The organism is Pilimelia anulata, assembly GCF_014647895.1.
Taxonomy (GTDB): Bacteria; Actinomycetota; Actinomycetes; order Mycobacteriales; family Micromonosporaceae; genus Pilimelia; species Pilimelia anulata.
Genome location: NZ_BMQB01000009.1, coordinates 172,379 through 230,049, shown reverse-complemented (window position 1 = coordinate 230,049; position 57,671 = coordinate 172,379). Strand labels below are relative to the sequence as shown.

The window sequence follows — 57,671 nt, the reverse complement described above, 5'->3', positions numbered from 1 at the left end:
GCGTCCCGGTCCCGGTGGTACGAAATTGTGGGTGTCACCGCGAGTGTCGCAGTCAAGCCCAGTGCAAGAATCCCCATGATTTCTCCTTACGTGCTTCAGGAAGGGCCAGGTGGCCCGTTTTTGCCATCGACCCTGCGCCCTGTTTGACTCAGGGGCAGCGGGTGACGTTGTATTCCATGCCGTCGGGGAATGTCAGGACCGACTCCATGCGGTCGATCACCGTGATTCCTTCGATCTCGCCCGACCCGGTGAGGTTCAGGTCGTAGCGCACGGTGAACACCGGGTCCTGTCCGCACTCGACCACACCGGTGGGGATGGCAGCGCTCACGACCTCCTTGCCCTGGTGGGGGACGCCGTCGACACTGCCGCCGGTGTAGGCCCGGTGGGTCGGCGGGGCGAGCGTTCCGCCGGTGGAGAGGTCGTAGGAGATGTCGACGGTCGCGGCCAGATCGAGCCCGAGGTTGTAGTTGACTTCGTTCGTCACCGTGGCCGGTGCGTACCGGTCATTGGTCGGCGAGATGATGCGGAACTTGACCTCGCACGACACGCTTCTCCGTCCTTCTTCGACGTCGAGGCTGAGGCCGTGGAAGGCAGCCATGATCTCTCCGTTCTCCTCGTTGACCTCGATGGTGTCGTCGTGGGCGCTGCCGCAACCGGTGCCGGTCATGCCCACAGCCTTGTAGATGGGTATCGCGACGGATGCCCGGGCCGGCGCAACGACCAGGGCCCCCGAGCTCGACACGGCGACTGCCGCCGTCGCCGCCGCCAGTGCTCGCTTGATAATCATGATGTGATCCTCTACCCCGATTTGATTGGCTGACCTCAAAGGTCCGTAAACATCAGCGGCCGCTTTCTCGGAGCGCCGTACGCCGGCCATCTGGCTCGTCCGGTCGCGGCCGGACGACGGGTGCCGGTCTGCTCCCGTCGCGGCTACGGCTACCACCGCACCCCGGCGACCATTCGGAAAGCACCGTCGCATGTAGCTTGTCATCGACCTGTGTCTGATTGCCTGCATTTTCGAGAACTGTCAAGTCGCGTGTGCGTCCACTCAGTTCTGTCGGAAATTCGACTCATTCATGGGCGATATGAAGCCATCCCGGGGCGCCGCGGCCGTTGCGTGCGGCGCCCGCGTCGCGCGAGGATCGGTACTGCCCGTTGGAGTGAAGATCCACGTTGGTCGGTGGTCGACCATTACGATGCCCCTCGACCCCGTCCACGCCGCTGGGCCGGGCGGGCCGCTGACCCGGAGGTGCCGGTGAACGCCGTGGAACTGGTCACGACCGCGCTGGTCACCGGCGCGGGCGGCGCGGTGACTGCCGTGGTCGCGGACCTCTACCGGGAGCTGAAGCACGCCCTCGTCCCGGGCACCCGGCCGGCGCTGGCCGATCACCTGGCCGCGGTGGAGGCCGGCGCCGGGGACCGGGAAGCGTTGATGCGTGAGATGAACACCGTTGACCTGTCACCGGAGTTGATCGAGGCAGCGCGCCGGGTCCTCGCCGCGGCCGATCCAGCGGGCGCACGCGCCGGCCGGTACGTCGTCGATCTCGGCGGTGCGCACGTGCAGGGGTTGCAGGTCGGCGACCGCAACATTCAGCACAACACCTTCGGCTGACCGCGGTGGCGGCCGAACCGGCTCCGGACGAGCCGATCGCCGCGGACCTGGTCCGCCCCCTGCTGGACCACCTCGCGGCCGCGCGCCGCGAGGGCGTCGCGGTGTGGCAGGGAGTGCAGATCGGCAACGAGAACATCCAGATCAACGCGCACCACCACCCGCCGAGACGGCCGGCCGCGCTTCCGTACCTGGTCGGCGTGCTACCCGACGAACCGCCGGGCTACCAGGAGCGCCCGCAGGCCGCGCGGTTGCGGGCAGCCCTGGCCGGCGGTGGGCCGGCGGGTCCCGAGCCCGGGCTCGTGACCGGCCCGGGCGGCGTGGGCAAGACCCAGCTCGCCGCCCGGTACGCCGCGGCGGAGTGGGCGGCGGGGCGGTTGGACGTACTGGTCTGGGCCTCCGGTCCGGACAGCGGCTCGGTGCGGAGCGCCTTCGCCGCCGGGTCGGCGGTGGATCCCGGCGACGAGTCGGAGACGCTGGACCAGCGCGCCCGCCGGTTCCTATCCTGGCTGGGTACGACGGACAAGCGCTGGCTCGTGGTCATCGACGACCTGCGGTCGGCGACCGAACTCAGGGGGCTGTGGCCGCCGAGGAGGCCGGGTGGACGGACGATCATCACGACCCGCCGGCGCGACATCGGCCCGATGATGGAGTGGGACTCCATCGAGCTGGCGGTCTTCGCGCCGGCGGAGGCGGACCAGTACCTGGCCCGGCGGCTGCCGGCGGCGCTGCGCGACGACCCGGCCGGGCTGGCGGCCGACCTCGGCTACCTCCCCATCGCCCTGAGCCAGGCCACCGCGCTGATGCGCGTGCGGCGGTGGAGCTGCACCGGGTACCGGCGGCGGTTCGCCGCCGCCCGGGAGCTGGGCGACGTGTTCCCGGACGAGGGCAGCGACTTCAACCGGGCCGCGCTGGCGAACACCGCGACGGTGGCGGCGACGTGGCGGCTGTCCGTGCGGGCGGCCGACGCCGACCGGCCGCGGGGTCTGGCCACGCCGTTGCTGGAGGTCGCCTCCCTGCTCGACCCGAACGGCACCCCCGAGCTGATCTTCACCAGCGCCGCCGCCCGGTCGGCGGTCGCCGACCGCGCGGGCGCGGCGGCGGTGACGGCCGACGACGCCATGGACGGCCTGGCCGTGCTGCACCGGTACAGCCTGCTGGACCACGAGGGCGGGCTGGTCCGGGTGCATGCACTGGTCCAGCGGGCCACCCGGGACCGGACCCCCGCGGGCGCCCGCGACCCGCTCGCCCGCGCGGTCGGCGACGCGCTCCGCGAGGTCTGGCCGCCGACGGAGCGCGCCCCGGCCCTGACCCAGCGGCTGCGGTCCGGCGCGCAGGCGCTGTACCGGCATGCCCGCGGCGCGCTGTGGGCCGGGTCGCACCCTCCACACCCGGTCCTGGAGCGCGCGGTGGCCAGCTTCGGCGAGGCCGTGCTCTGGGACGATGCGATCGCGCTCGCCGCCGACCTGGTCGCGGAGGCGGGCGCCCGGCTCGGCCCGCGCCACCCCGTCACCCTGCGGCTGCGCAGCACGCAGGCGGTGCTGCGCGGCGACGCCGAGCAGCGGGAAGCGGCCCTGGCGGAGTTCACCGCCGTCGTCGCCGACTGCGTCGAGGTGCTCGGCCCCGCGGACCCCTTGACGGTGGCCGCCCGGCACGGGCTCGGCAACCAGCACGGGCAGGCAGGCCGCCCCGCCCGGGCCGCGGAGAACCTGGCCGAGGTGCTGCAGGCGCGGATCGCCGCCCTCGGCGCCGGCGACCCGGCCACCGTGCAGACCGCCGACACGCTCGGCTTCTGGCTGGGCAAGGCCGGCCGGTACGCCGAGTCGGTGGCCCTGCTCAGCGAGTACCTGCCGGTCGCCGAGGCGGCGCTCGGCCCCGACAATCGCCAGGTGCTCGCGATGCGCGCCAACCTGGCGTTCCAGATCGGCGGCGCCGGCGACCCCGCCGCCGCGGTGACCGCGTTCCGGACCACGCTGGTCGAGCAGGTCCGGGTGCTGGGGCCCGGACACCGGGACATCTCCGTCACCCGCAACAACCTCGCGTACTGGCAGGGCGAGGCCGGGGACCCGGCCAGCTCCCGGGCCGCCCTGGAGGAGCTGCTGGACGAGCGGATCCGGATGTACGGGCGCCGGCACCGGGACACCTTCGCCACCCAGCAGGGCATCGCCCAGCGCAGCTACGAACTCGGCGACCTGGCGCGGGCGCGGGAGCTGCTGGAGGAGCTGCTGCCCGAGCGCGCCGACGTGCTCGGGTACGACCACCACGAGACGATGAACACGCGGTACACGCTGGCGTGCGTACGGGGTGCGCAGGGCGAACCGGCCGCGGCCGCGGCCGACCTGGCGGCGCTGCGCGACGACCAGCTCCGGGTGCTCGGCGCGGACCACCCGTCGCTCGCGGAGACCGAGGCGGCACTGCGCCGGTACACCCCGCCGCCCGCCGGCTGACCGGCTCGCCGGGAGGACCGGTGGTGGTGATCGATCGCAGCGTCGCCGGCCGGCCGCCCGACGACGGCCGGCCGCATCGGGGTGATCGACGCCGCTCCCGACGATGGTGCAGGGGCGCCGGTCACCGCGGTCGCGGCGCGGCCTCGAGGATCAGGCAGGTGAAGGTGAAGCCGATGCCCACGCCGATCAGGGCCACGCGATCGCCCGGCGCGACCAGCCGGTGCCGGAGCAGGTGGTCGAGCGCGACCAACTGATCCACCGCGCCCAGGTGCCCGACCCGCCGCCCGAGTTGGTGCAGCGTGCGGGCCGGGTCCAGGCGCAGCGGCTCGGCGTACGCCGTACGGAACAGCGCCTCCCCGACGAACGGCGGGCACACCCACCGCAGCCGGTCCAGCGAGGTGTCCGCCTCGGCGAGCGCCCGCGCCGCCACCCGCTGTACGCCGGCGATGGACCGGGCCAGCACCGACGCCGGGGTGTGCCGGCCGGCGGCGAAGAACTGGCGGGCCCGCTGCCGCAGTACCAGCGGGCGGAGGATCGCGGTGGAGGCGCCGGTGAGCGGCTCGTCGCCGCGTTGCAGGCCGACCAGGCCGGCGTCGGTGTACGAGGCGGAGGACAGCAGGCGCAGCCGGCCGGTGCCGCGGCCGAGGACGGCGGCGCCGGCGCCGTCGCCGAAGACGACGCCGGAGTCCACATTCCACCGGTCGAACTGCGGTGCGGCGAACCGGTCCGCCGCGGTGACCAGGGCCGCCGACAGGTCCTTCTGCCCGGCCAGTTGGCCGGCGGCGAGTTCCAGGCCCGCCAGGGCGCTGTTGGACAGGCCGCCCAGGTGCAGGGACAGGCCGGACCACTGTTCGCCGATCAGCTCGGCGGCCACCGCGCAGGACGCCGACCACAGGTCCAGGCCCTGGAAGTAGACCGAGCCGTGCAGGTGGAGGCCGGGCGCGGCCGTACCGCCGGCGTGGGCCAGCGCGGCCCGGCCCGCGCGCACCGCCATGGCCGGCGGGTCGTGGTCGGACTCGGAGACCGACAGCAGGCCCGCTTCGGCCGCGTCCACCGCGTCGTAGCGGCCGTCGGCGACGGCCTCCGCGACCGGGGTGAGCTGGCCGAGGACGCTGCCGGTCCCGGTGATCCACACGTCGTCGTAGCGCATCAGCCCAGCCCCGCGGCCGGGGCGCGGCCGCCCGCCGCGGCCACCTCCCGGATCGGGTCGACGCCGCGGGGGAGGGCGGCGGAGACCAGCGGGGCCAGTTCCGGCGCGTGGATGACCGAGTAGTGGTGGCCGGGTACCCGGTGCACGTCGAGCCGCGGGCAGTAGGGTGCCCAGCCGAGGTCGGGCTCGTCGTAGGCGTCGTCGACGCCCATGCCGATCCGGGAGTTGCGCGGGGACGGGTCGGCGGCGCGCAGCAGGACGACCGGGACGCTGTCGTCCAGGGCGACGGCGTGGTGGTCGGCCAGGTCGCGCAGGTGCCGGCTGAACGCCGCCTGCCGCTGCCGCCGGCCGTCGTTGGGGTGCAGCAGGCCGGCCCGGGTCAGCTCCCGGGTGAGGCCGGCGGCGTCCAGGTCGTCGGGCAGGCCCAGTTCGAGGAACGCCTCGACGGAGCGCAGGTAGCGCAGGTGCAGCTCCGCCTCGGTGCGCGGCTCGTCCAGGCCCTCCAGCGCGATGATCCGTTCCGGGCTGTTGGCGTCGATCATGACGACCAGGTCGACCGCGGCGCCGTCGCGGCGCAGCGCGGCGGCCAGGTGGTGGGCGACGGTGCCGCCCATCGACCAGCCGCCGAGCAGGTACGGCCCGTCGCCGGCGTGGCGGCGCAGTGCGTGGCCGTACAGCGCGGTCAGGGCGTCGATGCCGTCGGGCGGGCGGTGGCCGGCCAGTTCCGGGTCGGTCAGGGCCAGGACCGGCCGCTCGGTGGTCAGCGATCGGGCCAGCTCGGCGTAGCAGCCCACGTCGCCGCCGGACGGGTGGAGCAGGACCAGCGGCACCCCGGTGCCCCGGCGCAGCGGGACGACGATGTCGTCGACGATCCGCGGAGCCGGCACCCGGTACCTTGTCGCATCGGCGGGCGGTGGGGCGCTCGGGCGCGGTTCGCCGACCCGGTCCCCGACCACGTGGCGGCCGCCGGCTGGCTCGCCCCCGGCGGGCACCTCGGGCGCGGCCGGCGGGGGCGGGGCGGTCAGGGCGGCGGCCAGCCCGGCGATGGTCGGGTCGGCCAGGAACCGGGCCGGCGGTACGGTCGCCTTCCGGTCGGCGTTCAGCCTGCGGAGCATCCGCAGGGCGCTGAGGGAGTCGCCGCCCAGGGCGAAGAACTCCGCCGCCCGGTCGCTCGGCGGGGCGCCGAGCAGGGGCTGCCACAGGTCGGCGATCTCCTGTTCGAGGCCGGGTCGCGGCGGTCCCGCTTTGTGGACGGCGCTGCGCCCCGGCGTACGGGTGGCGGGCGGGTCGTCGGCCTCCGGCAGGTCGGGGAGCGCCGACCAGGCGGCCGGTTCGGCGAGGCTGTGGGCGTGCGCGACCAGCCCGGCGAACAGCCGGTCCAGGTCGCCCGGGGCGAACACCTCGTCCACGCTGGCCAGCGACAGCACCAGCTCCTCGCCGACCTCGTAGAGCCGCAGCTCCAGCAGCACCTGGGGGGTCCGGATGCGCTGGTGGTGGTCGCTCTCGTCGACCCGGCCCAGCGGGCCGGCGTCGCTGTCCAGCGCCCCGCCCAGGGCGGTGTTGAGGCCGAGGGTGCTCTGGAACACCACGGGGGCGACGGGCCGGTGGCTGCCGCGCAGCCGCGCCAACTCCCGGGACACCTCGACGCCGGTGGTCAACTGGTGCGCCAGCGATTCGGTGATCCGGTCCTGCACCGCCCGGGCCGCGGCGGCGAAGTCCCGGCCCGGCCGCAGCGCCACCGGGACCAGGGCGGTCGCGGAGAACGCGCCGATCATCCGGTCGACGTCGGGGTGCAGCGGGTGCCGGCTGAACTGGAGCGTGTTCATCAGGAACCGGCGGTGCCCGGCCAGGCCGGCCACCGCGATCGCATAGCCCGCCGCGAGCGCCGCCGACGGCGTGACGCCGTGCGCCGCGCACTGGGCGCGCAGCCGCGCCCGGGTGGCGGCCGGCACGCGCGCCTCCCGGCTGCCCATGGCGTGCACGGTCACCGCGGCCGGCTCCGCGGCCAGCGGCAGCGCCGGGGCGGCGGGCAGGTCGGCGAGCCGGTCGGTCCACCACTGGCGGTCGGCGCGCCACTCCGGCCGGTCCGCGGCCCCGGCGACGGTGGTGACGTAGTCGCCGAAGTCGATCAGGAGCGGGGCGTGCACCGCGTTCGGGTCGGCCAGGTACGCCAGCAGCTCGCGGGCGAAGATCTGCGCGGACCAGCCGTCCGCGGTGAGCAGGCTGAAGGCCACGTGCAGCCGGCCGGCCCCGCCGGGCAGCAGGGTGAGTCCGACGGCGAAGCCGGGTCCGCGCTGGGGGTCCGGTCCGGTGGCCCCCATCCGCTCCCGGACCGCGGCGAGCCCGGTCCGCGCGGCGGCGTCGTCGGCGTCGCGCAGGTCGACCACGCGCACGGGTGCGGTCGCGGCGGCGGGGTCGTCCACCGGCAGGATCCGCTGGGTGCCGTCGGGCAACTGCCGGGCGCGCAGCATCGGCTGGTGGGCCATCATCCGCTCGACCGCGTCGACGAGGGCGGCCGGCGCCCGGTCGGCGTCGACACCGGAGAGGGCGACGTCGGTGTAGTAGTGGGCGGAGTCGTAGGACAGCTCCCAGCCGCCCTGCTGCCCGACGAAGTACGCCTGCTGCAACGGCATCAGCGGGAACGGCGCCGCCGGGTCGGGCCGGCGCCGCAGGCGCAGCCCGGCGGCCACCGGGCCGGCGGCGGCGGTCCGGCCGTCGAGGAGCGCGGCCAGCTCGGTGAGCGTGGATTCGGAGCGGACCTCGGGCAGGGACAGCTCCACGCCGAGGCGCTGGCGGACGAGGGCGGTCATCCGGACGGCGAGCAGCGAGTCCCCGCCGAGGCTGACGAACGTGGCGTCGTCGGCGATGTCGTCGCGGCCGAGCAGCTCGGCCCAGATGTCGCGCAGGGGGTCCCGGGTCGACGGCGCCGACGCCGGTGCCGTCGCGGCTGCTGCCGCCGCCGGTGCCGCTGCCGGCGCCGGGGCCGGCGCCCCGGCGGGCTGCGGGGTGACCGGGTCGTCCCACGAGCGGTCCGGGGCGGACAGGGCGGCGAGGAGGTCGACGTAGCCGGCGAACGCGGTCGCGGCGTCGTCGGGGTCCAGCGCCGCGGTGTTGACGTCCCACTGGAGCACCAGCGCGCCGCGGCGGGTGAACACCTGGTGGTCCAGCCACACCTGCGGGGTCTGGCTGACGCCGTGGACCACCGGGCCCAGCCACTCGTGGTCGTGCTCGACGCCGTCGGCGTCGCGGGCGATGTCGAGCATGCCGGTGAACACCACCGGGACGTTGCCGGCGTGCCCGCCGCGGCGGGCACGCTCCGCCAGCAGTTCCAGGCCGCCGTACTCGCGGTGGTCCAGGTCGTCGAAGAGCAGGTCCCGGGTGCGGCGGACCCGCTCGGCGAAGGTGGCCGGCCCGCGGTGGTCGACCTCGTGCAGCAGCAGGGAGGAGAACTCGCCGACGACCCGGTCGACGTCCGGGTGGGTGGCGGGGCGGTCGAACACGGTCAGGGTCAGGCTGAAGTGGTCGCTGCCCGACCACCGGGCCAGCGCGGTCGCGTACGCCGCCAGCAGTACCGCGGTCGGCGTCGCGCCCGCGGCGGCGGCCCGCTGGCACAGGCGCTGCCAGGCCGCGGCCGGCAGCTCGTCGGCGAGGCGGTGGAAGCGCGGCGTCCCGCCGGTCTCCCGGACGGGCAGGGGCGGGGCCGGCGGCAGCTCGCGGGCGGTCCAGTAGTCGCGGGCCCGGGCGTACCCGTCGGTGGTGCGGCGCTGTTCCAGCGCGGCGACGCAGCCGGCGAAGTCGATGCCGATCGGCGGCAGCGGCGCGGCCGGGTCGCGGTACAGCGCGCACAGCTCGCGGTCCAGGATCAGGTAGCTGGCCGAGTCGCACACCAGCACGTCCACCGACAGCAGCAGCCGCGAGGTGCCGTCGGGCAGGTGGACGACCTCGCTGACGATGAGCGGCCAGCGGGTCGGGTCGGCCACCCGGTGCGACAGCCGGTCCCGGCACGCGGCCAGCTCCGCCCCGGCCCGGGCGGGTTCGTGCCCGCGCAGGTCGGTGACCGGCACCCGGTACCGGGGTACGGCCGGCAGGACCAGGTTCTCGCCGTCGGCGGTGACCACGGCGCGCAGCATAGGGTGCCGGGCGATGGCGGCGTTCCAGGCCCGCTCGTAGCGGGGTACGTCCAGCTCGGCGCACTCGTGTTCCAGGTAGAAGTGGCAGCCGACGGAGCCCAGGGCGTAGTCGTCGGAGCGCCCCACCCGGTACGCGTGCTGGACCCTGGTCAGCGGGAACGGCGCCGCCGCGCGCGCGTCGGCAACCGGCGCGGTGGCCGGCGTGGCGGCGGTCGCCGGGGGCCCGGCGCTGTCCGGGTTGTCGGCGATCAGGGCGGCCAGCGCCGCCACGGTCGGGCAGGCGAGGAGGTCGCGCAGCCGGAGCCGGACGCCGTGCGCGTCGCGCAGCGTCGCCAGCACCCGGGTGGCGAGCAGGGAGTGGCCGCCGAGGGCGAAGAAGTCGTCGTCGGCGGAGTCCACGGTGCGGCCCAGCGCCTCGGACCACACCTGCGCGATCAGGCGCTGCCCGGCCGTGGCCAGCGCCGCGCCGCCGGCGGCCGGGCCGCTGACCGTGCGGGTGGGCAGCGCTACGGCGCGTTCGTTGAGCGGCGCCGGCGAGATCGCCACCTGGTCGGGGGCCCGCCCGGCGTGGCCCAGCGCGGCGACGGCGGTCAGGGCCCGCACGGCGTCGGCGGCGTCCAGCGCGTTGCGCATGGTGATCCCGGCGGCGGCCTCGGCCTCGGCGGCGGTGCCGAAGCGCCACCGGTCGAAGTCGACCGCCGTCCAGCCGGGCTCCGCGGCGGCCACGGCGTCGAGGAAGCGGCTGGCCGCCACGTAGGCGCCCAGGCCGAAGCCGCCGATCGTCCCGGCGGCGGACGACGCCAGCAGGACCGTCGGGCGCTGCCCGGTCCGGCGCAGCGCCGCCCGCAGCGCCAGTACGCCGTCGACCTTGGGGGCCAGCACCGCCGCGGTGGTGGCGTCGTCGCGCTCGGCCAGGCCGGCCAGCGCCACCACCACCGGGGCGTGGATCACGAGGTCGAGCCGGCCGTGCGCGGCGACGATCCCGGACACGGCGGCGCCCAGCGCCGCGGCGTCGGTCACGTCGCAGGCGTGCGTCTCGACCCGGGCGCCGGCGGCGCGCAGCCGCGCCACCGCCTCCCGCCGCTGCGCGGGCGCCGCGGCGAGGTCGGTGCGGCCGAGCAGGGCGACGGTCGCGTCGTGCGCCGCGCACCAGGCCCCGGCCACGGCGAGTCCCACGCCGCCCAGGCCGCCGGTGATGAGTACCACCGGGGCGGCCGGCAGGTCCGGCACGTCGTCCGGCTGCCAGGGCGCCCACTCGCGCAGCCAGCGGCGGCCGGCCCGGACGGCGACCTCCCAGCAGCGCCGCCGGGGGGAGGCGACCAGGTCGGCGGCCTCGGCGAGTACGGCGGCGGCGTCCACGGCGCGCAGGTCCAGGCAGCGCCAGTGCAGGCGGGGCAGTTCCTGGCCGAGTACCCGGGGCAGGCCGCGCACCGCGGCGGCCGCCGGGTCCACCGGCTCGCCGCCGTCGACCGGCTCGGCGTCCACGGTGACCTGCAACAGGGCCAGCGGCGCGTCGGCCCCGGCGCCGGCTTGCGCCAGGCCGCCGTAGGCGGCCACCGCGCGGGCCACCCGGTCCCCGGCCGGGCCGCCGTCGAGCCCGATGAGGCTGACCACGCCGGTGGTGTCGGCGCCGAGGCGGTCGACCGGCTCCGCGCCGGCGGCGCGCAGCGCGTCGGCCACCCGCCCGGCGTACGGGTGGGGTCCGGCGACCAGCCACCGCTGCCCGGCCAGCCGCGCCGGCGGGAGCGGGGGGAGCTGCCGCCACGCGGGCAGGTGCAGCGGGGCGGCGGCCGACGGTTCGTCGGCGGCCTCGCCGGGCGCGCGGTGGCCGGCGGTGCGCGGCCGGGGTTCGATCCAGAAGCGGCGGCGACCGTACGCGTACCCCGGCAGCGGCACCCGGCGGCGCGGGGCGGCGAGCGTCGCGGCGTGGTCGATCGGCACGCCGTGCTGCCACAGCCGCCCCAGCACGCCGAGCAGCTCGGCCCGGCCCGCCGGCTCGTCGTCGGCGCGCCCCAGCGTGGTGAGCGCCGCCGGTACGGCCGGGCGGCCGTGCCGGGCGGCCAGGGAGGCGATCAGCGCACCCGGCCCGACCTGGACCACGACCGCGGGGCCGGCGTCGCCGACGGCGGTGTCCAGCGCGGCGCCGAAGCGCACCGGGGCGCGCAGGTGCCGCACCCACCGCTGCGGGTCGGCCAGGTCCGCGGCGTCGGCGAGCCGGCCCGTGATCGTGGTGACCAGCGGGACCCGCGCGGGCCGGGGGGACAGGTCGGCGGCGGCGCGCGCCAGGGCCGGCATCGCCGGCTCCACCAGCCGCGAGTGGGCGGCGACGTCCACCCGGACCGGGCGGGCGTCGACCCCGCGGCCGGTCAGCTCGTCGCGGAGGGCGCGCACGGCGTCGGCCGGGCCGGCCACGGCGCAGGCGTCGGCGGCGTTGACGGCGGCGATGTCCAGGGCGGGGTGGCGGCCGAGCAGGTCGGCGACCTCGGCCTCGGGCAGCGGTACCGCGAGCATCGACCCGGCCGGCAGGCCGGCCATCAGCACCGACCGCTCGGCGACCAGGGCGGCGGCGTCGTGGAGATCCAGGGCGCCGGCGGCGACCGCGGCGGCGTACTCGCCGATGCTGTGCCCGAGGACCACGTCGGGGCGGACCCCCCAGTGGTGCAGCAGCGCCAGGGTGGCCATGCTGACGGTGAACAGCAGCGGCAGTCCGGTCCGCGGGTCGCGGGCCCGGGCCACGGCCGCCGGCTCGCCGGCGGCCCGGACGTCGGCGCGCAGGTCGACCCCGATGCGGCCGGCGAACGCGTCCGCCAGCTCGTCGACGGCGGCGGCGAACACCGGTTCCTGCCGGTAGAGCACCCGGCCGGCGCCGGCGAACTGCGCCCCGCCGCCGGGGAACGCGTACACCAGCCGGGCGGGCCCGGCCGGCGCGGCCGGCCGGGCGGCGGCCAGGGCGGCGGCGGCCGCGGCCGGGGCGGCGGCGACGGCGATGCGGTGCGGCATGGCCGGCCGGCCGACCGCGAGGGTGTGCGCGACGTCCGCGAGGTCGACCGGTGCGCCGGCCGGCGCGGCGCCGACCGCGCGGTCGCCGGCCGGCGGACCGGAAGCCGTGACGTGGCCAGCGGTGGTCGGCTGGTCGGCGGTCGTGAGGTGACCAGCGGCGGCCGGCGGGTCGGCGGTGGCGAGGTGGTCGGCGAGGGCGGCGGCGGTCGCCTGGCCGGCGGCCGCGGTGGCCGCGGAGACCAGCAACAACTGCGGCCGGTCGTCGGGCCGGGCCGGGGCGGCGGCCGGCGCGGCGGCCAGGACCATGTGGCAGTCGACGCCGCCGATGCCGAACGAGCTGACGCCGGCCCGCCGGTCGGCGCCGGTCCAGGCGCGCGCCTCGGTGACCAGGTCGAACGCCGACCCCGGCAGTTCCAGCGCGGGGCTGGGGTCGGCGGCGTGCAGGGTGGCCGGCAGCACCCCCTCGCGGAGCGCGAGCACCGTCTTGATCAGTCCGGCGACGCCGGCCGCGGAGTCGGCGTGGCCGATGTTGCCCTTCACCGAGCCGAGCCCGCACCAGGGCGCGTCGGCCGGGCCGAACACCTCCCGCAGCGCCCGTACCTCGATCGGGTCGCCCAGCGCCGTGCCGGTGCCGTGGCCCTCCACGTAGGAGATCCGGTCGGGCGGGGTGTCGGCGACGGCGAGCGCCTCGGCGATGACCCGCGCCTGGCCGGCGGCGGCCGGTGCGGTGAAGCCGGCGCGGGCCGGCCCGTCGTTGCCGGTCGCCGACCCGAGGATGACCGCGTGGACGTGGTCGCCGTCGGCGGTCGCGTCGGCGAGCCGGCGCAGGACCACCACGCCGGCGCCCTGGGTGAACACGGTGCCGGTCGCGCCGGCGGCGTACGAGCGGGTGTGCCCGTCGGTGGAGAACGGCCCGTCGGGGACCGCCAGGTAGCCGCGGCCCTGCGGTACCCGCAGTGACACCCCGCCGGCCAGCGCGGTGTCGCACTCGCCCGCGGCCAGCGCCTGCACCGCGAGGTGTACCGCGACCAGCGACGTGGCGCAGGTCGCCCCGACGGCCACGGCGGGGCCGGTCAGTCCCAACCGGTACGCGACGTGCAGGGGCAGGTAGTCGGCGACGTTGCCGGTGTGCAGGGCGAGGCTGCCCGCCGGGTCGGCGCCGCCGAGCGGGTCGAACCGGTGGGCGAGGTTCGTGGCGAGGTAGCCGGACAGGGCGGCGCCGGCGTACACGCCGATGCTGCCCCCGGTACCCCCGCCGGCGTGCCCGGCGTGCTCCAGCGCGTGCCGGGCGCACTCGAGGAACACCCGGACCTGCGGGTCCAGCAGCGGCGCCTCGGCCTCGCTGATGCCGAACGCGTCCGGGTCGAACTCGTCCTGGCCGGCGATCAGCCCGCCGACCGGTACGTAGGACGGGTTGCGCCGCAGCGCCGCCGGCACGCCGCGGTCGGCGAGTTCGGCGTCGGTGAACCGGGTCAGTCCCTCCCGGCCGTCGCGCAGGAGCCGCCAGTACGCCCCCGCGTCGGGGGCACCGGGGTAGCGGCAGGCGAGGCCCACCACGGCTATCGCGGTCATCGGGGCGTCCCTTCGGCGATCAGGCGGCGGCGTTGCCCGCGGCTGCGGGCGGCGAGCAGCGGATCGGGGGCGGGCGGTGCGACCCGCTGGCGGGGGACCGGTGACCCGGTACGCGGTCCCGGTTCGGGCGGCGCGGCATGGGGGTTCGGTTCCGGCGGCGCGGCCCGGGGTCCGGGTTCGGGGGGTGCGGCACGGCGTTCCGGGGCGGGCGGTGCGGCGGGGTCGTCGGCCGTGGCGAGGTGGGTGGCGGCGGCGCGGATGCTCGGGTGGGCGAACAGGTCGAGCACCGACAGTCGGGGCGCGGCGGCCCGCAGCCGCTGGTGCAGGCTGACCAGTGTGAGGGAGGTGGCGCCGGACTCGAAGAAGGAGCGGGCGGGGTCGAGGCTCCGCGCCGGTACGGCCAGCAGCTCCGCCATCGCGCCGGTGATCCGCTCCTCCCAGGCGGCCCGCGCCGCCGTCGCCGGTGCCGGCGTCGGCCGGCCGGCCGGCCGGGAGTCGAACGCCGCGAGCGGCCGGGCCGGGTCCCCGTCGGCCGGCCCGCCGGCCGCGGCGGCCAGGTCGCGGCCCGCCAGTGCCGCCGGGTCGGCGTGCGGCCAGGACGCCGGGTCGGTGAGGGCGTGGAGCAGGTCGCGCTGGGCGGCGAACAGGTTGTCGAGGTAGCCGGGCGGGAAGGCGGCGTCCACGGCGTCCCAGTTGACCCGTAGCTCGCCGGCCGCCTCGAACACCTGGCAGTCCAGCACCACGTGCGGGGTCTGGCTGATCGCGTACACCGTCTCGCCGAACCCGGCCAGCAGGTGCGAGGCGTCGACCGCCGCGCCGCCGCCGTCCACGGTGCTGCCCAGGCCGCTGGAGAAGACCACCGGCAGGACGACCTGCCGGCCGCGGTCCGCGGTGAGCTGCCGCAGTACCTCGTTGCCGTGCACGCCGTGCGGGCCGGTGGTGTGCTCCAGGTCGCGCAGCAGGCGGCCGCTCAGCGCGCGGGCCCGGTCGGCGAGCAGCGGGGCGTCGCCGCCGGCGTCGACGAGCGCGGTGGAGGTGTAGTCGCCGACCACCCCGGCGTGGCCGGGGGGACGGTCGAACGTGGTCACCACCAGCGTCCCCGCCGGCCGGCCGGTGCCGGCGCGCAGCACGTCGGCGAACGCGGTCAGCAGCGCCGCCGACGGCGTCACCCCGTTGGCGGCGGCGTGCCTGCGCAGCGCCGACCACTGGTCGGGGGCCAGGACGGTACGGCGCCGGGTGAACCGGACCCGCCCGCGGCCGGGCGGCCGGATCGGCAGCCGGGGCCCGTCGGGCAGCTCGCCGGCGCGGTCGCGCCAGTACGCTTCGGCGGCCCGGCGGCGCGGGCCGGTGGCCGCGGCCGCCACGGCGGCGGTCCAGTCGGCGAAGTCGGCGGCGGGGCCGGCGGGCAGGGCCGCCGGGTCGTCGTAGGCCCGGGCCAGCTCGTCGGCGACGGTGGTGGCGCTGCGGGCGTCGCAGAAGATCAGGTCCAGTCCGAGGTGGAGGCGCCAGCGCCGGCGGCTCAGCCGGGTCGCGGTCACGTGCAGGGTCGGCTCGCCGGTGGGGTCGACGATCCGGTGGGAGAGGTCGCGGCGCAGGCCCGCCAACCGCGTCGACTGCTCGGCGGGCGGGTACCCGGACAGGTCGACGACCGTCAGTTCGCCGGCGGGCGCGGCCGCCCGGACCTGCTGGCGGGTGTCGGCGGTCACGACGGCGCGCAGCATCGGATGCCGGGCGACGACCGCGGCCAGCGCGCGGCGCAGCCGGTCGACGTCGAGGTCGTCGCGCTCCACCTCGGTGTAGTAGTGCGGCGCGACCGGGTCGCCGAGCCAGCGGTCGGCCCGGCCGACCAGGTACGCCAACTGCATCTCGGTCAGCGCGAACGGCTCGGTGGCGGGCGCCGCCGGCGGCCCGTCGAGCCGCATCTCGACCAGGGCGGGGCCGTCGGCGACCCGGATCCGCGGCGGCGGCAGGCCGACGCGGCCGGCCTGCTCGGCGGCGGCGTCGAGCCAGTCCCCGGCGGCGCGCAGGGCGTCGGGCAGGGGCCGGTCGGGGTCCGCGCCGAGGCGCAGCGTCAGGTGCAGCCCGGCAGGCGGCAGGGGCAGCCCGCCACCCGCCGCGGCGGGCAGCCCGGCCGGTCCGGTGGGCGGCCCGGCAGGTCCGGCGGGCGGCCCGGGCGGTGCGGCGTCCGGGGCCGGCCCGGCGGTCGCCGTCGCCGCGGGCGCGTCGCGCACCGCGGGACCGTCGGCCGGCGCGATGCCGTCGAGGAGCGCGGTGATGCTGGGCGCGTCGACCAGGTCGGCGAAGGCCGGCCGCTGCCCGGTGAGGTCCTCGACCAGGTTGGCCAGCCGGACGACCTCCAGCGAAGTGGCGCCGGCCGGGATCAGCCCGAGGCCGAAGTCCGCCGTACCGAGCATGTCGCGCAGCGCCGCCGCCAGCGCCCCGCGGACGCCGGGCTCCGCCGGGCCGGGCGCCGCGGGCACCGGGGCCGGCCGGCTCGCCGCGAACGGGTCGGGCAGCGCCCGGTGGTCGATCTTCCCGTTGTCCGTGACCGGCAGCGCCCCGAGCACCACGAACCGGCTCGGCACCAGGTAGTCGGGGAGCTGCTGGGTCAGGTCCCGGGCGAGGGTCCGCTCGACGTCGGGCAGCGGGTGGTGCAGCGAGACGTGGGCGACCAGCCGGGGCCGGCCGTCCGGGCCGGGCAGCGCGGAGGCGACCGCCTGCCGGACGGCCGGGTGCCGGACCAGCGCGGCCTCCACGTCACCCAGCTCGATCCGGTGCCCGCGCACCTTGACCTGCCGGTCGGTGCGGCCCAGGAACTCGATGTTGCCGTCCACGCGCCAGCGCCCGAGGTCGCCGGTGCGGTAGAGCCGCTCGCCCAGTACGGGGTGCACGGCGAACCGGGCGGCGGTCTGCTCGGCGTCGCCGAGGTACCCGTCGGCGAGCCCGGCGCCGGCGATGAACAGCTCGCCGGTCCGGCCCACCGGGCAGGGCGCGCCGGCGGGGTCCAGGATGTAGAAGAACTGCTCGCGCAGCGGCCGCCCGTACGGGATGCTCGGCCAGCCCGGGTCGACGTCGCCGATGGGGTACGTGATCGACCAGATCGCCGCCTCGGTGGCGCCGCCGAGGCTGATCACCTCCGCGTCCGGGGCCAGCGCGCGGATCCGGTCGGGCAGCGCCACGGGGATCCAGTCGCCGGAGAGCAGGACCAGGCGCAGGCCGCGCAGCGCCGCGGCGGCGTCCGGGTCGCCCTCGGCGTACTCCACCAGCATCTCCAGCAGCGCCGGGGCGGTGTTCCAGACGGTGACCGCGTGCTGCGCGATCAGCCGGCACCAGTACTGGGGGTCGCGCAGCCGCGCCGGCTCGGGCAGGACGAGCGCCCCGCCGGCGCCGAGTACGCCGAAGATGTCGTACACCGACAGGTCGAAGCTCAGCGCCGACAGGCCCAGCACCCGGTCGCCCGGCCCGATGCGGTACCGGGTGGTGATGTCGTCGATGGTGGTCCGGGCGGCGGCGTGGCTGACGGCCACGCCCTTGGGCTGGCCGGTCGAGCCGGAGGTGAAGATCGCATAGGCGAGGCCGGACGCCGCGCGGCCGGCGGCGGGCGGCGGCGCGGCGGTGCGGCCGCCGGTCGTGACGGTGGTCAGCCCCGCCGGCAGCGCGGCCGGCGCGTCCGGAGCCACGACGGCCCGCCGGATCCCCGCCCGCCGGCAGACGGCCTCGATCCGCGCCGCCGGCCAGCCCGGATCCACCGGCACGTACGCCGCCCCCGCACCCAGCACGCCGAGCACCGCCGCGATCTGGTCCGGGCACTTGGGCAGGGCGACGAGCACCGGCTCGCCGGCCGCCACCCCCGCGGTACGCAGCGCCGCGGCGACGGCCCCGGCGCGGCCGGCGAGGTCGGCGTGGCTCCAGGGCCGGCCGCCGCCGAGCACCGCCGGCGCGTCCGGGGTCCGGGCGGCCACCCCGGACGCCGGGTCGTGCAGCAGCGGCCCGGCGTCCGGGTAGGGGGTGGGCGCGGCCGGCTGCCGCGACCGGAAGGTGGGGTCCCAGCCCGGGTCCGGCGCCCGCCACGGCGCGTCGGAAGCCGCGAGCGCGGTGAGCAGCCGGTGGTGGGCGTCGGCGAGGCCGTCGACGTACCCGGCGGGGAAGGCGCGCACGGCGGCGTCCCAGCAGACGCGGAGCCGGCCGTCCTCCTCCCAGACGAGGTGGTCCAGCGCCACCTGCGGGGTCTGGGAGACGCCGTACACCTCCTCGCCGAGCCAGCCCGCCCCGTCGGTGGGCAGCCCGACGCCGGAGGTGAACACCACGGGGAAGCCGGGCCGGGCGGCCGCGGGCAGGTCGCGCAGCACCTCGACGCCGGTCACCCCGGTGTGGTCCAGGGCCGCCCAGAACCGGGCGTTGACATCGGCGGCGTAGTCGGCGAACGGGGTGCCCGGCCCGGGCGCGGGCAGCCCGACCAGGGCCGTACCGGTGAAGTCGCCGACGACGCCGTCCGCTCCGGCAATGTCGGGGCGGTCGTAGACGGTGGCGTTGAGGGTGAAGTCCCCGTCGGCGCCCCACCGGGCCAGCGTCAGCGCCAGCGCCGCGAGCAGGGTGGCGGTCGCCGAGACGCCGTGCCGGGCCGCCGCGGCGCGCAGCGCCGCCCACGCCTCGGCCTCGAGCCGGCGGCCGTGCCGGGCGAACTGCGCCCCGGTGAGCGTCTCGGGCAGTTCGGCGTACGGCAGGTCCGGCGCGGGCGGCAGCAGCGGCCCCTGCGCCCGCCACCACGCCCGGTCCCGGTCGCGGCGTTCGCGCTCGGCGGGGTCGGCCGCCCGCCGCCGGAGCACGTCCAGGAAGGTCAGCGGTACGGCGGGCAGCGCGCTCCCCGGCGCGGCGACGAGCCGGCCCCACTGCCGCAGCAGCAGCCGCCAGCTCGCGAAGTCCAGGATCAGCACGTCGAAGCCGACGAACAGCCGGGTACGGCCGTCCGGGCACAGCGCGGCGTGCAGGTCGAACAGCGGCCACCGGTCGGTCGGCAGGACCCGGTGCGAGCGCTCCGCGCGCAGCTCCGCCAGGGCCGCGGCCGCCCGCTCGGGCGTGGCCCGGCGCAGGTCGGTGCGGCCGATCCGGTACCGGGGCACCCGGTCGGCGACCCGCTGGCGGCCGTCCCGGCCGACGGTGGCGCGCAGCATCGGATGGTGGCGGACGAGCCGGTCCCACGCCTCCTCCAGCGCCGCGAGGTCGGTTTCCGGGTCGGCGGGGCGCCGGTCGTACTCGTGGTACCAGTAGGTGGCCACGCCGCCCAGCGGCAGCCCGGGTTCGCGGCCGGCCCAGTAGGCGGCCTGCACCGGGGTCAGCGCCGCGCCGTCCGGGTCGGCGGGGTCCGCGGCGGGCTCCGCCGGCGGTACGGCGGTGCGGGAGCCGGGGTCGGCGGCGGGGGAGCCGTGGCCGGCGGCGGCGACGGCGGCCACGACGTCGCCGACCAGGTGGTGCCCGAGCAGCGCGGTGAGCGGCAGGGCGACGCCGGCGCGCTCGGCGAGGTCGCGGCGCAGCCGGACGGCGGTGAGGGACTCCAACCCGAGCGCGGCCAGCGGGGTGTCGGCAGTGATGCCCGGGGTCGGGACGGCGAGATGACGGGCGATGGCGTCGCGCACCATCGCTCCGGCGAGGTCACGGTCGATCGGCATGGGTTCCTCCGCCTGAAGGGGAAGAGCTCGAAGGAATCGAAGCCTGGGTATATGGAAAATTAATGTCAATAGGCCGCAAGCCATTTGACTTGCGCATCGAAACTGTCAAGAAAGGCGATCTCGCGAACCGTCGGCGCGCAGGATGAGGTCAACCGTCCATCGGGGACGCGGCCACGGATATCCACCCCGGACCGCCGCTCGCGCGCTCGGGGGATGCTCGTGGGCCGTCGCGTACCGGCGCGGCTGCGACCGGGGCGGCCGTGGCCACTCCGGCGCGGCGCTGCGGCAGTGCGGCCATGCGGCGGTGCGGCAGTGGTGCCCGGGTTCGTGCGGGTACTGCGCCGGCAGCGCTCACGGCGGGATCGGCGGCGGCGGGCGCGGCCGGGTCGGGCAGCGCGGGCGGCCGGTGGTTGGCCCGGGCGACGACTCCGGGCGCCCGCTCGCCTGCGCCCGGTCGCGGCGCTGGGCGGGGCCACAGTGGCTCCGCCGCCGAGCACCGGGCCGGGTGGTACGACTCTGCCGGCGGGTCCGTCGGCGGTGCTCAGCGTGTCGGGCCGGGCGGGTGGCGGCGGTGCGTCGTCAGCGCGGATCCGGCAGCGTCGGCGCCACGGTGACCTGCGGCGGGTCCGGCAGCCGGCCGGCGAGGAACCGGCGCAGGCCGGCGGGGTCCGGGCGCAGCCGGGTCCGGGCCACGTGCACGTGCTGGCCCAGCGCGGCGACCGGGTGCCCGCCGCCGGGCAGCGCCCAGAGCGGGTCGAAGCCCGCCCCGGCGGCCGCCGCGCGCCACTGCGCCACCGTCGGGAAGATCTGGTCGCGCTCGGCGCGCCCGTCGGCGAACCGGGCGTCGGGGTCGGCGGCCGGCGGCGACATCAGGAACTCCGTCGAGGTCATGATCTGCGGGTGCTCCCGGCTGGTGTCGATGAACACCAGCCAGCCGCCGGGCGCCAGGAGCCGGTACAGCGCCGCCATGAGCGCCGCGGTGTCGACCGCGTTGTGCAGCACGTTGGCCGCCAGCACCACGTCGACGCTCCCGGCGGGGTAGCCCTGCGCCGCGAGGTCGCCGTTGACGTCGCACCGGCCGTACCGCACCCACGGCCAGCGGCCGAACATCTCCCGCCCGACGCCCAGGAAGAACGGCGACACGTCGGTGAACCGGTAGTCGACCGCGCTCGGCGAGTCGGCCAGCGCCGGGATCACCACCGCGCTGGTACCGCCGACGCCGGCCCCGATCTCCAGGACCCGCAGCGGCGTGTCGTCGGCGTGCCAGGCCGCCGCGTGGCACAGCGTCGCCGCGGCGACGCCGTTGACGTACCGGCTGGCCAGGTTGTCGCGGTACGTGCTGTCGGCGGTGTCGGTGCGACCGTCGGGGAACATGAGCTGCTGGACCGTCACCTCGTCGCGCAGCAGCTCCGGCAGGCTGCGGGCGCAGCGGGCGAGGAACTGCCCCATCTGCTCCCCGTGGCCCAGCCCCGCCGCCGCGGCGTCCAGCCGGGCCAGGTCGGCGTCGAGGCCCCCGGCGGTACAGGGGCGCTCGGCCCGGTAGGCCGCCCGGTCGACGGCGGTCAGCACGCCGACCCGCGCCAGCTCGCGCAGCCAGCGCCGGGCCACCCGCCGGTGCCGGGGAGCCACGGCCAGCGCGGCCAGCACCTCCGCGGTCGAGTGCACGGTACCGGCGGCGGTGAACAGGCCCGCCCCCGCCAGCGTCGCGCCCATCGCGGCGTGCGCGGCGCCGTCCAGGACGGCCACCCGGTCGGCGACGGCGGCCCAGTCGACGGGGCCCAGCGCGGCCAGGCCGGCGGCGTGGGCCACCTCCCGCGCGGCGCGGTCGGCGGGCAGCGTCGGGGCCGCCGGCTGGGCCAGCAGGCGGCCGCCGGCGGCGTGGGTGGCGGCGACGGCCGGATGCCGGCGCAGCCACCCGGCCGCGGTGGCCAGGGGAGCGGTCGACGGGGAGACAGCGGGGTCGGATACGGCGAGGTCAGCCATGGCAGGCGCTCCGATCACGGGTCGCGGGCGGGATGCGGGAGGGGCCGGACGGGTCCGCGCGGCGGCGCCCGGGTCGCGGCCGGCGGCGTGCGCGCCGCACCGGCGGCGTGGTCGGCTCCGCGCCCGCGGCCGCGGCGATCCCGGCCGCGCCGGTACCGGCCGGAGCGGAACCGGACGGCGGGCGGGGTCGTACCGGGCCGGGGCCGACCATGGGAACCCTCCAATGCGGGCGGACCACTGTTCGCCACGGTAGGGAGTGCGTCTGCAAATGGCAACTATGTTCATTAAGGTGCATGCGTGGCGCTCGCCACCCCGGCCCGGCGTCCGGCCGTTCAGTCCCCCCGGTCGGCGCGCGCTCCCGGCGCGGCCGGTCGACGCGGTGGCGCCGCGGCCAGCGGCGCGAACGCCGCGCCGAGCAGGAGCACGCACGCCGCGATCGGCGCGGCCGCCGGCCGCCACTGGTACAGCGCCGTACCCGCCATCGGACCGATGATGAAGGCGGCCGCGTTGGCCGCCCCGACCAGCCCGGCGACGCCACCCTGCTGGGCCGGCGCGTACCCGAGGGTCGCCCCCGTCGTGTAGCCCGGCACCGCCAGGCCGAGGCCGACCCCCACCGCGGCCATGCCGCCGAGGACGGCGGCCACGCCGGCCGCGCCCACCAGCAGTGCGCCGCCGAGGGCGGCCAGCAGGGCACCGACCGCGATGAGGCGCCGGGGGGACCACCTCAGCAGCCGGACCAGGACCGTCTGCGCGACCAGGTACCCGGCTCCGGAGCTGACGAGCGCGAGCCCGGTGAGGCGGGCGGTGTGGGCGTGCGTCGCGTCGAGGCGGTCCTGGATGAGGAAGCCGACGGTGATCTGCACCATGCCCAGCGCCACCAGCACGCCGACCCCGCAGCACAGGTACGGCAGGAGCCGGCGCTCCCGCCAGCTCACCCGCGCGGTGCCCCGGGGTGCCGGCGGCATCCCGCCGGCGGGCAGGCGCGCCGCGACGACGGCGGCGGTGACCAGCAGCAGCGCCGGCGCCGCGTACAGCGGTGCGGTCAGCGACAGCCCGCTGAGCGCCCCGCCGATGAGCGGCCCGACGATCAGCGCCAGCCCCTGCGCCGCGCCGACCATCCCCAGCGCGCGTGTGCGCGCCGCCGGGTCGTCGATCGAGGCGGCGATGTACGTCTGGGCGGTGACCGGCAGGCCGGCGATGCCCGCGCCGAAAACCAGAGCCCGGCTGGCGATGAGCGCCGCCCACAACGCCGCGCCGGTCACCATCCCGGCCAGCCCGAGGGGTACGGCGACGGCGAACGCGGCGGAGCCCGCCGCCGCCAGCGCGAGCGCGGCCAGCATGGTCGCGCGGTACCCGGTGCGCCCGATCCGCCTCCCCCACGCGGGGCTCGCCACCATCACCACCGCCGCCGCCCCGGCGATCAGCAGGCCGAGCCCGGCTTCGCCGACCTCGAACCGGCGGGCGAGCGGGGGGAGTACCGGCGTCAGGGTCTGCTGGGCGGCGAACGCACCGAAGACCGCGACCTGCACGACGGCCGGGCGCACGGGCGGGGCGGCGGGAGCTTCCGCCGGGCGGGTCGCGCTCATCGAGTACCGCTGGCCGGGGGGTGCCAGCCCCGGTCGGGTGTGCCCGTGATCTCGTCGGGTATACGCGTGATCCCGGCGTGGTGGGTGATCGCCGCTGCTGCCGAAGCCCCTGGTTGCGCAGTCATCAACGCATTGTCCGATCGGCATTTGTCGATCTGTAGTGCCACCTGAGCATGAGCGGCCATGCCACGGGGATCGCCACCGGCGCGGTCGCCCGCACGCGGACGATGTGCGAATGGAACTGTCGGCTGGGTGCCGCGCGAAACCATCGCCCGCCGGTGGCACCATTCGGCTATTGTGCGTTGGTATCGTTCATCGACACGGAGTCGCTCGCGACACAAAGGACGTTCGCAGCACAGGGACGTTCGCAGCACAGGGGACGCTCGCGGCACAAAGGACGATCGTGCGCTGGGGTCCGACTACAGCAGAGGTGGTCGGCGCATGTCCCGGTGGATCCCCGGCAGCTCCCGACAGTCGCCCACCTCGCCGAACGACAGCAGGCATCCGCCTCCCGCCGGCCCGTCGGGTGAGTCCCCATCGTGATCACCTTCGCGGCACTCCTCGGCGCCGTGGCCTGCGGGGCGGCCGGGCTGCTCGTGGCGGGCGGAATCATCCACCTCCGCGACCGGGACGGGCTGCGGGCGCTGCTGGACAGCCACGCCGTGCTCCCCGGCCGCTGGCGGGGGGCCGCCGGCCGGGTCGTCGGGCCCGCCGAGGCGGTGACCGGCGCGGCCACCCTGGCCGGCTGGTTCCTCGCGCCGCTCGGATTTCGGGTGGCGGCGACCGCCACCGCTGCCTGGTACCTCGCCTTCAGCCTGTACACCGCCAGCATCCTGCGGGGCGGCCGCGCGCCCGCCTGCGGCTGCCTGGGCTCGACCGAACCGGTTTCCCGGACCGTGGTCCTGCGCGCTGCCGTGCTGGCCGCCGGCTCGGCGGCTGGCGCCTGGTGCGGTTCCCCCTACCCGCTCGGCTCCCCGCCCGCCGTCCCGCTGACGCTGGGCGCGGTTGCCGTCGTCACCGCCGGCGTCGCCTGGCTGCTCCCCGTGCTGATCCCCGCCGCGGGGCGCACAGGGCGGGAACGGCCCTCGCCCGCGACGGCGCGGGCCCGTACCCCCCGAGCGTCGCGGCCGGCCCGCGGCCGGACGCTGTCGGGGTCGGCCCGTTCGGACCGACCCCGCCCAGCACCTAGACCACGCTGATCGTGTGCAGTCGAGTGGTCAGGTTGTCCTTCTCGCCGCTGCCCGTGACGGTCTGGGTGGACGTCACCCTCGCCCGGATCGGCTGTGCGCAGCTCACCGAGGCCGGGGCCGGCGAGCGGTGTTCGGCCTCGATCGGCTGCCAATCCTTCGGACCGCGGAACGAGACGCTCGTGGGCGGCGCCGACGCGGTGCCGAAGTCGGTGAGCACGTCGATCGTCGCCTTCGTCGACTCCGCCAGCGTGACCGCGCCGATGAACTCCGAGGCAACCCGGACCGTGCCGGTCGGTCGGGCGCAGTGGATCCCCACTTCGACCGTGCAGGTGTTCGGGCTGCCCGGTCCGGCGATCAGCCACCACTGCAGGGCCACGCTGGACTTGTTCTCGCTCGGGCGGATCGCGGTGTCCTGCATCGTGCAGCTCGTGCCGGAGATGCCGAGTACCTCCACCGTGGCGGTGGCGGACCCGGCGGCGGCCGCCGGTGGCACCCCGACGGCCCCGCCCAGGACGGCCGTACACACGCCGAACAGCACTGCGTGGCCTCTCATGGTTCTCCTTCGGTCGGCGGGTGCGGCGGTGGAGCGCGGCGGGGGCGCGGCCGGGGGCGGCGCAGGCGTCAGCACCGTCGCCACGCGAAGTCACGCGACCTCAGTTGGAGCCGGTCGAGCCGCAGCTTCGACGCCGCGCCCTGCTGCGGGCGGTCGACGTACATCGCCGCGGTGAAACCCAGCAGGGTGTCCCCGTCGCAGCTCGACTCCTGGGCGGGCAGTCCCTGCCACAGGCCCCAGGCGCCGGAGTCGTTCTGCTGGAAGACGGCTCGCCGCCGCGGGGTCGGCGACGGCTGGGCCAGCAGTTGGTGGTAGGTGGAGTCGAGGTACGCGCGCTGCCCGACGCCGACGGCGGCCTGCCCGGTGTACCGCGCGCCGGAGAGCGTGAACGTCCAGCCCGGCGGCCGCTGGACCCGTACGGTCAGGTGGCAGTACGACTCCGTGTCGGCCGTGCTGCTCCCCGTGTCGAGGCCGGTGAAGGTCGCGGTGAGGCCCTCCGGCGTGGTCGTGACGGTGGTGTCCCGCGGGTCGCAGTCGCCGGTGATCGACTCGGTGACGAGCGCGACGTGGGGTGGGTTGGCGCGGCCGGGCGCGGCCGCCGCCACGCCCCCGGCGGCCAGCGCCAGGGTCATCCCCGCAGCTACCGCGCCGGCTCCTCGCCCTACCTGGTTGCTCATGGATCACCTCTCGATTCGTGGGTGTGGGTCACCGCCTGCACCGCTGGTAGTACAGCGAGGCCGTGTTCGCGCCCCGGACGCCGGTCGCGGCGGTGGTCATCGACATGTGCGCAACACCGCTGTCCATACTGGACCAGGTGCTGGTGACCTCGGTATTGACCTGCATGGTGACGGAGCTGTCGCACGGCGGTTCGCCGGTGGCGCTCTCCGACACCGCGTCCCAGCCCCCGGCGGCGGTCGGACCCGGCACCCGCACGGCGGCGGAGATCCTCTGCTGCTTCCCCGCGTCGCCGAGGAGGATCGAGGCTGCCGCGGTACCCACCGAGCCGGCGCTCAGCGTGGACTGTCCCTGGATCCGCAGGTCGGTCAGTCGGACCTGCCACCCGGGCGTGACGTCGAGCCGCAGCGCAATGTCGCACCGACCGGCCGCGCGGGTGCCGATCGCGGGAGCCGACACCTTGAGCTGCGGGTAGAGGAAGTACAGCTCGGTGAAGTCCGGGCTCACCTCGACCGTCAGGGCCTCCGGCTTCCCGCAGTGCTCGCCGCCGACCACCCGGATCTGGTCCCGCGGTACGGCGACCGAGGGCGGCGCCGGCGAGTGGGCCGCGGCCGGTGCTCCGGGCGCGCCGACCAGTCCGGCGAGGACCACCGGCGCGAGCGCCGCGCGCCAGCCGTACCGCCACGCGAATCGTGACACAACCATCTCCTGTCTGCTCGGTGCGGCCATGCGTCGGGTCAGCACTCGGTCAGGGACGTGTAGAGCGACGCCGGTTGGCTGTCGGTGTCGTGCGACCCGCTCACCATCCAGGTCTTGGCCTGGTCGCGGTCGCTGTCCCGACCCAGCATCGCGGTCAGCGACTGCTCGACGTGCATCACCGTCCGCCCGCCGCAGATGCTGGGCCGGTGCCCCATCTCGTAGAAGGCGGTGAGCTGTCCGCCGGTGTTCGGCGCGGTCGCCTCCACCGGGACCCGCATGGTCTGGGGCACGCCGTTGGCGTCGCGGTACGACGCGGTGATCCGGCCCCGTACCCAACTCTGGGTGCCCATCGTGTAGAGCGCGTAGAACGCCAACTTCTGGCCCGTCAGTGCCCACCCCGTCGGGATGTCGATGGTGATGACCAGGCTGCAGCTCGCCTCGACCGGTACGCCCACCGCGTCGGACGTGACCGTGAACGGCCGCCGGTAGCCGACCTGGAAGGCGCTGCGGTCCGTCGCGTAGACGACCTCGGCGGAGTTCTCCGGGCAGCCGGAGCCGCCGGACCGCACGTCGACGATCGTCACCCCGGGCCGGGGAGTGCCGCGGGGTGCGGCGGAGGCGGGCACCGCGAGGGCGAGCGCGCACACCGCCGGGATGACGGCGATCGCGCCGCGTCGCCGGTTCCATGGGTTCACGTTTTCTCCGATCAACGACGGCGGACGGCGGGTACGGCGCGGGGCGCCCGGTACCCGCCGGCGCCGTGGTCAGCAGGTCTGCGTCTCCAGGTACAGCTCGGTCTGCGCGCGGTGCTCCGCGTAGTTCATCGACAGGATCGCCTCGGCGTTGCCGCTGCCGGAGACGGTCACGGTCTGGTCGACCACGACGTCGACGGTGCCCTCGCACGGCGCGAAGATGATGTTCGACGTACTGTGCGGCAGGCTCCACGTCTTGTCCGTGGCGTCCTTGAACCCGGCACGGGCGGTGCCCTGCGGCGTGCCGTTGGCGAACCGGAAGTTGGCCAGGAACGTGGCGTCCGCCGTCCCCTTGACCTTGACGTAGCCGACGAACAGGCTGCGGTGCAGGGCGATCGTGATGCCCGGCGGATAGGTGAAGCGCAGGACGGTCGAGCAGGTCCGGTCCCGCCAATCGCCCGGCCCCGGGTAGCTGGCCACCAGCCCGGCGTAGCGCAGGAAGATGCCGGTGCCGTCGGGGAGGTTGCCGACCGAGGGCTGCTGGGTGCCCGGCAGGCCGCCGCACCCGGTTCCGCTGGCCTTGACCAGGTCCACCGTCACCTTCGGTGGTGGGGCCGCCGCTGCCGCCGCTGCCGGCAGGACGGCGGCGGGCAGGACGGCCGCCGCCGTCAACGCCGCGAGTAGCCTCGTCGTGAACCGCATCGTGATCCCCCTCGTGTGATGTGCGAGCCGTGCTCAGAAACCACCGGTCAGGCCGGTGCCCAGGGCGGCGGCGAACGCCGCGACCATGAACGTGACCAGCAGGCGTTGGTGGATGTCCCATTCGTCGTCCCAGGCGCTGTCGTCGCCGTACGAGACGCTGGCGACGGTCATGATGGACCGACCGATGCCGAAGCCCACGCCGGCCAGCACGGTCAGCAGCGGTGAGGCGAAGAACGCCACCGCCACCGCCATGACGTACGGCAGCCCGCTGGGTAGGTACGTCCGGGCACCGGTGCCCATCTCCAGGCCGAACTGGAACGGACCCAGCAGCCGGCCGAGCCGGAACACCGTCACCGGAACCAGGCGGCGGTTCTCCGGCATCCGCACGGCGCTGAACCGGCCGTACTCACGCAGGGCGATGAAGACGAGGAACAGCCCCACCAGGGTCAGCCGGGCCCAGTCGGGCAGGAGGGGCCGCAGGAGCGACCCCACGACCAGGAAGAACGCCGCGGCCAGGAGTCCGCCGACCACCAGGCCCGCACCGAACGCCGCCATCATCGTGCCTCGTCGGACCGACGAGCTCAGCACCCCGGCTGAGTTCTTCGATCAAGTCGAGCCGCTGGTGGCGAAGCCCGCCACGACCGCGGCGGAGCACCACGCCGCCGCCCGGCCGTTGGATCCGGTGGACAGCGCGGCGAAGCCGCCCGCCACCGCGGCGCCGGCCGCGACGAGCGCGCCGATCGTGACCGGGTGCCATACCCGCTGGATCGGACGGAGAGCCGGGTGGGCGCGCATCGTCAGAGCCGGGCCTGGCACAGGGTGAACTCGCCGAAAGGGTCGGTGGTCGAGTTCGCGACCTGGTACCAGCCGTCGGAGCAGCGGTACCAGGCGTCGCCGACCTTCCACCGCCAGGCGTTCTTGTTGACGCACATGTACTGGACCGGCCAGTAGCGAACCGGCGTGCCGTCCGGGGCCCGGCCCGCGTCGGTCTTGTGCCACCCGTTCTTGTCGCAGTACTTGGCGCCGACCTTGTTGCCGGTGCAGGCTGCCGTCTGGTCCGGTTCGTCGGGCTCCGGCTGGGTGCCACCCCAGTCCGCCGGACAGGACAGGTGTCCGACGATCCCGCCGGGACCCACCTCGTCGGCGCGCGGGCGGGCCAGGGCGGGGCTGGTCAGGCGGTCGCTGAGGGAGGCCACCGCCGCCCCGATGGTGACCGCGCCGAGGGTCACCCCCCGCAGCAGCATCCGCCGGCTGGCGCGCTGGCTGCCCGGTCGGACCGAGGTCGGCGGCGCCGCCGCGGCGTCCGTCGCGGGTGCCGCGGACGGCATGTCGGCCAGGGAAAGAGTCATCGGTCAGCTCGCTTTCACGTCGTGGCCGGCGGGGACGAGCCAGCGGCCCAGTACCTCCCGCGCGGCGGCTTCGGTCGATGGCAGCACCAGCTCGGTGACCCGGCCGTCCCCGGCCACCCGCATCACGGCGGGCGGCGTCAGGTGCGCCACCTCGCGCCACTGGGTGTCCGAGCGCACCAACCGCAACGCCCGGACCACCTCCGCCGGCCACTCGTCCGGGGACTGGTGGGTGAGCAGGGCGGGCGGCGTCGCGCCGGCCCGGACCCGACGCACGGCCAGGTCAGCCACGACCGCGCAGAGCGGGCAGTCGACATCGGCGGCGATCACGACGCCACCGGCGGGGACGACGGCGGGGTCGAGGGTGATGGCCGGCGGGTGCGCCACATAGCCGTCGGACGCCGACGCGGCGGTATCCAGTCGCTCCCGCAGCAGGCGGAGCTCGCGGGCGACTGCCCCGACGGCCAGGAACAGCAGCACGATCGCCACCCAGGTGACGATCCAGAGCGCGGTCACCGGCGACATCAGAATCCCGAAATGCTGATCTTGATGTGGTCGAGCCAGTCCAGCAGATCGGCGTCCGACACGGCGGAGCCGAACGGGTCGAGGAACACCTCGGCCAGCCCGGACGACGACCCGACCAGGTAGGAGAAGTCGCGCGGCCGGGTGTGCCGGCTGCGGTCGGCCAGCGGGGTGCGCCAGATCTCGCCGTGCCGGGTGCGCTGCCCGGCGTGCGGCGGCAGCAGGGCCGTCGCCCGGGCCGGGTTCGAGGCATGGACCGCGCCGTGGTGCGGCACCATCATCACCGACACCCAGCCCAGCGAGTCGATCATCCGGCTGCCCTTGACGTCGACCCTCATGCCGTTGGGCGAATCCTCGATCCGCAGCCCGTTGAAGATCTCGCTGATCCGGCTGGTCGGCGGCCGCGGACCGGAGAACATCGTGGTCAGGTCGTGGTAGTCGCCGCGGAAGGTGGCCGCGGCGGTGCCCTCGCCCTGCGCGATGACCACGTCCTTTCCGTAGACCTTGATCCGGTCGACGTTGGTGCCGCTGCGCAGGCTGTACTTCAGTACCCCCTCGTGCCGGCCGCGTTTGCCGATCACGTACGCGCGACTCAGGTTCCCCCCGCCGAGGCGGAGCTGGGAGACGTTGGTCGGCTCGTCCCGTGGTGCACCGCCGAACTCGAAGGTGAGTGATGCCCCGTCCGGAGCGATCACCGCATACGTGCGCGATGCCATCTACCGCGTCCTCCCCGTTGGTGGTGCACAGTGGCGTGGCAACCAGGGTCGTCGAGCCGGGTCGATTGGTCTGGCCATCTGTCGGGTATCCGATAGCGGCCGTGATGTATGCCACCGACAGCGCCGCCGCGGCTTACCGGGCCCCGCTGCCGGTCTGCTGCGGGAGCGGCGACCGGGTGCCCCGCGGGCGTTCCACCTGCGGGACAGTCCATCGAGCCGGACAACCCGTACGATCGATCCATCGGCCTCAATGGCCGATCGCCGACGGGCGTCGGCGTCGGGGGACGAACGGAGCATCGTCATGCGCACCCACGCACTCTTCGCCACCACACTCGCCGTCGCCACCGCTGTCCTCGCCGCTCCCGGCGCCGCACAGGCCGGGTTCTACCTCCAGGCGGGCGAACAGATGTACGCCGGCAGGGCCGACACCCCGTGCGCCACCGGCTTCTTCGTCTCGGTGCCGGGGGAGCGGGACCGGATGATGCTGACCGCCGGCACCTGCGGCGCGGTCGGCGCTCCCGTGTTCCACGCACCGAACAAGTTCCGCTACGGCGTCATCACCGCGAGCGCCCTGACCCGCGGCGGCGGCGACGCGATGGACGCCGCCATCTTCCGTACCGAGTACCGCCCGCACGGGTCCGGGGTCTGGAACATGGGCGGCCCGATCAGCGGCGTCGCCGAGGAGAGCGAACTGCGGGGCGCCACCTACCTGCGCAGCAGCCGGGCGAGCAAGCTCACCACCGGCACCATCACCAGCGTGCAGACCATCGGCGGCCAGCGCCACTACTGCGGCGGCCCGGCACTGGTGCCCGGCGACAAGGGCGGTCCGGTGGCGCTGCGGGACGAGGCCCGCAAGTCGCTGCGCGCGGCGGGGATCGCCACCGCCAGCGGCGCCGGGGGCGAGATGTGCTTCCTGCCCATCCGCGCCGTCCTCGCGGCCTTCGACGCAACGCTGGTCACCTTCCCCGACGGCGCCGGGGGCCGGCACCCGTGACGCCGAATCCCCGGCAGCGCGACTTTCGGGAAGTGTGCGGGTCGTAGTCGGTCCGGCGGGGCCGGGCGTGACCCGGTAGCGGACGGGTGAGTTCGTCGGCGTCTCGGCCGGACCGCGCCGCTGTGCACCGCGGACGGCGGCGACGGCCTTGTCGACCTCCTCCGGGGTGTTGATGCACGCGGTGCCGATCCGCACGTACGGCACCCGGCAAGTATTGACAGAAGCCGATACAGAATGCGCCAAGGATGCCGCATGACGGCGACCCGGGGAAGCGTTACCGGCGCGTCACAAGCAGCTTTCGACAAGTGTAGAAAGGCGTCGCCGCCGAGTTGGTCGGTGTGCCGGAACGTGGCGTCCGATGTGTGATCGACGGGGATGCCGGAGCCGGGCTGTACCGGTGGCCGATTGCTTGCTTTGCATCCGTCAATGTCTATACGATGCGCCCGGGGTGCGCCGGTAATACGCCCTGACTCGTTTCGGCAGTCCACCCGCCGAAGCCGAGTCCAGTCGACCCGATGCCGTATCGAGGCAGGAAGTCATGACCGCAGTGCATCCCCGCCGGCGCGCGCTTCGCCGCGCGGCCGTCGCCGTCCTCGTCCCCACTCTGCTCGCCCCGGGCGCTCCCGCGGGGGCCGCCGAACCCACACCGCCGCGGGCGCCCGCGGCGGCCGCCGAACTCCCGAGCGGCCGGACCGCCTACCGCACGTTCGCCGACTACGACGCGGACCTGGCCCGGCTGGCCGCCGACCATCCGACGAAGACCCGCCGCTTCACGCTGGCCCACCCCTCGCTGGAGGGCCGGCCGGTGCACGCCATGGAGATCTCCCGGGACGTCGCGGCCAGCGACCACAAGCCGGTCCTCCTGATGACCGGGGTGCACCACGCCCGCGAGTGGCCGTCGTCGGAGGTGACCATCGAGTTCGCCTTCGACCTGCTCCGCAACGACGGCACCGACCCGCGGATCACCGCCCTGCTGGACCGGGTCCGGGTCGTCGTCGTACCGCTCGTCAACCCGGACGGATTCAGGATCTCCCGGGAGATGGCGTTCGAGATGAAGCGCCGCAACTGCCGGCTCAGGGACGGCCGGACGCCCGCGCCGGGCGCGTGCGCCGAGTCGGGCAACCGCAACTACGGCGTGGACCTCAACCGCAACTACGGCGCGGCCTGGACCGGCGGCGGCTCCGCCACCTCGGACACGTACCCGGGCGCGGCCCCGTTCTCCGAGCCGGAGAGCCGGAACGTCCGCGACCTGGTGCTGTCCCGGCAGGTCGCGGTACTGATCAGCAACCACACCCAGGGCTCCGTCGTGCTGCACCCGGTCAACCCGGAGGCGACCGCGTACCGGGGGCTGGCGGACAAGCTGGCCGCGGAGAACGGGTACTCCGCGGGCGCCGGCATGAACGTCGGCGGGATGACCGAGCGGTGGTCGTACTACGCCACCGGCGGCTTCGGCTTCACCGTCGAGATCGGGAAGAACAGCTTCCACCCGCCGTTCCCGACCGGCGTCGTCGAGCAGTACGTCGGCGCGGGCGGCCGGCGCGGGCTGCGCTCGATGTACCTGGTCGCCGGGGAGGCCGCGGCCGACCGCGGGGGGCACGCCGTCCTCACCGGCCGGGCCGTGCCCGGGGCGGTCCTGCGGATCACCAAGGACTTCGACCTCGCCACGGGCGCCGGCAAGCCGATCCCGACCCACCTGGAGTCGGCGCTGACCGTCGGCCCGACCGGCAGCTTCGCCTGGGAGGTCAACCCGTCGACCCGCGCGTCCGGCGGCACGCTGCTGGACGAGAAGTGGACGCTGACCTGCGCCCGACCGGGCGGTCCGGTGGTCGAGACGGTGCAGGTCCTGGTCCGGCGCGGCCAGGAGGTCGCGGTGGAGCTGCCCGCCTGCCGGGCGCGGGGGTTCGACCGGCTCCCGCCGGGGCATCCGGGGTCGTCCCGCGGGGCGGCACCGGCCCCGCCCGGCGGCAGGGCGCGCCCCGGCGACGCCGGCAGCGGCATGGCCGCCCCCACCCAAGGAGGTTTCCGATGAGACTGCCCCACCCCACCCGTCCGCGCGGCGCCCTGGCGCTGACGCTCGTCCTCTCGCTCGGCGCCGCCCTCGTGGCCGTCGCGCCTGTCCGGGCCGGATCCGCGCCGGCCGCCGCCACCGCCCGGCAGTACGTCGTGTCCGGCGCGCGCACGTGGCACGACGGCAACGCCGTCGCCGCGACGGGCGCCGCCGTTGACCACGTCGAGCACGGCCGGATCCACGTCTCGGCCACACCGGACGAGGTGGCCGCCATCCGCCGGCTCGGCTTCACCGCCGTGCTCGACGCCCCGCCGGTCGAGGAGGGGCCGGACGCCGTCCGGCCCGGCTTCCCGGCGAACATGCAGAAGTACCACGACTACGCCGAGATGACCGAGAACATCAACAAGCTGGTCGCGGGCAGGCCGGAGATCGCCCGGAAGCTGAGCATCGGCAAGTCGTACGAGGGCCGGGACCTGCCCCTGATCAAGATCTCGGACAACGTTGCCACCGACGGCCGAGCCCGAGTACCTGATCACCTCGCACCACCACGCCCGCGAGCACCTCACGGTCGAGATGGCGCTGTACCTGCTGCACATGTTCATCGACGAGTACGGCAAGGACGAGCGGGTGACGAAGCTCGTCAACGAGCGGGAGATCTGGGTCGTGCCGTCGCTGAACCCGGACGGCAGCGAGTTCGACATCTCCGGCAGCAAGCTGGCGATGTGGCGGAAGAACCGGCAGCCCAACTCCGGCGGCCAGCCCGGCACCGACCTGAACCGCAACTACAGCCACAAGTGGGGCTGCTGCAACGGCTCCTCCGGCAACACCGGCTCGGACACCTACCGCGGCGCCGCCGCCTTCTCGGCCCCGGAGACGCAGCGGATCCGCGACTTCGTGAACAGCCGGAAGATCAACGGCAAGCAGCAGATCACGGTCGACCTGGACCTCCACTCGCACGGCGAGCAGATCCTCTGGCCGTACGCGTACACGTCGAGGACCGTCGACCCCGGCATGACCGCCGACGACAACAGGGCCCTCTCCACCATCGGCAAGAAGATGGCCGCGACCAACAACTATAAGCCGATGCAGGCGTCCGGGCTGTACATCCACGACGGCACCCTCCTCGACTGGCTGTGGGGCGAGCACAAGATCTTCGGCTACACGTTCGAGTTGTGGGGCGGCTCGGGCGGCTTCTACCCGGCCGACTCCCACATCGAGCCGCAGACCAAGCGCAACCGGGAGGCCGCCCTGATCCTGGGCGAACTCGCCGACTGCCCGTACCGGGCGATCGGCAAGGACGCCGAGTACTGCAAGTAGGCTCCGCTGCCCCGCGCGCCGGGTGGCCGCGCGGGGCAGCGGCCGCCGGTCAGCGGCCGGGGCGGTACGTGCCGGACAGCCGGCCCACCTTCAGCGCCAGGTGCAGGCAGAGCCGCTCGGAGCCGTCCTTGAGGTCGGTACCGACGAGCTGCTCGATCCGGTGGAGCCGGTGGTAGAGCGAGGTCCGGTGCAGGTGCAGGCGCTTGGCCGCCGCGTCGGCGTTGCCGGCCAGGTCGAGGTACGTCTCCAGGGTCTCCAGCAGCGACCCGTGCGCCGGCTCGGTGAACACCCGCTCGAGCCCCGGGTGCACGCTGACGGCGGCGCGCCCCGCCGGCACCACCGTGGCCAGGGCCCGGTAGGCACCGAGGTCGGACCACTGCGCGAGCGGTCCGAGGTTCGGCTGGACGGCGGCCACGCGCAGCGCCAGCCGGGCCTGCCGGTGCGAGGTCAGCGCGTCGCACAGCGCGTCGACGGGCCCGCCGACCCCGATCAGTACGCCGTCGGCCGCCCCGGCGTACTGCGCCGTCCTGGTGATCTCGACGCACAGCCCGGCCGCCAGGTCCCCGATCGACGGGTACCCGGCGCACTGGGCGGCGATGAGGACGGCCCGGTCCCGGTGGGCGAGGTGCAGGGTGCCGCGCGGGCCGCCGGACCGGGCGGTGGCGGCCAGGGCCTCCTCCAGCAGCACCTGCAGCTCGGCCGGCCGGGCCCGCGCGCCGACCGGCTGCCCGATCAGCGCGACGACCGGCACTCCGTCGACGAAGTAGCCGTCGTCGAGGAGGGCCGCGGCGGCGGTCACGCGCGCGGCGCGGTTGTCGGAGAGCAGGTCGCGGACCCAGCCGGCGACCCGGTAGCCGGCGGTGTCGTTGGTCCACAGCTCGCGGAACATCTCCAGCGTCAGCTCGCCGCACGCCCGCTCGGCGGCGGCCACCTCCGCGTCGGTCAGGGTGCCGTCGCGGTCCAGGAACCAGACGTACCCGAGCAGCACCCCGCGGTGCCGGACCGGCACGCACAGCCGGGGCCACATGCGCAGCTCGGCGGAGGCGGGGATCCGGATGGCGCCGGGGGCCCGGGCGATCCCGAACCGTTGGAGGTGATCCCGCACCCCGGGGTCGGTCCGGCGGTGCAGGATCGACAGCCGCCGTACCCCGTCGATGTTGCCGTCGTGGGCGCTGTGCACCACGACGCGGTGCTGGTGGTCCTCGATCATCGTCGGCCGGTCCAGGCGGGCGGCCAGTCCGTCCACCGCATCCTGCAGGCTCAGCGGCCGGCGGTGCCGGACCTCGGCGGTGGGGTCGACCGGCCCGTCGCCGGCGGTGTCTCGGGTGGGCTTGTTCAAGGGACCTGACCTGTTCCGCCCGCCGCCACCCATTCCCGGCACCCCGGGCCCCGCCGACCTCGGTACGGCAGGACCGCGGCGCGCCGGGATCTGCGCGCCCGGTCGCGCGCGAACAGGGTCGGTTCGGCGGGGCGGAGTGCGGAAGGTCGAGCCTCGAGGACAGCCGACGCGGCGGCGCGGCTGCGGTGGCTACAGCGGGCCGGTCCCGTCGATGGGATGGTGCCGGGGCCGGTACGGGCCCGGGTGGACACCCGTACCGGCGTGGGTGCGACGCAGTCGCTGGCGATCGGGGGTCGGCCCCCGGTGGACGATGTGCGGCATTCGCTGCGGCGATACGCGCTCGCGGCGGCGATGATTCGATCGAATCAATGCTCGCCCGAGAGTGTTCGCCGCTCCGGAACCAGTTGTCAAGACTTGATCAGCCCGGCGGACCGCATTCACCATTCGGGATCGGCCGACGCGACACCTGTAGCGAATGGCGAGCGAAAACGTTCGACGATCGAACCGTGACGGGAATCTTTTGTGTTCGTCGTCAGCCGGTCTGTGGCACGACGTAGTCGGCGCGCACGCGGAGGAGCTTCCGGTCGTCCAGTTGCTTGATGACGATCCACTTCTTGCCGGCCCGGCCGTCACCGCCGGCGGAGAACTCCAGCCTCCCGGTCGCGCCCCGCACGGCACTGCCGAGGGTGAGGTTGTTCAACTGCACCCCGACGTCGCCGGGCACCACCGGCTGCGTGGTTCCCGGCGCCAGCCGGATGGCCCGGGCGGCGGTGGCGAGCGCGTCGTGGTACATCATGGCGTACCCGTCGACCAGGTCGGCCTCCGGATACCGGCGCGCGCGCCAGCCGGCCGCGAACTCCGGGTAGTCGTCGGGTGCCCCGGCACTGCCGGGGCGCGCGGCGGACCACTGCTCGTGGTCCGTCGACGTGGCCTCCAGCAGGGCCAGGTTCGCCCTGCGCAGCATGTCGCGGTACCGGTCGCCGGCCTGGAATCCGGTGGCCGCGACCAGGACGACCAGCGGCGTCGACCGGCACACCCGGTCGCTCATCTTCTCGGCGAAGATCTCGAAGTCGGGGGCCCGGCCGGCGAAGAACACGAGCCTGGCGGGTGTCCTCGTGTCGTTCACCGCGTTGCAGATGTCGGAGACGAGCGGGCCGAACACGCCCGGCGTCAGCGGCGTGTCCATCGTCGACCCGACGAAGGTCCGCAGCGGGAACTTGATGAACCGGGACGAGAACTCCGTCTCGAACGCCGCGCGTACGGTGTCGACGTAGGGGTCGTTCTTGTTGCTGTCCGCCACCAGCAGCGCTGATTGCAGGGGCTGGGTCGTCACGATCGCCGCCGGGCGGGCGTCGAACAGCTTCCGCAGCGCGCGGACCAACTGGGTGTTGCTCGGCGACACGCTGTGGAGTCCGGGGATGGCCCGGCCGTTGAGGTTGTCGGCGGAGGCCACGGCGACGACCATCGGGATGCCCTTGTCGCTCAGGGCGCGGGCCGTCTCGACCGTCCCGGCGTAGGACGAGCCGAATCCGACGACCGCCGCCGGCGGCCCGCCGTCCTCGCCCGCCGTCAGGATCTCGTCGACCAGCTCCCGGGTGAACTCCTGCCGCGCGCCCTGGTTCGCGAGCACCAGCCGGATCCTGCGTACGGCGGGGTCGCCGAAGACGGTACTGCTGTTGGCCCGCTGCTGGGCGACGAGCACCCCCTGGAGGCTCTCGCGCAACTGGGCGGGCACCATGGCCGAACTCCGGGCGTCGGCGTCGCCGTCGGTGGCGACGCTGAGCGGCGTCAGCACGACCACGGTGGCGGCGGGGCCGCCCTCCGTCCCGCGGTTGGCGGCCTCCACCTCCTCGTACAGCGGGCGCAGGTCCGGGCGGAGCTGGCGGGCCGCCGAGATGACGCCGATGCACTCGCCGTCCGGCGACTTGGCCATGCCGAAGAAGTAGCCGTCGCACTCGGTCGGGACGAGCTGCCAGACGGCCAGTCCGATCGTGGCGCTGACCGCGACCGCCGCGCCGGCGGCGATCAGTCGCCGGCGGCCGATGTTGTCGGTTCTGCCCACTGTGGGCGCCTCCAGGTCGAGTATGCGGATGGGGGGAGTGGCGGGAGTCGGGCGCCGCGGCGGGGGGACCCCGCCGGCGGGCGTGGCGACGGGCGGTGCGGCCCGGTCGGCGGCCCAGGCCCGGGCGAACACCTCGGTCATCGCGGTCTCCGCCGGGCGGAGCAGGTCCGCCGCCACCGCGCGGATCGCGCGGACCCGCCCGACGAGGAGCACGCCCACCGTCAGCGTGACCGGGCGTCCGTGCTCGTCCCGGTACGGCGCGGCCGCCCCGCCGGCCGGGTCCCCGCCCGGCGCGAGCGTCCGGTAGAGCACCGTGAACCGGCGCCCCGTCGACCGCCACCGGCAGCGCAGGACCGGGCCGCCGGCCGCGGCGGGGTCGGCGGCTGCGGGCGGGCCGGGGAGGACCCCGAGCCGCGCCGCGTCGGGGGTGCCCCGCACGACGTCCGGTACGGCGAGGAGGCGGTAGCCGTGCGTGCGGGTCCGGCCCACGGCGAACGGCCAGTACCTCATGGGCGCTGCGCTGCGACGCTGTTGGGAAATCGCTTGGTGAGGCGGCGCTCCACCGTCGTCAGGCGGCCGAGCAGCTTGCGCATCCGCGCCTTGCGGGAGCCCTCGCCGCGCGGCCGCGGCACGTTCCGGAGGTCGTCGATGAGCTTGGCCACCTCGTCCGGGGGCGGCGGGGTGAAGCCGAAGGGGAGAAGGCCGCCGACGAGGGCGGCCGCGCGCATCAGCGCCGCCAGCAGCGGCGGCAGCTTGGTGGGCGTGCGGCTGTTCGTCGCGGCGGCGCGGTAGCGGGCCACCTCCACGTCGAGCAGGTCCAGGACCGCGCAGGCGACCGGGGACTCGCCGAGGAACGGTTCCCACTCGACCCCGGCCGCCCGCGTGGCACCCGGTGTCGCGGGCGGGTCGAAGTAGCCGTTGAAGCCGAAGGCGCTGACCGGGATGATCCGGTGCACCCGGCCGTTGTGCGGCCGCCAGAAGGTCTTGAAGCTCTCGTACCGCCGGAGGTAGCGCACCACCTCGGCGAGCCGGCCGGCCCCGGCGTGCCGCGGGTCCACGAGGTCCCACTTGGTGATGATCAGGTGGCCGGCCTTGGGGTTGTGCTGTTCGACGAGGTCGAGCAGGGCCGCCAGGTCCGTGCCGAAGCCGCTCGGCGGCCGGCCGCCCATCGCCGCGGCGAGGCGGTCGCCGTCCAGCAGGCCGATGACGACGTCGGCCCGGGCGAGCTCCTCCCGGACGAAGGGGAGGTACTCGTCGCGGCCGTCGAGCATCTCGCGTACGTGCTCGCCCGCGTAGTCGACGAAGTCGAGGCGGAACGTCTCGTGCACGTCGGCGTCCTCGCGGACCTGGAGGCGGAACGACGTGCGGTGCACATCGCCGGTCCGGGTCGCCCGGGGCAGCCGGTCGGCGCCGCCGTCCACGGCCCGGATCAGTTCGCGCACCCGCCGGTCGGTCACGGCGTTGTCCGCGAAGAGGCGGACCCCGTCCTGGCCGCGCCCGCGCGCCCACCGGGCGTAGAGGGCCGCCAACAGCATCGTCTTGCCGGCGCCCGAGTCGCCGAAGAGGAAGATCCGGATCGGGGGGATGGTGCTCCGCCCGCTCGCCGCTATCCACCGGTAGGTCACCGCCGCCACGACGACGACAACGGCGATGGTGATCCACAGTCGTTCCTGACCGAACGAGTCAAGTAGAGCACTACTGGATAGCGGCATCCGGCCGGACCCTCACTCGCGTACGCACCCCGGCACAGCGACCGCGCTGAAACCGGCTGATGGTTCGCCGTTGACAACCGGCCGGTACCGGATCGGGTGACGCTCCGCGTCCTGTCGGTAACCCGACACCACGATGGACCGATCGGCTGATGGCGATCAATGCCGCCGCGGCGCCGACAGCGCGGTCATGCCGGGCCCGGACGTGAACGACCCCCGGGGTCCGCGCGGTTGCGCGCCGGCCATGGACGAGTGGCCGGGAACCCCGGGGGTCGGGTGGCTGCCGATATTCGCCAGCCGCGCAGCGGCGGACCCGGCGACGGGCAGTCGTGGCTGCTAGCGGACAGCCACCTCACGCGTCCCAATGCTGATCAACTCGGAACCACCTCCCTTCCCGTGTCCGGCAACCGTATGCCGCCGGTCCGGCGACGACAACCGGATTACCCGGCCGGGCGGGACGGCCGGCGGCGGGCGGGCCGCGCGGGCTCCCACCGGCGCGGAGGCGGGTTCAGGCGAGCCGGCCCGCCACCCGGTCCGGCTGGCTCGCCAGCAGCGCACCGGCCCGGTCGGCGTCGAGGTGCCCGCCGAACAGCGGGCCCTGCGCGAGCAGGTAGCCCAGCGCCGCCAGCTCCCGGGCCTGCTCCGCCGTGGCCACCCCCTCGGCGACGAGGTCGAGGTCCAGGCCGTCGGCGATCGTCACCATCGCGGCGGCGATCGCGGCGGCGGCCGGGCCCTCGGTGATCCCGGCGACGAACGCCTCGTCCACCTTGAGGGTCCGCACCGGCGTGGTCCGGAGCACGCCGAGGGCGGAGTGGCCGGCGCCGAACCGGGTCAGGGCGACGGTCACGCCCAGCTCGGCCACCTCGGCCAGCACCCCGGCGGCCGCCGCGCTGTCCAGGACCGCCGCCTCGGTGACCTCGATCGCCAGCCGGACCGCGGGCAGGCCGGCGTCGCTCAGCGCGGTGGCGACCGTGGTGGCGAAGCCCGGCGCGTGCAGTTGGCGCGCGGGGACGCCGACGTTGACCGTCCACGGCCCGGTGGCGCCGGCGCGCAGCCAGCCCGCGGCGGTCCGGCAGGCCTCGGCCAGCGCCCGGGCGCCGAGCGGCACGATCAGGCCGGTGCGTTCGGCGGTGGCCACGAACTCGTCCAGCGGCAGCGGGCCGCGCTGCGGGTGGTCCCAGTGGACCAGGGCCCCGGCGCCGACCGGGCGGCGGTCGGCGAGGCGCACGACCGGCTGGAACAGCAGGCGCAGGCCGCCGTGGTCGATGGCCCGGCGCAGTTCGGCGCCGAGCTGGGCGTCGTGGTTCGCGCGCGCGTCGAGGGCGGCGTCGTAGCTGGCGTACCGGCCCTTGCCGGCGTCCTTGGCCGCGTACATCGCGAGGTCGGCGCGGCGCAGCACCTCGGTGCCGTCCGTACCGGGCTCGACCTCGGCGATGCCGATGCTGCACCGGACGAGCAGCTCGTGCCCGGCGATGTGCAGCGGCTCGGCCATGGCGCCGCCGATCCGGTCGAGGACGCCGGTGCCCGAGGCCGCCGACAGCGACGGCAGCAGCATGGCGAACTCGTCGCCGCCGAGCCGGGCCACGGTGTCGTCCGGGCGGACGCAGCCCTGCAGGCGCTGGGCCACGTGCACGAGCAGCTCGTCGCCGACGGCGTGGCCGAGCTGGTCGTTGACGGTCTTGAAGTCGTCCAGGTCGATCAGGACGACGCTGGCGGCCGCGCCCGTGCCGAGCAGGGCCTGCATCCGGTGGGCGAACAGCCGCCGGTTGGCCAGGCCGGTGAGCGCGTCGTGCTCGGCCTGGTGGCTCAACTGGTGCTGGGCGTCCTGCAGGTCGCGGACGGTCCGGTCGACCCGGTGCAGGAGCTGGGCGTTGTCGCTGAGGGCGCTGATCTGCCGGTACACGACGAGGGCCGTCAGGGCGACCGCGACGGCGGCGGCGAGGATCGCGAACCGGTCGCCGAGCCGGCACGCCTCCCAGATCAGCATGCCGTCGGTGGCCGCCACGGCGATGTACGGCAGGTAGCTGAACGTGCGGCGGCGGCGGGGTGTCGGCTCGGTCGCCGCGCGGGCCAGCGCCTGCCGCCGCGCGGCCAGGGTCACGCCCAGCGAGACCGGCGGCAGGCAGACCATGGCGGCGTGGACGTTGGCCTGCGCGGCCAGCAGCGGGGCGAGGGTCGCGAGCCCGGCGGCGACGCCGACGGAGGCGGACAGCAGGTGCAGCGCGCCGTGGTCCACGCCGCCGACGCCGAGGACGGCGAACTTGGCGATGGTGAAGACCACGACCGCGCCGAGCAGGACCACGGCCATGATCGCGAACGCGCCGCCGAGCTGCTGCCAGGCCCGGGTCTGGCTGAACGACAGCCGCCACGCGACGTAGCCGACGGTGAGGACGACGATCGTGGCGTCGACGGCGAACCGCCGGCGCTCGGCCCGGGGCAGCCTGGTGCGGCCCGGCAGGCCGAGCAGCGCCCACGCCGTGATGCTGACCGCCACCATGTACACGACGACGGTGAGCGGGGAGCCGGTCGTGGGGGTGGCGCTGGTGCTGAGCATGGCCTCGCGCATGCTGAGCACCCCGCCGACGCCCTGGACCGCGAGCGACACCGCGACGAGCCGCCAGAACCGCCGGGGTACCGTCCCGGCGCTGCCCGCGGTACGCCAGCAGTGGATGGCGGCCACCCAGGTCGCGGGGATCGTGGTGCCCCAGACGAGCAGGATCGGCGGGCGGACGCCCGCGCCCATCACCACCACCCACACAACGGACATCGACACGCAGAAGGCACCGAAAGCCACGGGAGCGGACGGATTGCCCGGCCACCAGCGCTGCGCCCGCACGGTCCACCCCCTCCGCTCGTCGATCCACCGTCCCAGCCCTTCGGCATGCGGGGCAGCAGATTTGAGGAGACCGGGCAACCCGCCGCCCCCTCGCGACCATGCTCCCGGGTCGCCGCCGCCCCGCCGCCCCGCTGCGCCCGCCCCCGGCCGGCTCGCCGGAGGATCCGGGCAGGTCACGGCCGCCGGACTTGACGCGGTGACGGCCGTGTTCACGTTTCGACAGTCGTGGCCGGAGAGGGTGTCGTGGTGGCGTCGGGCCCGTCGCGGCAGGGTTCACCGCATCGACTGCACCCGACGCGGAAATGGGGTTCGCGACGTATCCGTGCCGAGCGCGGCGGCCCGCGCGCTCGGCCTGATCCAGGACCGGCCGTCGCCGGCCGCGCGCGGGGTCAGCGGTTGACGTAGGCGGCCAGGCCGCCGGCCTCCTCGTTGGCGATGTACACCGACCGGACGTTGATCAGGGCCTCCTCGACGTGGGCGAGGCAGCCCCAGGCCGAGTCGCCCCAGGCATCGGCGATCTTGACCTCGGCCGGCGCGGCGCAGCCGGGGGCGCCGCCGAGCTGGCAGCGCTCGGGGTGCGGCGCGGCGGCCTGCGCGGCCGCGGCGGCGCGCATCCGGGCCGCCAGTTCGGCGGCGTCCGCGGCGCGCCGCTCGGCCTCGGCGCGCAGGGCGCGCTCCGCGTCGACCGCCTCGGCCAGCCGGGCGCGGTCGGCCTCGCCGCGCGCCTCGGCGGCGAGCCTCGCCCGCTCGCTGTGGTGCCGTTCGATGGCCAGGGCCGCGGTGCCGGCGAAGACCCGGGCGAGGGCGAGGTCGGTGTCGCGGGGGACGCGCGGGGTCCGGTGGTACATGGCGAAGGTGCCCAGCAGGCCGCCGTCGCGGGCCAGGATCGGCGTGGACCAGCAGGCCGCCAGCCCGGCCCGCCCGGCCAGGTCCCGGAAGTCCGCCCAGAACGGGTCGGTGGTGATGTCGGTGGCGAAGACCGGCTGCCGCCGGTGGGCGGCGGTGCCGCAGGAGCCGACGCCGTCCCCGGTGGCGATCCCGTCGATGGCCCGGTTGTAGAAGTCGGGCAGCGAGGGCGCGGCGCCGTGGCGCAGGTGCCGGCCGTCCGGGTCGGCGAGCAGGACGGAGACGAGCAGCTCCTCCGGCGCGAGGTTCTCGATGCAGCGGGCCATGCCGTCCAGTACGTCGGTCAGGGGCGCCTGGCGGGCGATCTGTTCGAGCAGGGCCCGGTGCTCGGCCATCAGCGTCCGGGCGTGCCTGGCCGGGGTGGTCTCCACCCCGATCACCCGGACCCCGGTCACTGCGCCGTCGGCCCCCCGGCGCGGCTCGTACGTGAGGTCGAAGAACGCCTCCCGCTCGGGCGTCCCGGCATCCGGGACGATCCGGACGTCGCGGTCGGTGTGCGGCTCGCCGGTCCGGTGGACCCGGTCCAGCACGGCCGCGAGGTCCCGGCCGGCCCGGTCGGGCTCGGTGATCGGCACCCCGGTCCGCTCCCGCTCCCCGCCGAAGGTGGCGAGGAAGGCCGGGTTCGCGGCTTCCAGGACGTGCGTCGGCCCCCGCAGGGCGGCGTAGACGGGCGTGGACCGGCCGAACAGCGCCCGGATGTCCTCGTCCGCCGCCCGCCCGGCGGCCGCCGGGTCGGCAGCAGGGGGCTGCTGGCCTGGCACCGCCGCCATCGTGGTCCGCCTCTCGTCCGCGGACGCGGGGACGCATCCGAGATCAGCCCCGCCGGGCCGACGCGGTGCGGCGGGCCACCACCGGGCGCGACCTCCGCCCGGGGCGGCGCCCAGCGTCGCACGGCGCGCCGCACCGGTACCGGGCAGGGGTGCCGGCGGCGGCGGCCCGCGGGCGGGTGTCCGCCGGCCACCGGCCGACATACCCGGCACCGCCGCGGCTCATGCACGCGCGCGCACCCGGCCGGCCGTGGCGGTGCCGCTACCGCAGCAGCGCCGCCAGCCGGCTGACGACCCGGGCGTCGAAGAGGCCGGCGGCGGCCATCCAGTCGTCGTCGAAGACGGTGTCCAGGTACTTCTCGCCGCCGTCGCAGACGAGGACGACGATGGTGGCGTGCGGCCCCACCGCCGCTGCCCGTTCGAGGGCCCGGTGGATCACGCCGCCGGCCGAGCCGCCGACCAGGATCCCGTACCGGCGGGCCAGGTATCGGCAGGTCTCGAACGCCTCCGCGTCGGTGACCCTGACCCCCTCGGTGATCAGGTCGTGGTCGATGAGGTCGCCGATCTCCGCGCCCTCGGGCGTACCGGTGCCGGACTGGTGGTACGGCGCTCCCGGTCCGCCGAAGACGACGGAGCCGTGCGGTTCGACGCCGACGATCGCCAGGTCCGGGAGGCGTTCCCGGAGGGCGCGGCCGGTGCCGCAGAGGGAGCCGCCGGTGCCGACCGCTCCGTACAGGTAGTCGATGCCGTCGCCGAGGGCGTCGCTGAGCTCCCGGGCGAGCGGCCTGTAGCCGTTGGGGTTGCCGGGGTTGCGGTGCTGCGCGGTCCAGTGGGCGCCGTGGTCGGCGGCGAGCCGTTCGGCGGTGGCGTCGCGTTCGGCGGTGGCCAGCGCGTCGCCGCCGACGTTGACCAGTTCGGCGCCGTACGCCCGCATGGACCGCAGCTTGTCGGCGCAGGAGTGGTTGTCCACGACCGCGCTGAACTTGTATCCGCGTTCGGCGGCGATGAGCGCCAGGCCGGTGCCGGTGTTGCCGGAGGTCGATTCGACCAGCCAGCCGCCCGGTTGCAGCAGCCCCTGCTCCTCGGCCTCGTCCACCATGCTGCGGGCCATCCGGATCTTGGCGGTGCCGGTGGGGTTGTACTGCTCCAGCTTCAGCAGCACGGTGGCCATGCCGTCGCGTACGGCGAGCCGGAGCAGAGGGGTGCGGCCGATGAGGTCGGAGATCCGGTCCGCGATCACGATTCGCTCCTCCCGCAGAGGTCGAGCAGCCGCCGGACGAAGACGTCGTTCTCCGCGGGCGTCGACAGCGAGGCCCGGATGAAGCTCTCGTAGCCGGGCTCCCGCCACGCCTTGACGATGATTCCCGAGCGGTGCAGGTCCAGGGTGACCCGGTGCGCGTCGCGGCCGGTGTCGACGAACAGGAAGTTGGTCGCCGACGGCGCCACCCGCAGGCCCGCGCCGCGCAGCCGGTCGGCGATCCTGGCGATCTCGATGCCGGTCCGGCGTACGGCGTCGGCCAGGTGTGCCGGGTCGCCGAGCGCGGCGAGGGCGGCGACCTGGGCCAGCCGGTTCACGTTGTAGGGCGTGCGCACCCGGTCGAGCGCGCGGATCAGGGTGGGGGTGGAGGCGACGCCGTACCCCACCCGGAAGCCGGCGAGGCCGTAGGCCTTGGAGAAGGTGCGCAGGACGATCCACGGCCGGTCCGCCCCGCGCAGTACCGTCAGCCCGTCGGGGTAGTCGGGGTTCGGCCGGGCGAATTCGTGGTACGCCTCGTCGAGTACCAGCAGCGCCGATTCCGGGGTCCCGGCGATGACCCGGGCCAGCTCCGCGCCGGTGAGCAGCGCGCCGGTGGGGTTGCACGGGTTGGCGAGGAACACGAGTTTCGGCGAGCCCGCCAGTGCCCGCCGCCACGCGGCGGCGTCGAACCCGAAGCCCCGGCTGACCGGTACTTTCTCGACGCGGGCGCCCATCATCCGGGGGAAGATCTCGTGCAGGCTGAAGCCGGGCGCCTGGGTGACCACGAGGTCGCCCGGGTCGAGTACCGCCTGGCACAACAGCTCCAGGATGTTCTCCGAGCCGTTGCCGAGTACGACGCGCTCGGTCGGCACCGCGTGGAGTCGCCCGATGGCGCCGACGAGCCGCCTCCCGGTGGGGTCGGGGTACCGGGCGGTGTCGGCCAGGTGCCGGGACACGGCGGCGGCGACCGCCGGCGAGGCCCCGAACGGGCTCTCGTTGTTGGAGAGCTTGATGACCCGGGCGACTCCGCTGGCGTGCGCCACCTCGTCGGGGTCGGCGCCGGGGTCGTAGGCGGGCAGGCCCGCCACCTCCCGGCGTACCGGGGCCGCGGCGGCGGCGGCGGGTTCGAGCACTCCGGTCATGACGGCATCGCCTCCAGGGCAGGGTGGCCGGACGTCGGCTCGCGCAGCCGATCGACCCGGCGCAGGAACGCGGACAGGAGAATGGCGGCGGTGGCGGCGAGCCCGACGGTCTGCCCGATCCAGACGCCGTGGACGCCCCAGCCCGCGGTCACGCCGAGCGCGTAGCCCGCCGGCAGGCCGACGAGCCAGTACCCGACCAGCGAGATCCGGAACGGCCCGGCGGTGTCGCCGACGCCGCGCAGGATGCCGTTGCCGATGTTCTGGCCGGCGTCGAACACCTGCATCCCGGCGGCGATCAGCAGCCCGGGGACGGCGATGGCGACGACGGTGGCGTCCCCGGCGTGCGCGGCGGGGATGAACAGCGACACGATCCACTCCGGGACCACCAGGTACGGGACCGCGACGACCAGCATCGCGACCACCCCCCAGGCCAGGCTCAGCAACCCCAGCCGCCGGGCCCGGGCGTAGTCGGCCCGGCCGCTGACCTCGCTGATCTGCACGGACGCCGCGTGCGAGATGCCCGCGGAGATCATGAAGACGATGTAGACGATCTGGTTGAGCACGGTCTGGGCGGCCAGCGCCCCGACCCCGAGCGTGCCGATCAGCAGCGTCAGCACGCTGAAGAACCCGGCCTCCGAGGCGTAGGTGCCCGCGATCGGCAGCCCCAGCCGCCACACCGACCCGACCGCCCCCCGCGACCAGCGCCCCGGCCCGGACCAGCGCAGGTACCGGCGGACGGTGCGGTCGCGCAGGACCACCGCGGCGAACGCCAGGAACGACAGCAGGAACACCGCGACGGTGGCGATGGCGACCCCGACGAAGCCGAACGCGGGCAGGCCGAGCTTGCCGTGGATCAGCACGTGGTTCAGCCCGATGGTGAGAACGACCGACGCGACCGTGATGGCCAGCAGTGGTCCCGGTTTCCTCAGGCCGGTGGTGACATGCCGCAGGTTCTGGAACCACAGGCACGGCAGCATCCCCGGCGCCAGGACCAGCAGGAACTCGCCGGCCCGGGCGACCACCGTCCGGTCCTGGCCCAGCCGGACGAGCAGCGGCCCGACCGCCAGCAGGGCCGCGCAGAACACCGCGCCGCCGACGGTCGCCCAGAAGAACCCGGCGAACGTCAGTTCGCGGATCCGGGCGTGGTCCCCGCGCACCCGGGCCTCGGCGACCAGGTTGCCGACGCCGGTCAGCAGGCCGGTGCCGGTGGTCCGCAACTGGTTGAACAGCGCGATGGCCAGGCCGGCGGCGGCGATCTCCAGCGCGCCGAGCCGGCCGAGCATCACGATGTCGACGGTGGTCAGCGCGACGTGGGCGAAGTTGGTCAGGATGAGCGGGAGCGCGAGCCCGAGCAGCGCGCGCGACTGCGCGGTCCACCGGCCGGCCGCCGCCCGCTCGGCGGGGGGCGCGCTCACCAGAACGCGACCCTGTGCCCGCGGCCCTCGGCCAGCGCCAGGTCGGCGACGTAGCGGCCGAGCGCGGCATCGGTCACCGCCATGCCGCTGTTGTACGCGAACACCACGTCGCGTTCGTCGCGGCGGGCCGGCGCCCGGCCGAGCAGGATGTCCGGCAGCTCGGCGTCCACCACCGGCCGGCTGCCGTCGGCGGCGCGCAGGTCGTCGCCGGTGGCGTACATCTGGGCGGTGTCGGTGGCGATCCGGTAGTCGGCGCCGTGGCACACGTCCGCGTGCACGCCGTAGCCGAGCAGGACGGCGACGGCGCCCGGCTTCATCGACGCGCGCCGTACCTCCTCCTTGACCGACAGGCCGGCCGCGCCGATCACGATGTCCGCCGCGCCGGCCGCCGCCCGGACGTCCTCGACGATCTCCACGTCGATGCCGGCGACGCTGTCCCGCACCGCGCGCAGCCCGTCGGCGTACGTGCCGAACACCATCAGCCGGTCGAGGTCCGGCAGCGCCGCGAGCAGCATCGGCAGCGCCATCCGCCCCTGTACGCCGGTGCCCACCACCAGGGCGGTCCGGGCGTCCGGGCAGGCCGCGCGGGCGAACAGCGCGGTGGTGGCCGACGAGCGCAGCGGGCCCAGCTCGACCACGTCCATCAGCGCGATCGGCGCGCCGGTGCTGTCGTCGCAGAGGAAGACGAACGAGTGGAACCGATAGCTGTCCCGGCTGCGCTGCGGGTCGAACTCGTACACCGCCTTGAAGCAGACGGTGTCGCTGCCGGCGTCGCGGGCCACCATCGAGTAGCTCAGCGAGTGGTGGTCCGGGGGCTCGACGATCGTCTTGACCGGGTTGTCCGAGCCGGCCTCGCGCAGCGCCCGGTAGGCCCCCGCGACGACCTTGATCACCTGCGGGTAGTCGAGGTCGAGGCCCGCCAGGTGGGACTGGGGGAGCAGCCACAGCTCTCCGGGCGGGGCGTAGCGCGGTAGCACCATCGGATCTCCTTCATCGGGGGGTGGGGTCAGACCCGGTCCAGCCGCCAGCGCGGCGGACCCCCGCCGGCACCGGGGCGCAGGACGACCTTGAGCGGCAGCGGGGCGTCGTGAAACGGCGATTCGTTGGAGTCCATCTGGTAGCCGGCGGTGTTGAGGTAGACGAGGTGGTCGCCGCGGCGCACCGGCCGGGGGAAGCCGACCTTCCGCCAGGTCACCAGGTCGTTCTCCAGGCAGGTCGAGCCCGCGACGCAGGCGGGGAACACCTCGTCCGCGGCGGGGTGGGCCGCCAGCAGCACCGGATCGGGGAGGTAGTCGCTGTTGAACCACTGCTCGGACAGGCTGAAGCTGCTGCCCGCCACGGTGACGATGGCGTAGCCGTCGGCGTCCCGCCGGTCGTCCACTCCCTGGACGCGGAAGACGGTGAAGCCCGCCTGGTCCAGCACCGCGCGGCCGGGCTCGACGACGAACCTGATGCCGGCGCGGGCCGCCCGCGCCGCCAGGCTCTCCCGCCCGTTCACCGGGTGGGTCATGATGGCGCGCAGCGCGTCGTTCGCGAGCTGGCCGCCGTACGGGTAGAAGTCGGCGAATTGTCGATTCGCGTGATAATGCCCGGGCTCGTTGCGCCGGAGGAACTCGGCCCACAGTCGCGGATCGACATAGCGCACCGGTAGCCCGCCCCCGATGTTGACAATCCCGGCGGACGGCGAACCGCATAGTCTGGCCTCGACACAGTGGTCGATCAGCTCATTCGCCGCCAGTGCGCGTTCGGCCGGGGAATATCCCGCGAGATGGACCGAGAATCCGCACAGCCGGACGAATTCGGCGAGTTCCGTACACCGGGCCGCGGCGGCCCGGCGCTCCGGTGCGGCCATGCCGAACCGGCTCCGGGGCTGGCTGTCGACCCGGGCCCGCAGCAGCACCCGGACCGGGGTGCGGGCCCGCGCCGCGGTGTCCGCCAGCCGGCGCAGCTCGCCGAGGGAGTCCACGGCGACCAGGCAGCCGTGCCGGACGGCCAGGGCGTGCAGCGCGTCGTCCTTCTCCGGCCCGGAGACCCCGATGCGCTCGCCGGGTACGCCGCCGGCCAGGGCTTTCACCAGTTCGGGAGCGCTGGCCACGTCGATGCCGACGCCGAGCCGGGCGGCCGATTCCGCGAAGCAGCCGGCCTTGTTCGCCTTCTTGGCGAACAGGATGTCGGCGGCGGCGCCCACGTCCAGCAGCGTCGCCCGCAGCGCGGCGACGTTCTCCTCGAATATCCCCGGCAGTACCACGTGCAGCGGCGACCCCAGCCCGTCCAGCAGGCTCGCCAGCAGAGCGCGTTCGTGGTCCAGCAGCGCGGCCACCGCGGGGTGGCGAAGCGCCGGGAGTGCAAAGGGCGCCGATGTCGCCATCCGGAACGACGCCGAGGGACCGCGGGAGTACCGGGCCGGTCGGGCCATTGTCACACCTCGGTCCTGCATCGATACCTCCACGGGTTGGCGATTCCTTTTTCTTCCTAGCTGTATGGAAAAATTGTCGGCAAGTGCGGGTGCGATGTGGACACCCGGCCGCGTCTTGCCAGATCGGGGCGGCGCGCCCGGGATTCGTTCGGTGCAGCCGTTGATCATGGCAAGGTGAACCATGTCGATGTCGAGCACGGCGACGCACTACGGCGCCGACGTGTCGCTGCGCAGCCGGATCAGGGCGTGCTGGACGCTGCTCCTGGTCCACTTCTCGCGCCCCGACGGCGTCGGGACCCGCTCCCGGTTGAGCACGTGCATGATCTCGGCCAGCGAGCGCCCCTCCCGGCGGAGCTGGCCGGCGCGCCGCGCGCCGGCCGACACCGGCTTCGGCGGCCGTCCCGGCCGTAGCCCGTGCTGGTGGATCGCCGCTGTCGCCGAGGTTCCCGTTTGCGAAGTCATCGACGTATTGTTGTATCGACATGTATGGATGAATAGTGCCACCTGTGCATGAGGGACCTATGCCTCCGAGATCACCGCCGCCGCCGGGCCCGGTGTCGCCCGGCTGGCCGGCCCCCGCCCGCCGGGGGTCGCGGCGGTGGCGATCGGTCGACGTCGGGGCCAAACCCGGGGGAACATCCGGCGCACCCACTGCCCGCGGCCGCGCTGTGGCCGACGATCGACGCCATGGCAGCCGAAACGGCGATTCTCGTGCTGGTGGTGCTCGCGGCGCTGGGCTTCTGCCTCACCAACGGATTCCACGACACCGGCAACGCGATGGCGACGTCGATCGCCACGGGCGCGCTGCGGCCGAGGGCCGCGGTCCTGCTGTCCGGCCTGCTCAACCTCGTCGGCGCGCTGCTGTCGGCGGAGGTGGCGCTGACCGCTGTCGACGCCGTCGTCCCGATCCGGGGCCCGGACGGCGCGCCGCGGCCCGAGCTGGTCGCCGACGGCGGCGCGGGGCTGCTGATGGTCGTGCTGTCCGGCCTGGTGGGCGGCATGGTCTGGAACCTGCTGACCTGGCTGCGCGGCCTGCCGTCCAGCTCGTCGCACGCCCTGCTGGGCGGCCTGGCCGGCGCCGCCCTGGCCGGCCCGGGTACGGCCGGCATGGACGGCGCGTGGCCGGCCGGCGCCGTCGGCGGGGTGGTGCTGCCGGCGGTCGTGGCGCCGGTGGTCGCGGGCGTGCTGGCCGCGCTCGGCACCCGGCTGGTGCTCCGGGGCACCGCCCGGTTCACCGGGAACGGCGTCCGGTGGGGGCAGATCGGCTGCGCCTCGCTGGCCTCGCTCGCGCACGGCATGAACGCCGCGCCGCGGACGGCGGGCGTCATCACGCTCGCGCTGGTCGCGACCGGCGGCCGGCACGACCCGGGCCCGACCCCGTTCTGGGTCACCGCGGCCTGCGCGCTCACCCTCGCGCTCGGCACCCACCTCGGCGGCTGGCGGATCATCCGCACGCTCGGCCGGGGCCTGGTGGGGATCTCGGCGCCGCAGGGCCTGGCGGCCGGGGCGGCCGCCCCGGCCGTCCTCCTCGCCGCCGGACCGCTCGGCCCCGCGCTGTCCAGCACCCACGTCGCCACCGGGTCCATCCTCGGATCCGGCGTGGGCCGGCCCGGCGCCCGGGTGCGCTGGCGGGTGGCGCTGCGGGTGGTCGCCGGCTGGCTGGCCACGCTGCCCGCCGCGGCCGTCGTCGGGGCCGGTACGTGGTGGATCGGGCACATCGTCGGCGGGATCGACGGCGCGCTGACCATCGTGGTCCTGCTGCTCCTGTTCGCCGCCTCGGCGTGGCTGTACTCGCGGCACGCGCCCGTCGACCACACCGACGTCGACGACGAGCGGGCCGGGGTGCCCCGCCGGCCGGTCCCGGCCGGCAGCCGGTAGGGGAGCGGGATCGGGTGCGCCGGTGGCCGCGCCGCACGCACCTCCGCGCGGCGCGGCCACCGGGGCGGGTCAGCCGATCAGCGTGACCGTGTAGTCGAGCGTGGTACCGGTGACGGTGTAGGTGGCGGTCTGGCCGTTGGCGCAGAAGCTGACGTAGACGTTGCCGGGGACGGTGTCCCCGCCGACCGCCGAGACGACCGGCCGGATCTCGGTGTTGGCCGGCAGGTTGGCCAGGGTCAGGTCCAGGCTCCGGTACTGGTTGATCGGGTACTGGTCCGACGGCGGCGTCTGCGCGCCGTCGCGGGTGGTGGGTGTGAATCCGAGCACGAATCCTGCGTTGTTCACCACGGCCATCTTCTGCACGCAGGGCACCGCCCGGGCGTCGGCCGCGGCGGCGGGTGCCGCCCCGGCGGCGACGACGGTCGCGCAGGTGGTGGCGGCCAGCAGGGTGTGGCGCAGTCGGGGTGCCATGTGGACTCCTGTGATCGGCGGGGGACGACCGGGGCGGCCGTCCCTTCACCACGCCGCTACCCGCCATCGACGTTTTTCACTCGCATTCGGCGAACTGCTGTGAACGGCCGGCGCCGCCGCCGCGCGGTCCGGCGGTGATCGTCGGCTGCCTACGATGGCGGCATGACCTCCACGGCGGGCAGCGCCCGGCAGATCACGTACTACGGCAACCCCGTGCTGCACCGCCGGTGCGCCGACGTCACCCGGTTCGACGCCGACCTGGCCGCGCTCATCGACGACATGTTCGCCTCGATGTACGCCGTCCACGGCGTCGGCCTCGCCGCGAACCAGATCGGCGTCGACCTGCGGGTCTTCGTCCACGACTGCCCGGACGCCGACGGCGTCCGCCAGGTGGGCCACGTCGTGAACCCGGTCCTGGCCGCGCCGCCGCCGGGCGTCGAGGTCGACAGCGGCGCGGAGGGCTGCCTGTCCGTACCCGGGCCGCGGGCCGAGCTGCCGCGGGCCGCGGTGGCCACGGTCACCGGGTTCGACCTGCACGGCGCGCCGATCACGGTCACCGGCAGCGGGTACTTCGCCCGCTGCCTCCAGCACGAGACCGACCACCTCGACGGCACCCTGTACGTCGACCGCCTCCCGGCCGACCGGCGCGCCGCCCTGCTGCGCGAGGCGGGCCTGGCCGTGCCGGCCGCCGACGCCCCGGCCGCCGACGCCCCGGCCGCCGGCGACCCGGCCGGTGGGTAGTGCTCCGGACGCCGGTGCGGCGGCGGGCGGCGCTCGTTGGTACCGGTGGGCGCCGGAGCACCGGCGCCGGGTGCGGAAGAGGGAGAGTGGACATGAAGCTGGCACAGCGCGTATCCCGAGTGGCGCTGGCGGTGGCCGTGGCGGTCGTCGGAGCGGTCCTCGCCGGACAGCCGGCGCCGGGCGGCGACCCGGCGCCCGCGGCCGCACCCGTCGCCCGGGGCGTCTCCTGGACCTGACGCGCGGTCAGGCCCGTCGGGTGGCCACCCGCCAGGCCCACCAGACCAGTGGGGCCTGCACCGGGAGCCGCGCGTAGGCCAGGGTCGACCACGGGGCGGGGCGGTGCCGCCAGTCGCGGGCCATCCGCAGGTTCGCCGGGAAGACGGCGACGAACAGTACGGCGGCGGCCGCCCCGCCGACCCGCCGCCAGCGGGGGTGGGCGAGCGCCGCGGCCACCGCCAGCTCGGCCACCCCGCTGGCGTACGTCCAGAACCGGGGCGGCCCCGGCAGCGCGCGCGGGACGATACGGTCGTACACCCGCGGGGCGGCGGCGTGCGTCACCGCGGCGCCGGCGAGCAGCCCGGCCAGGGCGAGCGACTCCGCGCGGTCCGATGCCATGGTCCCGACGCTACCCCCGGCCGGCCGCCGGCGGGCCGGGAGCGCCGACCCGCCGGGGTCCCGCGGCGGCTGCCCCCGGTCGCGCATCTCGGCCAGCCGGGGCGGCAACCGCGGCGGGCGGACCGGGCGGGGTCGCCGGCCCGGTGCGAGCGGCGGGCGGTCAGGGCGTGAAGCGGTAGCCGATGCCGGGTTCGGTGACGAGGTAGCGGGGTCGGGCGGGGTCCGGTTCGATCTTGCGGCGCAGGTTGGCGAAGTGCACCCGCAGGTAGTTGGTCTCCGTCTCGTAGGCGGGTCCCCAGACCTCGCGCAGCAGCAGGTGGTGGGGGACGAGCTTGTCCGGGTGGCGGGCGAGGATCTCCAGCAGGTGCCACTCGGTGGGGGTGAGCCGCACGTCGTCCCCGGCGGCCGTGGTGATCCGCTTGGCGGCGAGGTCGAGGGTGAACGCGGCCGTGCTGATCGTCGGGGCGCCGTCCGGCGGGGTCGGCGCGGCGCGGCGGAGGGCGGCGCGGATGCGGGCGAGCAGTTCGTCCATGCCGAACGGCTTGGTGATGTAGTCGTCGGCGCCGGCGTCGAGGGCGTTGACCTTGGCCGCCTGGGTGTCCCGCGCGGACAGCACGATGATGGGGGCGCGGGTCCAGCCGCGCAGCCCCTCGACGACGGCGACGCCGTCCATGTCGGGCAGCCCGAGGTCGATGATGGCCAGGTCCGGGGGAGTGCGGGCGGCGACGGCGAGGGCGGCGGTGCCGTCGGCCGCGGTCAGCACCTCGTACCGGCGGGCGGTCAGGTTGATCCGCAGGGCGCGGACCAGCGGCGCGTCGTCGTCGACGATCAGGATCCGGGTCACGGCGTCGCCGGACCGGTGTCGGCGGCGGGCAGGGTGATGGTCATCGTGAGTCCGCCGTCCGGGGTGTCGCTCGGTACCAGCGTGCCGGCCTGGGCCTCGGCGAAGCCGCGGGCGATGGCCAGCCCGAGCCCGAGGCCGTCGGTGCCGTGGTCGGTCAGCCGCTGGAAGGGCGCGAAGACGCGGTCGCGGTCGGCCGCGCCGATGCCGGGCCCGCGGTCGACAACCGCCAGCAGCAGCCGGTCGCCGCGGGCGCGGCCGCGGACGCGCACCGGCCGGTCCGGCGGGCTCGCGGCGCAGGCGTTGGCCAGGAGGTTCGCGACGACCCGTTCGAGCAGGCCCGGGTCCGCCGCGGCGAGCGGGAGGTCGTCCGGTACGTCCAGGTCGACGCGGACGCCGCGGGTGTCGGTGGCCAGGACGGCGCGGGCGACGACGGCGTCGAGGGCCGTGGGTCGTACGTCGACCGACAGCACCCCGGCCTGGAGCCGGCTCAGCGCCAGCAGGTTGTCGACGACCAGCGTGAGCCGGTCGGCGGACTCCTCGACGGTGGCCAGCAGCGCGGCCCGGTCGCCCGCGTCGAAGTCGACGTCGGGCTGGCGCAGGCTCGACACGGCGGCCTTGATCCCCGCCAGCGGCGTCCGCAGGTCGTGGCCGACGGCGCCGAGCAGGGCGGCCCGGACGCGGTCGATGTGGGCCAGCTCCTCGGCCCGCGCGGCCCGGCCGGCGAGCCGCTGGGTCTGCAGGGTACGGCCGGCGGCGGTGGCGAGCCGGGCCAGCGCCCGGCGGTCCTCGGCGAACAGCGGCGGCCCCCAGCCGAGCAGGCGCAGCCCCGCCCCCGCGGCGACGGACAGCTCGGGCTCGCCGGCCGGCGGCGGGCCGACCCGCTCGACGGCGTGGTCGCCGTCGGCGAGCGCGACGGTGGTCATCCGGTAGCCCGCCCGCACCTGCTCCAGCAGGTGCGTCAGCGACGCCTCCCCGACCGGCTGCGCGTGGGCGGCGGCGAGCAGCGCCGCCTCGGCGTCGCGGCGGGCGGCCGTCGCCCGGTACCGGGCGGCCAGGTCCACGGCCAGGCTCACCGCGGCGGCCACGCCGACGTAGACGGCCAGTACGACCGCGTTGTCGGGGGCCGCCACGGACAGGGTGTGGAACGGCGGGACGAAGAAGTAGTTGACCAGCAGGTCGGCGGCGACCGCCGCGGCCACCCCCGGCACCCAGCCGCCCGCGGCGGCCGCGGCGAGCACCGGTACGAGGTAGAGCAGCACGAGGCTGGCCAGCGACAGGTGCGGCCGGGCCGGGACCAGCGCCGCGGTCGCCGCGGCCAGCCCGGCGGCGGCCACGGCCGCGCCGGCGACCGCCCGCCGCCCCCGCCGGCCGCCCCCGGCCGGTGCCCGCGCCACCGTGATCCCCATCCCGGACAGTCTTACCCGATATCCCGGACAGTCCTACCCGATCCGGCCGGCGGCCCGCCCGATCCGGCCGGCGATTCGCCCCGCCCGGCCGCCGGTCCGGTCGGGGCACCGCGGACCGGCCCGCGGCCACCCGGCCGGCGCGCGGCCGGCCGCCGGCGGCTGGATTCGAGCTGCCAGGGCACGCTGACGACCATGACCCGCGGCTGGAACAGCAGCCGGGCCTTCAGCCGCAGGGCGCTCTGGTTGTGCAGGAGCTGCTCCCACCAGTGGCCGACCACGTACTCGGGGATGTGGACCACGACCAGGTCCCGGGGCCCCTCGCCGCGCAGCCGGGCGACGTGGTCGAGGACCGGTTCGGTGATCTCCCGGTACGGGGAGTCCAGGACGGTCAGCGGCACGCCGAGTTCCCGCTCCGCCCACTGCCGCTCCAGCTCGCGCACGTCGTCGCCGCTGATCCCGACGGTCAGCGCGCCGAGCGTGTCCGGGCGGGTGGCCCTGGCGTACGCGAGCGCCCGCAGGGTCGGGCGGTGCAGCCGGGAGACGAGCACGACGGCGTGCACCCGGGCCGGCATCACCACCCCGCCCGGCTCGGGCTCCAGCTCGGCGGCGACCCGGTCGTAGTGGGCCCGGACGGCGCGCATCGCCGCGTACAGCACCGGTACCGCGATCACCACCAGGTACGCGCCGTGGGTGAACTTCGTGGCCAGCACGATCACCAGCACCAGCGCGGTGAGCACCGCGCCCAGGGCGTTGATCGCGCGCGAGCGGTGCAGCCGCCGGCGCTGCGCCGGGCCGCGCTCGGTGGCCAGGGCGCGGTTCCAGTGCCGCACCATGCCGGCCTGGCTGAGCGTGAACGAGGTGAACACCCCGAGGATGTAGAGCTGGATCAGCCGGGTGACCGAGCCGTCGAAGGCCCGGATCAGCAGCGCGGCGACCAGCGCGAGGACCACGATGCCGTTGGAGAACGCCAGCCGGTCCCCGCGGGTGTGCAACTGCCGGGGCAGGAAGCGGTCCTGCGCGAGGATCGAGCCCAGCAGCGGGAAGCCGTTGAACGCGGTGTTCGCGGCGAGGATCAGGATCAGCGCGGTGGTCGCCTGGATGAAGTAGAACCCGACCCCGTGGCCGCCGAACACGGCCGCGGCCACCTGCGCGATCACCGTGCGCTGCGGGTCCGCCGTACAGTCGCCCGGGAAGCCCACCAGGTCGCAGGTGTGCTCCGCCACCCGCACCCGGGTGATCAGCGCCAGCGCGGTGATCCCGGCGAACAGGACGATCGCCGTCGCGCCCATCGCCAGCATGGTCCGCGCCGCGTTGGCCGCCTTCGGCGGGC

General features: G+C 75.6%; 41 protein-coding genes and 1 pseudogene (1 of these 42 cut by a window edge). 9 read left to right on the top strand and 33 right to left on the bottom strand.

What is annotated here, in order from left to right; translation table 11 throughout:
- Positions 1-148 precede the first annotated feature (148 nt).
- Entirely contained in the window at positions 149-787 is a 639-nt protein-coding gene (locus IEY94_RS19125; RefSeq protein ID WP_189171597.1) for a hypothetical protein, read from the bottom strand.
- Positions 788-1,255: 468 nt separating this feature from the next.
- Here IEY94_RS19125 and IEY94_RS19120 point away from each other — a divergent pair, with 468 nt between their 5' ends.
- Together IEY94_RS19120 and IEY94_RS19115 are read left to right on the top strand one after the other, a co-directional pair.
- Positions 1,256-1,612 carry a hypothetical protein gene (locus IEY94_RS19120; protein WP_189171596.1) on the top strand — a complete coding sequence of 119 codons (357 nt, stop codon included), beginning with the start codon at positions 1,256-1,258 and terminating at the stop codon, positions 1,610-1,612.
- A 5-nt stretch (positions 1,613-1,617) separates the two neighbouring features.
- Positions 1,618-4,056, top strand: a complete 2,439-nt coding sequence (locus IEY94_RS19115) for a tetratricopeptide repeat protein (protein WP_189171595.1) — start codon at positions 1,618-1,620, stop codon at positions 4,054-4,056.
- 121 nt (positions 4,057-4,177) lie between these two features.
- Here the strand turns inward: IEY94_RS19115 and IEY94_RS19110 are convergent, their stop codons facing one another.
- From IEY94_RS19110 to IEY94_RS19070, 5 genes are all read right to left on the bottom strand, one after another.
- Positions 4,178-5,206, bottom strand: a complete 1,029-nt coding sequence (locus IEY94_RS19110) for a ketoacyl-ACP synthase III family protein (RefSeq protein WP_189171594.1) — start codon at positions 5,204-5,206, stop codon at positions 4,178-4,180.
- Positions 5,206-13,908 carry a type I polyketide synthase gene (locus IEY94_RS23705; protein WP_229784258.1) on the bottom strand — a complete coding sequence of 2,901 codons (8,703 nt, stop codon included), beginning with the start codon at positions 13,906-13,908 and terminating at the stop codon, positions 5,206-5,208. The genes IEY94_RS19110 and IEY94_RS23705 overlap by 1 nt, the downstream gene beginning before the upstream one ends.
- Positions 13,905-19,574: a non-ribosomal peptide synthetase gene (locus tag IEY94_RS19080; protein WP_189171593.1), complete on the bottom strand. Its 5,670-nt coding sequence runs from the start codon at positions 19,572-19,574 to the stop codon at positions 13,905-13,907. The genes IEY94_RS23705 and IEY94_RS19080 overlap by 4 nt, the downstream gene beginning before the upstream one ends.
- A gap of 579 nt (positions 19,575-20,153) precedes the next feature.
- Positions 20,154-21,557, bottom strand: a complete 1,404-nt coding sequence (locus IEY94_RS19075; RefSeq protein ID WP_189171592.1) for a class I SAM-dependent methyltransferase — start codon at positions 21,555-21,557, stop codon at positions 20,154-20,156.
- 332 nt (positions 21,558-21,889) lie between these two features.
- Complete coding sequence (locus tag IEY94_RS19070; protein WP_189171591.1) at positions 21,890-23,143, bottom strand: MFS transporter; 1,254 nt, start codon at positions 23,141-23,143, stop codon at positions 21,890-21,892.
- Positions 23,144-23,682: 539 nt separating this feature from the next.
- Between IEY94_RS19070 and IEY94_RS19065 the strand changes: the two genes are divergently transcribed.
- Positions 23,683-24,342, top strand: a complete 660-nt coding sequence (locus IEY94_RS19065) for a MauE/DoxX family redox-associated membrane protein (protein WP_189171590.1) — start codon at positions 23,683-23,685, stop codon at positions 24,340-24,342.
- On the opposite strand, the gene IEY94_RS19060 is transcribed toward IEY94_RS19065, so the two are convergent.
- The 10 genes from IEY94_RS19060 to IEY94_RS19015 form a co-directional block, all read right to left on the bottom strand.
- Positions 24,329-24,886, bottom strand: a complete 558-nt coding sequence (locus IEY94_RS19060; protein ID WP_189171589.1) for a hypothetical protein — start codon at positions 24,884-24,886, stop codon at positions 24,329-24,331. The two genes, IEY94_RS19065 and IEY94_RS19060, sit on opposite strands and share 14 nt — an antisense overlap.
- A 68-nt stretch (positions 24,887-24,954) precedes the next feature.
- The gene (locus IEY94_RS19055) at positions 24,955-25,563 is read right to left on the bottom strand and encodes a DUF4360 domain-containing protein (protein WP_189171588.1); all 609 of its coding nucleotides are present in this window, start codon (positions 25,561-25,563) and stop codon (positions 24,955-24,957) included.
- 28 nt (positions 25,564-25,591) lie between these two features.
- Positions 25,592-26,260: a DUF4360 domain-containing protein gene (locus tag IEY94_RS19050; RefSeq protein WP_189171587.1), complete on the bottom strand. Its 669-nt coding sequence runs from the start codon at positions 26,258-26,260 to the stop codon at positions 25,592-25,594.
- A 38-nt stretch (positions 26,261-26,298) separates the two neighbouring features.
- Positions 26,299-26,955 carry a DUF4360 domain-containing protein gene (locus tag IEY94_RS19045; protein ID WP_189171586.1) on the bottom strand — a complete coding sequence of 219 codons (657 nt, stop codon included), beginning with the start codon at positions 26,953-26,955 and terminating at the stop codon, positions 26,299-26,301.
- A 69-nt stretch (positions 26,956-27,024) separates the two neighbouring features.
- On the bottom strand, positions 27,025-27,654 hold the full coding sequence (locus IEY94_RS19040) for a DUF4360 domain-containing protein (RefSeq protein WP_189171585.1): 630 nt from the start codon (positions 27,652-27,654) through the stop codon (positions 27,025-27,027).
- 33 nt (positions 27,655-27,687) lie between these two features.
- Positions 27,688-28,212 (bottom strand): hypothetical protein, encoded by a 525-nt coding sequence (locus IEY94_RS19035; RefSeq protein ID WP_189171584.1) that lies wholly within the window; start codon positions 28,210-28,212, stop codon positions 27,688-27,690.
- A gap of 48 nt (positions 28,213-28,260) precedes the next feature.
- Complete coding sequence (locus IEY94_RS19030; protein ID WP_189171583.1) at positions 28,261-28,449, bottom strand: hypothetical protein; 189 nt, start codon at positions 28,447-28,449, stop codon at positions 28,261-28,263.
- A gap of 2 nt (positions 28,450-28,451) precedes the next feature.
- Entirely contained in the window at positions 28,452-29,003 is a 552-nt protein-coding gene (locus IEY94_RS19025; RefSeq protein ID WP_189171582.1) for a hypothetical protein, read from the bottom strand.
- A 3-nt stretch (positions 29,004-29,006) separates the two neighbouring features.
- A complete protein-coding gene (locus IEY94_RS19020; protein ID WP_189171581.1) occupies positions 29,007-29,516 on the bottom strand; it encodes a hypothetical protein in 510 nt (169 codons plus the stop codon).
- A gap of 8 nt (positions 29,517-29,524) precedes the next feature.
- Entirely contained in the window at positions 29,525-30,238 is a 714-nt protein-coding gene (locus IEY94_RS19015) for a hypothetical protein (protein WP_189171580.1), read from the bottom strand.
- Between the two features lie 301 nt (positions 30,239-30,539).
- Here IEY94_RS19015 and IEY94_RS19010 point away from each other — a divergent pair, with 301 nt between their 5' ends.
- Both IEY94_RS19010 and IEY94_RS19005 read left to right on the top strand, forming a co-directional pair.
- Positions 30,540-31,232 (top strand): chymotrypsin family serine protease, encoded by a 693-nt coding sequence (locus tag IEY94_RS19010; RefSeq protein WP_189171579.1) that lies wholly within the window; start codon positions 30,540-30,542, stop codon positions 31,230-31,232.
- A 538-nt stretch (positions 31,233-31,770) separates the two neighbouring features.
- Complete coding sequence (locus IEY94_RS19005; RefSeq protein WP_189171578.1) at positions 31,771-33,261, top strand: M14 family zinc carboxypeptidase; 1,491 nt, start codon at positions 31,771-31,773, stop codon at positions 33,259-33,261.
- A gap of 355 nt (positions 33,262-33,616) precedes the next feature.
- On the opposite strand, the gene IEY94_RS24030 is transcribed toward IEY94_RS19005, so the two are convergent.
- Positions 33,617-33,739 (bottom strand): hypothetical protein, encoded by a 123-nt coding sequence (locus IEY94_RS24030; protein WP_268244858.1) that lies wholly within the window; start codon positions 33,737-33,739, stop codon positions 33,617-33,619.
- Between IEY94_RS24030 and IEY94_RS23695 the strand changes: the two are divergent.
- A pseudogene (locus tag IEY94_RS23695) lies at positions 33,681-34,557 on the top strand (M14 family metallopeptidase). The gene IEY94_RS24030 and the pseudogene IEY94_RS23695 sit on opposite strands and share 59 nt — an antisense overlap.
- 49 nt (positions 34,558-34,606) lie before the next feature.
- On the opposite strand, the gene IEY94_RS18995 reads toward IEY94_RS23695, so the two are convergent.
- The 11 genes from IEY94_RS18995 to IEY94_RS18945 all read right to left on the bottom strand — a co-directional run bounded on the left by IEY94_RS18995 (position 34,607) and on the right by IEY94_RS18945 (position 50,848).
- The gene (locus tag IEY94_RS18995; protein ID WP_189171577.1) at positions 34,607-35,896 is read right to left on the bottom strand and encodes a PucR family transcriptional regulator; all 1,290 of its coding nucleotides are present in this window, start codon (positions 35,894-35,896) and stop codon (positions 34,607-34,609) included.
- Positions 35,897-36,428: 532 nt separating this feature from the next.
- Positions 36,429-38,468 (bottom strand): type 1 periplasmic-binding domain-containing protein, encoded by a 2,040-nt coding sequence (locus IEY94_RS18990; RefSeq protein WP_189171576.1) that lies wholly within the window; start codon positions 38,466-38,468, stop codon positions 36,429-36,431.
- Positions 38,465-39,670: a TRAFAC clade GTPase domain-containing protein gene (locus tag IEY94_RS18985; protein ID WP_189171575.1), complete on the bottom strand. Its 1,206-nt coding sequence runs from the start codon at positions 39,668-39,670 to the stop codon at positions 38,465-38,467. The genes IEY94_RS18990 and IEY94_RS18985 overlap by 4 nt, the downstream gene beginning before the upstream one ends.
- A gap of 505 nt (positions 39,671-40,175) precedes the next feature.
- Positions 40,176-42,434 carry a putative bifunctional diguanylate cyclase/phosphodiesterase gene (locus tag IEY94_RS18980; protein WP_229784262.1) on the bottom strand — a complete coding sequence of 753 codons (2,259 nt, stop codon included), beginning with the start codon at positions 42,432-42,434 and terminating at the stop codon, positions 40,176-40,178.
- Between the two features lie 458 nt (positions 42,435-42,892).
- A complete protein-coding gene (locus tag IEY94_RS18975; RefSeq protein ID WP_189171573.1) occupies positions 42,893-44,179 on the bottom strand; it encodes a GAF domain-containing protein in 1,287 nt (428 codons plus the stop codon).
- Positions 44,180-44,438: 259 nt separating this feature from the next.
- Positions 44,439-45,416 (bottom strand): PLP-dependent cysteine synthase family protein, encoded by a 978-nt coding sequence (locus IEY94_RS18970; RefSeq protein WP_189171572.1) that lies wholly within the window; start codon positions 45,414-45,416, stop codon positions 44,439-44,441.
- Complete coding sequence (hisC, locus tag IEY94_RS18965) at positions 45,413-46,555, bottom strand: histidinol-phosphate transaminase (protein WP_189171571.1); 1,143 nt, start codon at positions 46,553-46,555, stop codon at positions 45,413-45,415. Before hisC ends, IEY94_RS18970 begins: the two co-directional genes overlap by 4 nt.
- The gene (locus IEY94_RS18960; protein ID WP_229784256.1) at positions 46,552-47,970 is read right to left on the bottom strand and encodes an MATE family efflux transporter; all 1,419 of its coding nucleotides are present in this window, start codon (positions 47,968-47,970) and stop codon (positions 46,552-46,554) included. Before IEY94_RS18960 ends, hisC begins: the two co-directional genes overlap by 4 nt.
- Entirely contained in the window at positions 47,967-48,950 is a 984-nt protein-coding gene (locus IEY94_RS18955) for an ornithine cyclodeaminase family protein (protein WP_229784255.1), read from the bottom strand. The genes IEY94_RS18960 and IEY94_RS18955 overlap by 4 nt, the downstream gene beginning before the upstream one ends.
- 26 nt (positions 48,951-48,976) lie before the next feature.
- Positions 48,977-50,290: an alanine racemase gene (locus IEY94_RS18950; RefSeq protein WP_229784254.1), complete on the bottom strand. Its 1,314-nt coding sequence runs from the start codon at positions 50,288-50,290 to the stop codon at positions 48,977-48,979.
- Between the two features lie 303 nt (positions 50,291-50,593).
- Positions 50,594-50,848 (bottom strand): recombinase family protein, encoded by a 255-nt coding sequence (locus IEY94_RS18945; protein ID WP_189171570.1) that lies wholly within the window; start codon positions 50,846-50,848, stop codon positions 50,594-50,596.
- 225 nt (positions 50,849-51,073) lie between these two features.
- On the opposite strand from IEY94_RS18945, the gene IEY94_RS18940 reads away from it, so the two are divergent.
- The gene (locus IEY94_RS18940) at positions 51,074-52,264 is read left to right on the top strand and encodes an inorganic phosphate transporter (protein WP_189171569.1); all 1,191 of its coding nucleotides are present in this window, start codon (positions 51,074-51,076) and stop codon (positions 52,262-52,264) included.
- Between the two features lie 69 nt (positions 52,265-52,333).
- Here the strand turns inward: IEY94_RS18940 and IEY94_RS18935 are convergent, their stop codons facing one another.
- Positions 52,334-52,735 (bottom strand): hypothetical protein, encoded by a 402-nt coding sequence (locus tag IEY94_RS18935; RefSeq protein ID WP_189171568.1) that lies wholly within the window; start codon positions 52,733-52,735, stop codon positions 52,334-52,336.
- 162 nt (positions 52,736-52,897) lie between these two features.
- On the opposite strand from IEY94_RS18935, the gene def reads away from it, so the two are divergent.
- Positions 52,898-53,476 carry a peptide deformylase gene (gene def / locus IEY94_RS18930; protein ID WP_189171567.1) on the top strand — a complete coding sequence of 193 codons (579 nt, stop codon included), beginning with the start codon at positions 52,898-52,900 and terminating at the stop codon, positions 53,474-53,476.
- 92 nt (positions 53,477-53,568) lie between these two features.
- Positions 53,569-53,712 (top strand): hypothetical protein, encoded by a 144-nt coding sequence (locus IEY94_RS18925; RefSeq protein ID WP_189171566.1) that lies wholly within the window; start codon positions 53,569-53,571, stop codon positions 53,710-53,712.
- Positions 53,713-53,719: 7 nt separating this feature from the next.
- Here IEY94_RS18925 and IEY94_RS18920 read toward each other — a convergent pair whose 3' ends face one another.
- From IEY94_RS18920 to IEY94_RS18905, 4 genes are all read right to left on the bottom strand, one after another.
- The gene (locus IEY94_RS18920) at positions 53,720-54,091 is read right to left on the bottom strand and encodes a DoxX-related protein (protein ID WP_189171565.1); all 372 of its coding nucleotides are present in this window, start codon (positions 54,089-54,091) and stop codon (positions 53,720-53,722) included.
- Between the two features lie 160 nt (positions 54,092-54,251).
- A complete protein-coding gene (locus IEY94_RS18915; protein WP_189171564.1) occupies positions 54,252-54,935 on the bottom strand; it encodes a response regulator in 684 nt (227 codons plus the stop codon).
- Positions 54,932-56,341 carry a sensor histidine kinase gene (locus IEY94_RS18910; protein WP_189171563.1) on the bottom strand — a complete coding sequence of 470 codons (1,410 nt, stop codon included), beginning with the start codon at positions 56,339-56,341 and terminating at the stop codon, positions 54,932-54,934. The genes IEY94_RS18915 and IEY94_RS18910 overlap by 4 nt, the downstream gene beginning before the upstream one ends.
- Before the next feature lie 11 nt (positions 56,342-56,352).
- A protein-coding gene (locus IEY94_RS18905; RefSeq protein ID WP_189171562.1) for an APC family permease crosses the window boundary here: on the bottom strand, positions 56,353-57,671 show its 3' portion. 742 nt of this gene lie beyond the right edge of the window; only the last 1,319 of its 2,061 coding nucleotides appear in the window; the start codon falls outside the window, past its right edge — the gene reads right to left on this strand; the stop codon is at positions 56,353-56,355.

Bases quoted from the DNA above. Each gene is read 5' to 3' on its own strand.
- IEY94_RS19125 (WP_189171597.1), bottom strand. From the start codon at position 787: ATGATTATCAAGCGAGCACTGGCGGCGGCGACGGCGGCAGTCGCCGTG.
- IEY94_RS19110 (WP_189171594.1), bottom strand. From the start codon at position 5,206: ATGCGCTACGACGACGTGTGGATCACCGGGACCGGCAGCGTCCTCGGC.
- IEY94_RS23705 (WP_229784258.1), bottom strand. From the start codon at position 13,908: ATGACCGCGATAGCCGTGGTGGGCCTCGCCTGCCGCTACCCCGGTGCC.
- IEY94_RS19080 (WP_189171593.1), bottom strand. From the start codon at position 19,574: ATGCCGATCGACCGTGACCTCGCCGGAGCGATGGTGCGCGACGCCATC.
- IEY94_RS19075 (WP_189171592.1), bottom strand. From the start codon at position 21,557: ATGGCTGACCTCGCCGTATCCGACCCCGCTGTCTCCCCGTCGACCGCT.
- IEY94_RS19070 (WP_189171591.1), bottom strand. From the start codon at position 23,143: ATGAGCGCGACCCGCCCGGCGGAAGCTCCCGCCGCCCCGCCCGTGCGC.
- IEY94_RS19060 (WP_189171589.1), bottom strand. From the start codon at position 24,886: ATGAGAGGCCACGCAGTGCTGTTCGGCGTGTGTACGGCCGTCCTGGGC.
- IEY94_RS19055 (WP_189171588.1), bottom strand. From the start codon at position 25,563: ATGAGCAACCAGGTAGGGCGAGGAGCCGGCGCGGTAGCTGCGGGGATG.
- IEY94_RS19040 (WP_189171585.1), bottom strand. From the start codon at position 27,654: ATGCGGTTCACGACGAGGCTACTCGCGGCGTTGACGGCGGCGGCCGTC.
- IEY94_RS19035 (WP_189171584.1), bottom strand. From the start codon at position 28,212: ATGATGGCGGCGTTCGGTGCGGGCCTGGTGGTCGGCGGACTCCTGGCC.
- IEY94_RS19030 (WP_189171583.1), bottom strand. From the start codon at position 28,449: ATGCGCGCCCACCCGGCTCTCCGTCCGATCCAGCGGGTATGGCACCCG.
- IEY94_RS19025 (WP_189171582.1), bottom strand. From the start codon at position 29,003: ATGACTCTTTCCCTGGCCGACATGCCGTCCGCGGCACCCGCGACGGAC.
- IEY94_RS19015 (WP_189171580.1), bottom strand. From the start codon at position 30,238: ATGGCATCGCGCACGTATGCGGTGATCGCTCCGGACGGGGCATCACTC.
- IEY94_RS19010 (WP_189171579.1), top strand. From the start codon at position 30,540: ATGCGCACCCACGCACTCTTCGCCACCACACTCGCCGTCGCCACCGCT.
- IEY94_RS19005 (WP_189171578.1), top strand. From the start codon at position 31,771: ATGACCGCAGTGCATCCCCGCCGGCGCGCGCTTCGCCGCGCGGCCGTC.
- IEY94_RS18990 (WP_189171576.1), bottom strand. From the start codon at position 38,468: ATGAGGTACTGGCCGTTCGCCGTGGGCCGGACCCGCACGCACGGCTAC.
- IEY94_RS18985 (WP_189171575.1), bottom strand. From the start codon at position 39,670: ATGCCGCTATCCAGTAGTGCTCTACTTGACTCGTTCGGTCAGGAACGA.
- IEY94_RS18980 (WP_229784262.1), bottom strand. From the start codon at position 42,434: ATGTCCGTTGTGTGGGTGGTGGTGATGGGCGCGGGCGTCCGCCCGCCG.
- IEY94_RS18975 (WP_189171573.1), bottom strand. From the start codon at position 44,179: ATGGCGGCGGTGCCAGGCCAGCAGCCCCCTGCTGCCGACCCGGCGGCC.
- hisC (WP_189171571.1), bottom strand. From the start codon at position 46,555: ATGACCGGAGTGCTCGAACCCGCCGCCGCCGCCGCGGCCCCGGTACGC.
- IEY94_RS18955 (WP_229784255.1), bottom strand. From the start codon at position 48,950: ATGGTGCTACCGCGCTACGCCCCGCCCGGAGAGCTGTGGCTGCTCCCC.
- IEY94_RS18945 (WP_189171570.1), bottom strand. From the start codon at position 50,848: ATGACTTCGCAAACGGGAACCTCGGCGACAGCGGCGATCCACCAGCAC.
- IEY94_RS18940 (WP_189171569.1), top strand. From the start codon at position 51,074: ATGGCAGCCGAAACGGCGATTCTCGTGCTGGTGGTGCTCGCGGCGCTG.
- IEY94_RS18935 (WP_189171568.1), bottom strand. From the start codon at position 52,735: ATGGCACCCCGACTGCGCCACACCCTGCTGGCCGCCACCACCTGCGCG.
- def (WP_189171567.1), top strand. From the start codon at position 52,898: ATGACCTCCACGGCGGGCAGCGCCCGGCAGATCACGTACTACGGCAAC.
- IEY94_RS18925 (WP_189171566.1), top strand. From the start codon at position 53,569: ATGAAGCTGGCACAGCGCGTATCCCGAGTGGCGCTGGCGGTGGCCGTG.
- IEY94_RS18920 (WP_189171565.1), bottom strand. From the start codon at position 54,091: ATGGCATCGGACCGCGCGGAGTCGCTCGCCCTGGCCGGGCTGCTCGCC.
- IEY94_RS18910 (WP_189171563.1), bottom strand. From the start codon at position 56,341: ATGGGGATCACGGTGGCGCGGGCACCGGCCGGGGGCGGCCGGCGGGGG.